A 41,966-nucleotide genomic window follows, 5' to 3' on the forward strand; every position below is an offset into this window, starting at 1 on the left:
ACCTACCTGTACGCGTGCACGGAGTGGATCGACGACGCGTTCCAGGGCAAGGAGCTCCTGCACGAGATCTACTCGCGGCTGATGAACCCGACCTCGACGTGCCTCGCGAACCACGTCGTCGATGTCGAGTGCGGGGGGCTGGCCGGCGAGTACTTCGCCTGGAACTTCAACTCCGGAATGGCCGCGATCGACGCCGTGCTCGCGCACCTGGTCGGCTACCGCGACGTCGTGCTCGCCAGCCGCAACGTCTACGGCGGCGCGCACCAGCTGCTGCAGGACTGGTACGGAAAGCGCAGCAACCTCGACATCGCGGTGCGCTTCTTCGACGGAACCGGCACGGCCGACTTCGCGGCCGCGCTGGCGCGTACCCGCGAGGAGCTCGGCGACCGGATCTCGCAGGGCCGACGCATCTACGTGTACCTGGAGTCGCCCTGCAATCCGCACGGCTACGTGCTCGACGTCCCGGGGATCTGCCGCGCCGCGCACGAAGCGGGCCTCGAGGTGATCTGCGATTCGACCGTCGGCACGCCGTTCCTGCACCCGGTGCTGCGCCGCTCCGACCCGCGGGAGCGGCCGGACTTCGTGATCCACTCCTACACGAAGGACCTGGTCGGCACCGGCACGACCACCGCGGGCGTCGCGATCGCGAGAAACGAGCGCATGTTCCTGCCGAAGGGGTCCTCGCTCGAGGCGCCCGGCCCCGACGGTCGCATGCGGCGCTACGACTGGAGCGACACGCTGTTCTGGAACGTCTACTACGTGAAGGGCGCGTTCCTCGACGCGGACAAGGCGTTCGAGGTGATCAACGGCATGCGCACGCTCGAGCTGCGCATGCTGCAGAAGTGCATCGGGACGCGGGTGCTGGCGGGGGTGCTCGCGCGCCATCCGGCAATCCACGTGCGCTGCAACGCGGTGCCGGGCGACGAGAACGCGGAGCTCCGGGAGCGATTGCTCTACCTGGGGCTTCCTGCGCCGCTGTTCACGATCGACTTCCCCGGCGGGCCGGGCGAGGCGACACCGATCGGGATCGAGGCGTTCAAGCGCTTCTTCGACTGTCTGGAGCCGAGCTTCGGGCTGCAGGTGAGCCTCGGGCAGACGAACACGGTGGTGCTCTGCCCGGCGCTCACGAGCCACTCCGAGCTCGACGCCGACGCGCTGCGCGCGGCGGGAATCTCGAAGACCACGATCCGGATCGCGGTCGGCGACGAAGACCCGCGCACGCTGCTCGCGCACTTCATCCGCGCGGCGCAGCTCGCGCTCGATCCGATCCGTCCCGGCTTCTCGGCGGGCTTTCCTTCGCCCGAGGAGATCGACGCATTCTGGCGCGAGACCTACACCGAAACGCACCGGCGCCACGTGGCGGCGCAGCCTTCGATGGCCACGCTGCTGGTGTGAAAAACTTCGGAGGCGGCGCCGACCGCCTGGTCTGCGCCGCCCCCGACGAGCCCTCCTCAGCGAGCTAGCCCGCGGAGTGGCTCTGGAGCGAGAGGGAAGGGACCTTTCTCGCTTTTGAAAGAATTACCGCGTTCGCGTACGAGTTGGAATGCAAGTTGTCTTGCAGCGGTCCTGAATCTTTCCGGCGTGTTACCGTGCACTTGGGGAGGCGCGCTGTCGTCATGCAGACTGGACAGATCCGCGTGCTGATCGTCGAGGACCACGAACTGGTGCGGCGGTCGCTCGCGAGCGCAGCGCGCACCTGGGGCGGCGAGGTGCTCGAGGCCGGCTCGGTTCGCGACGGTCTCGATCAGCTCGAGCTCCGCCCGGACCTGGTCATGGTCGACGTGATGCTCCCGGACGGGAGCGGCCGAACGGTCGTCGAGAAGGCCGTGACGATGCGGCCGGCGCCGGCGGTGATCGCGATGAGCGGCGAAGCGTCTGCGGAGGAGGCCTTCGAGCTCGCCCGGCTCGGCGCGCGCCGCTACCTGCCCAAGCCGATCTCGCTCGAAGACCTGGCCGCGGCCTTCGAGGCGACCCTCGCCGACCATCCCGACCTCGCGCCGGTGGTCGCCGCGCATGTCGGTCACACGCCGATGCGGCAGGTGCTCGAGAAGGTGCGCGGCGTGATGGTCGACGAGGCGCTCGCGCGCGAGAACGGAAGCCGCAGCGGCGCGGCGAGGCGACTCGGCGTGAGTCGGCAGGCCGTGCAGCAGGCGGTGCGGCTGATCGAGCTCGCCCAGGCCCGGGGAGAGCGCCGCGGACGCGAATGAGCTGCTTCTCGCGCTCCTCGTCGGTGCGATCGCGGCGGTGGCTGCGCTTGCTGCGCTGGCGTTCGCGCTTCGCGGCCGACTGATCCGCGAGCGCGCGAACGCCGATGCGCTGCGCCGCGCGTTCGAGGCCCGTCTCTGGGAGGACTGCACGGAGCAGTTCGACACCCGCGACCCCCAGCTTCTCGGGCTGCGGCGGCTGGGCCACGACGTGAACAACGCGCTCTCCGCCGCGCTGCTCTCGAGCCAGCTCTTCTTCGACGCGACCCGCGCGGATTCGCCTTCCGCCGACGGCCGCGCGGATCTCGCGACCTCGGCGGAGCAGATGATCGACGCGCTGAAGCGCCTGAAGGCGCTGATCGAGAGCGAGCGAAAGCCGCGCGCGAACCCGACACCGAGCTCGGATCTGCTCCGAGCCGTCGAGCTGCCGCAGGCCATCGCGGACTGCGCCGAGCGCGCGCGCGAGCGGCACCCGCGGATCCGGCTCGTGGTTCGCGAGCCGGATCCGGACGCCCGCGGCCTGCGCGTGTCCGTCTGCTGCGGCGGCGAAGGCTTCACGCGCGCGCTCGACGCCCTGCTCGAGAACGCCTGCCAGGGGAGCGGAGTCCAGCCGAGTGGACAGGTCGAGCTCCGCGTGAGCGTGCGCCACGAGGTGGACGTCGCTGCGCTCGAGATCGCCGACGATGGCCCCGGCTTCACGCCCGCGGAGCTCGAGATGCCGATCGAGGCCTTCAGGACCTCCAAGCCCGGGGCGCTCGGCCTCGGCCTCTACACCGCGGAGCGTATTGCGCGGGCGAGCGGCGGCTCGCTCCGGCGCGAGAACCGTGAGTCGGGTGGCGCCGTCGTACGGCTCTTCCTGCCGCTCGCCGAGCCGCCCGCAGCCTCTCAGTAGACCAGGCCCGCGACCGCGGCGGTCAGAAAGCTCGCGAGCGACCCCGCGCAGAGCGCGCGAAGCGCGTCGCGTGCCACGTCTCCGCGGCGCTCCGGCGCGATCCCGCCGAGACCGCCGATCTGGATCGCGAGCGAGCCGAAGTTCGCGAAGCCGCAGAGCGCGTAGCTCGCGATCACGATCGAGCGCGGGTCGAGCCCGGCCCTGGCGTCGGCGAGCATCTGGAAGGCGATGAACTCGTTCAGAACCGTCTTCACGCCCAGCATCTCGCCGACCGTGGCGGCGTCGCGCCAGGGCACCCCGAGCACGAACGCGAGCGGTGCGAGAGCAACGCCGAGGATCCGCTCGAACGAGAGCCCGGCAACGCCGATCCACGCCCCGGTCCAGCCGAGCGCGGCGTTGGCGACGTGCACGATCGCCACGAACGCGACGAGCATTCCGCCGATGTTGAGCGCGAGCCGGACGCCGTCGGCGGCGCCGCTCGCGGCCGCGTCGATCGCGTTCACGGTCGTGCGCGGGATGTCGAGGTGCGCCGCCGCGCGGCTCTCGGGCTCGCCGTCTTCGGGCACCATGATCTTCGCGATCAGGATCGCGGCGGGCGCGGCCATGAAGCTCGCCGCTACCAGGTGCCCGGCGTACTCGGGCCCGAGCATGCCCATGTAGGCGACCAGCACCGATCCTGCGACCGTCGCCAGGCCCGCCGTCATCACGCAGAACAGCTCGCTCCGGGTGAGCCCCGGCACGTACGGCCGGATCATCAGCGGCGCCTCGGTCATGCCCAGGAAGATCTCGGCGATCGCGGCGAGCGACTCCGCGCCGCTGGTGCGAAGCGTCCGGCGCAGGCCGAGCGCGAGCACCTCGACCACCCGCTGCAGGATCCCGAAGTGCTGCAGCACCGCGAAGACGCTGCTCATGAAGACGATGATCGGCAGCACGCGGATCGCGAACACGTACGGAAGCCGCAGCGCCTGTCCGTCGGGTCCGAGCACCGACTCGGGCCAGGCGCCGAAGACGAACTCGATGCCCACGTTCGAGGCGCGGATGAACGAGGCGGCGCCGTCGTTCACGAGCGTGAAGAATTCCGCGCCGAACCGGGTGCGCAGCACGATCAGCGCGATCGCGAGCTGGAGCAGGAGCGCAATCCCGATCGGGCGCCACTGCACGCGCTTGCGGTCGGTCGACGCGGCCCAGGCGATCGCGAGCAAGCAGACGATCCCGAGCAGACCAGCGGCGCGTTCCAACGGGCTAGCTTCTCCCGGGGGGTGATCCGAGCAGGAGCGCCCCAAGGTAACGCGTCGCCTCCGCGGGGTCGCTGGCGTCGGCGATCGCGGAGATCAGCGCGGCGGCGACCGCTCCGCAGGCGCGCACGTCCGGCGCGTTCGCGGCGCTGATCCCGCCGATCGCGACCAGCGGCCGGCCTGCGAGCGCGACCGCTTCGCGCAGGCGATCGAGCCCGCGCGGCGCGTACTCCGAGGTCTTCGAGGCGGTTCCGAACACCGGGCCGAAGGCGACGTAGTCGACCGGTCGTGCCCGGCTCTCGCGAACCTGCTCGAGCGTGTGGGTCGAGAGCCCGACGAGGAGCCGCGCTCGCGCGTCGGCGGGAAGCCGCTCGGGCGCGAGATCGTCCTGCCCCAGGTGCACGCCGTCCGCGCCCGCGAGAAGCGCGAGGTCGAAGCGGTCGTTCACGAACAGCAGCGCGCCCGCCTCGTGCGCCCTTCGTCGCGCCTCGCGCGCGAGCGAGAGCGCGTCCCCGTCGCCCAGGTGCTTCAGCCGCAGCTGGACCACGGCTGCGCCGCCCGAGAGCGCGCCTTCGAGCTGCGCGCGCACGTCGTTGCGCCAGCGCGGATCGTCGTCGACGAGGACGTAGACGCCGCGAACCCTCTCGATCGCGGGGCGCGTCACGATTCGGTGTCGCCCCCGTCCGGCGTTCCGATCTCGAGCTCGGCGATCTTCTTGCTCAGCGTATTGCGGTTGATGCCGAGCAGCCGCGCGGCCTGGATCCGGTTGCCGCGCGAGTGCGCCAGCGCCTCGCGGATGATCGCGCGCTCCAGGCGCGAGACGAAGCTCCAGTAGGGCCCGCGGGCTCCGTCCTCCTCCCCGGCCTCCGGCCCCGAGGCGAAGCGCAAGACGAGCTCGCGCCGGGCGAGCTCCGCCCAGTCCGATGTCGCCGGAGCCTGAGAGGCGGCGGTCGCCTGATCGATGTCGTCGGGCGTGAGCACGGGACCCGCGGCGAGCACCAGCGCGCGCTTGATCGCGTTCTCGAGCTCGCGAACGTTTCCCGGCCAGGAGCGGCTCTGCAGCCGCGCCAGCGCAGCCTCGCCGGGCCAGCGGCGCGGCACGCCGAGCTCGTCCGCGAAGCGCTCGACGAAATGGGCGACCAGGTGCGGGATGTCGGCCTTGCGCTCGCGCAGCGGGGCCACGCGCAGCGGAACCACGTTCAGCCGGAAGTACAGATCTTCGCGGAAGCGCCCCTCGCGCACGAGCGCCTCCAGGTCGCGGTGCGTCGATGCGAGGATGCGCACGTCGATCGGAATCGCCTGCCGGCCGCCGAGCGGGCTCACCACGCGCTCCTGCAGCACGCGCAGCAGCTTCGCCTGCAGCGGCAGCGGCAGGTCCCCGATCTCGTCGAGCAGGAGCGTGCCGCCCTGGGCCTCGCGGAAGCGTCCGACGCGCGACTCGACCGCGCCGGTGTAGGCCCCGCGCTCGTGTCCGAAGAGCTCGGCCTCGATCAGCTCGGAGGGGAGCGCGGTCATGTTCACCGCCACGAACGGTCCCTCGCGCCGGCGCGAGTGGTAGTGGATCGCGCGCGCGACGACTTCCTTGCCGGTGCCGCTCTCGCCCAGGATCAGCACCGCGGCGTCGCTCGCCGCCACGCGGCCGATCGTCTTGAAGAGCTCGAGCATCGCGGGGGTGCGGCCGACCAGGACCTCGCCGCTGCGGAACGCCTCGCCCACCCTGCGCCGCAGCGCCGTCACCTCGCCGCGCAGGCTGCGCTGCTGGCGCACCTTCTCGATCAGCGCTTCGAGCTGCGGCAGCTCGAACGGCTTGGTCAGGTAGTCGAACGCGCCGCGCTTCATCGCCTCGACGGCGTTCTCGAAGGTGTTCTGCGCGGTCATGATCACCACCGGCGGAGCGTCCGCGCCGCGACTTCGCAGCTCGTCCAGCAGCTCGAGTCCGGACGGCCCCGGCATGCGCAGGTCGAGCAGCGCAAGGTCGATCGGCTGCGCGGAGAGCAGCGCGCGCGCCACGTTTCCGTCGGCAGCCTCGACGACCTCGTGCCCGGCGCCCTCGAGCGCGTCGCGAAGCACCAGTCGGATCGAGGGCTCGTCGTCCGCGACCAGGATCCGGCTCATGCGGGCCTTCGCAGCGGCAGCTCGACGCGCATTCGCGTGCCCATTCCGACCCGGCTCGTGACCACGATCCGCCCGCCCTGCTTCACCGTCCAGTGTTGCGCGATCGCGAGCCCGAGCCCGGTGCCGCCGCTGCGCCGCGTGAAGAACGGCGTGAACAGGAGCGGCAGGTCTTCGTCGGGAATGCCGGGCCCGGTGTCCTCGACGTCGATCCGCACCAGCCGCGCGCGCTCGGGTCCGACGCGCTCCAGGTGGTACGCCGACTCGATCCGGGTGCGCAGCGTGAGGGTGCCCTTGCCGTTCATCGCCTGCGCGGCGTTGCGCACCAGGTTCAGCAGCACCTGCGTGGTGCGGTCGGGGTCGAACTCGAATTCGGGAATGCTCGGGTCGTACTCGCGCGAGATCTTGATGCCGGTCCAGCTCTCGGCGCGGCCGTGCAGCTCGACCAGGTCGTCGATCACGCGGTGCAGGTTCGCGCGCCTCGGGCGCAGATCGCCGCCGCGGGTGAGCTCCGCCAGGTCGTCGAGCAGACGGCGCATGCGGTCGCTCTCGGCGCGGATCAGCTCCGGGTAGCGCAGCAGGGCCGCGTCGCCGAGCTTGGCCAGGAGCAGCTCCGCGGCGCCGCGAATGCCCGAGAGCGGGTTGCGCAGCTCGTGCGCGATGCCGGCCGCGAGCTGCGCGAAGAGCTCCGCGCGCGCGCGCTGGCCGATCAGGTCCTCGAGCTCGAGGCCGATCGTTCGGTCGCCAAGCGAGAGCACCGCGCCCGAGAGCTCGCCGCCGCTGCCGAGCGGCGAAGCGGCCAGGTCGACCACGAGCGGGCGCCCGCCGAGACGGTCCGGCACCAGACAGCCGTGCTCGGAGACGGTGCGCCGGTCCCGGAGCGCGGTCTCGAGCAGCCGCGTCGCCGGGTGCTTCTCGCCGAGCACGTCGCGAAGCGGCCGGCCCAGGGCGGAGACGGCCGACTGACCCAGGATCCGGCTCGCCTCCGGGTTCTCGAGCTCGACGCGGGCGTCGGCATCGATCGCGAGGATGCCCACCCGGAGCGAGCCGAGGATGTCGTCGAGGCGTCGGAGGGATTCTTCCATCGGAGCCGCCGGCGGTTTGGAGGGGAGCCCGAGCGCCTGCGGCTCTCGCCGCGGCGATCGCGGGGCGATCTGCCTAGGTTTTGGGCAGACTACCCCCGGGAGGCGTGATGCGCGAGGCCGGTGTCGAGGCGGAGCGGTCTTCGGTCGGCGTGGCCGAGGCGCGCGAGCTGATTCTCGCCGCGCTGCCCGCGCTCGGAGCGGAGTCCGTGGGCCTCGAGCGTGCGACCGGGCGCGTGCTGGCCGAGGAGATCCGCGCGCAGGTCAGGATCCCGCCCGAGGACAACTCGGCCATGGACGGCTACGCGCTCCGCGCCGCGGACGCTTCGAGCGCGCCGTCACTTCTGCGTGTCGTCGACGACCTTCCCGCGGGGCGCAGAAGCCTCCGCGCGATCGGCCCCGGCGAGGCGGCGCGGATCATGACGGGAGCGGCGATTCCCGAAGGCGCGGACGCGGTGGTGATGATCGAGGACACCGCGACCGAGGGCGACCGGGTTCGCGTCCGCCGCGCTGTCGCGGCCGGGCAGCACATCCGCCGCGCGGGGTCCGACGTGGACCCGGGCACGCTCGTCGCGAGCCCCGGCGACCGCCTGCGCCCGCCGCTCGTCGGCATGCTCGCCGCGCTCGGGCGCTCGCAGCTACTGGTGCGCGCGCGTCCGCGCGTGGCCGTGCTCGCGACCGGCGACGAGCTCGTCGAGCCCGACCGGCTGCGCGACGACGGCCGGATCGCGAGCTCGAACTCCTACACGCTGGCCGCGGGCCTGCGCGAGATCGGCGCGGAGCCGGTGTACCTGGGCATCGCGCCCGACGATCCCGACGCGATCGCGGCGCGCTTGCGCGAGGCGCTCCGCTGCGACGCGGTGATCTCCACCGGCGGCGTCTCGGTCGGCGACCACGACTGGATCAAGCAGGTGCTGACCGGGCTCGGCGGCGAGATGCGTCTCTGGCGCATTCGCATGCGGCCCGGCGCGCCGCTCGCGTTCGCGACCGTGGGCGGACGGCCGATCTTCGCGCTGCCCGGAAATCCCGTCTCGACGCTGGTCACGTTCGAGCAGTTCGTGCGCCCGGGCCTGCTGCGGATGATGGGACACAGACGCGTGTACCGTCCGGTCGAGCCGGCGGTTCTCGACGAGAGCTACGAGAAGCCGGCCGGCCGCGCGCATTTCGTGCGCGTCGTGCTCGAGCGGCGCGCGGACGGCCTGCACGCGCGGCCGACCGGCGAGCAGGCCTCGAACATCCTGCTCTCGATGGTGCGGGCGGATGCGCTCGCCTTCGTGGCCGAGGACCTGACGCATCTGCCGGTGGGCTCTCGAGTTCCCGTGCAGCTGCTGCACTCCGACGATCTGCGCGAAGAGCCCGGGCTTTGAGGCTCTCCCACGTCGAGGGAGCGGTGCTCGTCGGGGGCGGCTCGACGCGAATGGGCCGCGACAAGGCGACCCTGCTCCACGACGGAGCTCCGCTGGCGTCGAAAGTCGCGAGCGCGCTCGGCGCCTGCGTCGAGCGGGTGCGCCTGGTCGCGCGGCCGGATCGCAGCTTCGAGCTCGGACTGCCGTGCATCGTCGATCGGCACGAGGTCCGCGCGCCGATCGTCGGCGTCGCGGCCGCGCTCGCGGCCTGCGAAGCCAGCGCCGTGCTGGTCGCGGCCTGCGATCTCCCGGAGCTCGACCCGCGCCTGCTGCTAGCGCTGCTGGCGCTCGCGCCCGCCGACGGTGGCGCCGACGTCGTGGCGCCGCTGGGCCCGAACGGGCCCGAGCCGCTGCTCGCGATCTACCGGCCCCGCCTGCTGCCCGAGCTCGAGCGCCGCATCGCGCGCGGCGAGCTCGCGCTGCAGAAGCTGCTTCGCGACGTGAACACGCTCTACGTCCCGGAGCAGGACCTGCGCGCGCTCGATCCGGCGCTGGCGAGCCTGCGGAATCTGAATCGCCCCGAGGATCTGCGCGCCGGGACCGGCTAGAGCCGCAGGTGCGCGCGAACGCGCTCGATCAGCTCGTCGTCGGCGCGCGTCCGGCCGGCGAAGCGCGCGCGTTCGAGCTCGCGCAGCAGCGCGAGCGCCCCGGGATCGGGGCTTCGCGCGGCGATCTCGGCGCTGGTGAGCGGTGACGCGTCGAAGCCGTGGCGGACGCCGATTCCGGCGCGAACCGCGCGCGCGAGGTGCGGCAGACACTCGGCGGTGTCGCGAGCCGCGAGCGCGGCGTCGAACGCCATGCGCGGCGACGGCGCGCCCTGGCCCGGCAGTCCGGCGAGCTGCGCGCGCCGCCAGCGCACCAGGTAGGCGGCGCTGGCGGCGAGCGCGAGCGCCGCGGCGAGCGCGAGCCCGGCGAGCGGAATCGGCGCGGCTTCGCGCGGCTTCGCGCGCTCGGTCCAGGGCGTTCGCTCCTCCGGCTCGGCGCTTCCCGCGAAGACCGAGCAGAGCTGCGGCTCGCTGGCCGCGATCGCGAGCGCTCTCGCTTGCGGGTCGAAGTACGAGAAGCGAACCGGCTCGATGCGCACCTGGCCCGCGCGCGCGGGCACGAGCGCGTAGCGGAACGTGCGGCGGGTGGTCGCGCGTCCCGCGCTCTCTCCGATCGAGAGCAGGGGCGGCTCCGGAAACACCTCGACGCCGTCTCCGACGAGCGGCTCGAGCGCGGGCGGCGCAGCGTCCCAGACGTTGCCCTCGCCGCTGAGCTCGATCGTGAGCGAGACTGCCTTGCCCAGGCGCAAGCGATCGTCGCCGAGCGCCGTTCGCACTTCGAGCCGTCCGACGAGCGCGTCGTCGGGAACGCCGCTGGGAAGCGCTCGCACGCGAAGCTCCGCGCCTGGTACCCGTATCGCGCGTTCCGCGCCGCCTTCTCCGGCGATCAGGAGCCGGGAGTCGTCGATCTCGATCGCGCCGGTGCGCGTCGGGAAGAGCGCGCGTCGGAACTCGGTGCTCGGCCGGCCGCGCTCGTCGGGCGCAAGCCCGCGCGTTCCCAGCCGCTCGGCCCAGAACCCGTCGAACGGCGGCGGCTCCCAGCTGGCGCGTGCTCCCGCCGGGTGGCGCACCCGCACCGCGAGCACCACCTGCTCGTGCCCCAAGACCTCGGCCCGGTCGAGCTCGACCTGCACCTCGAGCGCCTCGGCGTCGTCGCCGCGCGCCGCGCCCGAGCCGAGGGTCAGCAGCAGAAGCAGCGCCGCGCCGCGCGAAGTCACCAGGTCCTCCCGCCCGGTCGGCCGCGCGGCCTTCCGTCGAACTCGCTCGTGATCTGGCGGCGCAGCGCGTCTCCCACCGGCTCGTCGAGCGTCGCGAGCCAGCGCTCGGCCTCTCGCTCGTCGAGCCCGCCGGGCGCGGGCTCCGGCTCGCCGCGAGCGCTCGACTCGCCGCTCGGCGCAGGCTCCTCCGAGTCCGACTCACTTCGCTCGTCCTGGTTCGGCTCGGTCTCGGGCACGGGCGGGAGCTCGACGATCTTCTGCAGCGCGAACTCGTAGTTCCACTTGGCCTCGATCTCGTCGGGCCGCGCGAGCAGCGCCGCCCAGTACGCGTCGCGCGCCTCCTCGAAGTGCTCCTGCGCCACGAGCGTGTTGCCCAGGTTGAAGCTCGCGCTGAAGCGTGCGAGCTCGTCGTCCGGATCGACCGCGCGGAGCGCCTCCAGGTAGGCGCTCGCGGCCTGGTCGATCCGCTCCAGCCGGTAGAGCGCGTTTCCGATCCGGATCTGCGTTCGCGCGTCGCTCGCGCCGACGCGCTCGGCTTCGCGGTAGAGCGAGAGCGCCTCTTCCGCGCGTCCGGCCGAGAGCGCCGCGTCGCCGCGCGAGAGCCAGCTCGAGGTCGGGCCGAAGGCCGCGGTCGCCAGCGCAACGGCGGCGGCGCCCGCGGCGGCTGCGCGGCGCCGCCCGAGCCCGCGTAGCGGCGACGAGCCGGCGCCCGAGAGCCAGAGCTCCGCCGCGAGCGCGAGGCCCGCGGCGACGAGCCAGGGCAGGAGCGGATCGGAGCCTTCCGGGCGCGCCGGCTCGGGCTCCGCGCGAGGCGCCGGTGGCGGCAGCAGATCCTCGGTCGTCGGTCGCTCCTCGATCTCGAGGAAGTACACGCCGCCGGTCTCGGACGCGATCCGACGCAGAACTGCGTCGTCGCGCCGCGAGAGCGTCGGCTCGCCGCGCCGCACCGCTTCCGCCAGCGCGAGCGGACCGGGCACCGCCGCGCCCGCCGCGGTTCCATAGCCGACCGAGACGACGCGCGCGCCGAGCCGCGCCAGCGCCGCGATCTGCGCGTCCAGCGCGGGGCCGAAGTGCTCGCCGTCCGAGAGCAGCAGCACCGTGCGCGGCCGGCTCGAGCGCGGGTCGAAGGCGCGCGCGGCCGCCGCGAGTCCGCGGCCGAGCTCGCTCCCGCGCGCCGAGATCGTCTCGGAGTCGAGCGCGCGCAGATAGGTGATCACGGCGTCGCGGTCGTGCGAGAGCGGAAGCGCGATGAACGCCTCGCCCGCGAACACGACCAGCGCGAGCCGGACGCCGTGCGCTTCCTCGGCCAATTTCTCGGCCGTGCGCAGCGCGCGGCGCAGCCGCGATGGCGCGACGTCGGAGACGTCCATGCTCGACGAGCCGTCGATCGCGATCACGACGTCGGCGAAGTCGTGCGAGAGCTCCTCGGGCGACTCGGATGCGCGCCCGAGCGCGATCGCGACCAGGAACGCCGCGAGCGTGAGCGCGAGCGCGCGCGCGATCCGTGTCGCTGGCGTCGGATCCCGACCCAGCCAGCCGAGCAGCTCGCGCCGGCCACGAAGCGCCGCCTGCGCGGCGAGAACTCCGACCGCGCCGGCCGCGAGCCACGCGATGCCGCTCACGGCAGCCTCCGCAACATCCCGTGCGCCAGCCCCGCTTCGAGCAGAAGCAGGGCGAGCGCGAGCGCGAGCGCGTGGGGAGCGAGCGTCGCGTGCCGGTAGCGCGGCTCGATCGCGGTCGGCCGCGCCTCGAGCCGGTCGATCGCGGCCGCGACGCCGGCGAGATCTTCCGGCCGGCGGGCGTGGAAGAAACGACCACCCGTCGCGGAGGCGACACTCTCGAGTGTGGGGCGATCCAGATCGACGCGCTCGAAGCGCATCGGGGTGCCCCGGCCCGGCTGCGCGAACGGCACCAGCCCCGAGCTGCCGACTCCGACGGTGTGGATGCGCACGCCCGCCATCGCGGCGAGCTCCGCCGCGGTCTTCGGAGCGAGCTTTCCGGAGTTGTGGCGCCCGTCGGTGACCACCACGAGGATGCGCCGACCGTCCTCGGGGCCGCCGGGGATCGAGAGCCTGCGCGCGCCGAGCCCGATCGCCTCGCCGAGCGCCGTCGCGTCGCCGACCAGCCCGGCCTCGACGCGTTCGAGCGCCTCCTGCACGAGTCGATGGTCGACGGTGAGCGGGCACTGCGTGAACGCGTGCTCGCCGAACGCGACCAGACCGATCCGGTCACCGCCGCGCGCGCGCACGAGCTCCGCGACGGCTCGCTTGGCGAGCTCGAGCCGCGTCACCTGCCGCCCTTCGAGCTGCCCGTCGAGCGCGAGCATGCTGCCCGAGGCGTCGAGCGCGATCAGCAGATCCACGCCGGTTCCGCCCGCCGGGTTCTCCGGCACCAGCCCGATCGGGCGAGCGGCCGCCAGCACCAGCAGCGCGAGCGCGGTGATCCGCAGCGCGACCGAGACCAGGAACGCGAGGTCGGGCCGGACCCGCGAAGGATTCGCCCCCGCGCTCGGCACGCGCAGCCGGCGCGGCCCGATCGCGAGCACGAGCCACGCGAGGAGCGCCACGCAGGCGAGCCCCGCGAGCAGAAGTCGCGGGGCCTCGACGCCGTACGCCGCCGCCTCGAGCGGGCTAAGCGCGGAGATTCGCCACATTCCGCACCCGCTCTCGCGCCGTCGACGCGAGCTCTGCCACAGGCTCGAGCCGGGGTCGTTTCGCGAAGCGCGCGCGCTCGAGTGCCGCGAGCACGCGAACCAGCTCGCGGTCGACCGCCGCGGGCAGCTCGGCCGGAGTCGCGCTCGACGTGTCGATTCCCCACACGCCGGCGACGAACTCGAGCAGGGCGGCGCGCATCGCGCCCGCGGCGGCGCGCGCGTCGGCGTCGCGATCGGGATCGCCGAGCTCCGCGAGCGCCCTGCGGCCGGTCGCCTCGAGCCGCGTCGTCGCCTGGCGGAGCGCCCGCGCCCGACGGCGCAGCGCGCGCAGCGCCGTCGAGCCGGCGGCGATCGCGAGCGCGACCGCGATCCAGACCCAGACGGGCGTCGGCGCGATCGCGGGCGCCGCGCGGATGTCGAAGACCGCGGCGCGTTCGGGCAGGTCCGCGCGCACCGACCGCACCGAGACCGGAATCCCGCCCACGCGAAGCGGGCGCAGCTCCCCGTCCGATCCGAGCAGCGGAATCTCGAGCCAGGGCAGGGCCAGCTCGCCGACCTCGCGCGCCCGCACCACCCAGAGCAGATGGTGACGCAGTCCGGTGTCGGTGCGGACGGGCTCCACCAGTCGGACCGAGTCGGATGCGAACGCCGCGTCGGACGGAGCGGACGGGGTCTGCAGCGCGAAGCCATCGGGCGTCTCGACCTCGACGGTGACGCCGATCGGATCGCCCACCCGTGCGCGGCTGCGGTCGAGCGTGACGCGCGCGCCGATCCCCGGCTCGGGGATCGCGACCTCGCCGCACGCCGCCGTGACGAGCGCGAGCAGCGCCAGCCGCGCGCCTCGGGTCAACTCCGCCTCCGCGCGCGCTCCTCGAAGAAGCGCAGCAAGCCGGGCAGTAGCCGCGTGCCGCTGTCGAGCGTGGCGCAGTCGGCGCCGATGGAGCGCAGCACCGCTTCGGGAAGCGCCGCTTCGAGCAGGGCGTCCGGATCGCGGCCGCTCCGCCAGAGCCGCGTGCGACGCACTTCTGCGTCGCGCACGCGGACCGGGGGCAGCCGCCGGTCGGTTTGATCCGCCGGGTCGCGAACGCGAAGGGCGATCAGATCGTGCTTGATCGCGCAGCGGCGCAGCACCGCGCCGGGATCGGCAAACAGGAAATCCGAGATCAGCGCGACCAGTGAGTTCCGCGGCAGCCGCTCGGCGGCCCAGCCGAGCGCGGGCGCGGCGTCGGTGCCGGAGCCGGAACCCGAGCCGGGCGTCGCGAGCGCTCGGAAGATCCGCTCGAGCGCGGCCCGCCCGGTGCCGGGCGGAAGCGCCTGCACGAGCCCGTCCGAAAAGACCGCGAGCGCGACGCGGTCCTGCGCGGCGGTCGCGGCCGCGGCCAGCGCGGCCGCCGCGCGGCGCACGGCTTCGAGCTTGGTCTCGCCCGCGAAGCCGAATTCGAGCGAAGGGGACAGGTCGACCAGAAGCGCGACCACCAGGTCGCGCTCCTCGCGCATTCGTTTCACGATCGGGCGCCCCAGCCGCGCGGTCGCGTTCCACTCCAGCCAGCGCACGTCGTCCCCCGGCGCGTAGTCGCGAAGCTCCTCGAATGTGAGCCCCTGCCCGCGGAAGGCGCTGCGGTAGGCGCCGGTGAGCGAGGTCGAGACGTCGCGGCGCGCGCGCAGGCGCAGCGCGCGCGAGGCGCGAGCCGCGTCGCTGCGGATCGGGTCCGGCTTCACGGAGTCTGAACCGAGGCCAGCACCTGGCGCACGATCGCGTCGGGCGTGCAGCCCTCGGCCTCGGCCTCGTAGGAGAGCAGCAGGCGGTGGCGCAGGACGGCAGGCGCGACCCGCTTCACGTCCTCCGGAAGCACGTACTCGCGTCCCTCCAGGAAGGCGCGCGCGCGGGCGGCCTCGATCAGGTAGATCGACGCGCGCGGCGAGCCGCCGAGCTCGACGGCGTCGAGCTCGCGGCTTTTCTCGACCAGGCGCACCGCGTAGTCGACGAGCGACGGCTCGACGTGGAGCGCGCGCACCGTCTGGCGCAGGCTCATCACCTCGACCGCGCCGATCGCGATCTCGGGCTGCTCGAGGTCCGCCGGCGCCGTGCGGCTGCGCACGATCTCGATCTCCTCCTCGCGCGACGGGTAGTCGACGCGGAGCTTCAGCATGAAGCGGTCCACCTGCGCCTCGGGAAGCCGGTAGACGCCCTCCTGCTCGACCGGATTCTGTGTCGCCATGACCAGGAACGGCTCCGGCAGGCGCAGGCTCTCGCCCGCGAGCGTGACCTGGCGCTCCTCCATCGCCTCGAGCAGGGCGCTCTGCACCTTCGCCGGAGCGCGGTTGATCTCGTCGGCGAGGATCACGTTGTGGAAGAGCGGGCCGCGGTGCAGGCGGAAGCTGCCGCTCGCGGGCTCGTACACCTGCGTGCCTAGCAGATCCGCCGGAAGCAGGTCCGGCGTGAACTGGATGCGCCGGAAGTCCAGGTCGAGCACGCGCGCGAAGGCGCGAACCGCGGTCGTCTTGGCCAGCCCGGGCACGCCCTCGACCAGCACGTGCCCCTGGCAGAGCAGCGCGACGAGCAGACCGTCGACCAGCTCGCGCTGACCGACGAGCACGCGCGCCATCTCGCGCCGGATCCGCTCTACCGCGTCACTCAATGCTCACCCGAGCCCGAGTCTACCTCAGGGCTGCGCAGGGCTGGGTGTGGAATCGGGCTCGGCGGCCTCTGCGCCCGTCGGAATCAACTTGCCCAGCGTGCGCACGCCCTTCATCACGGCGTCGGACGCGAAGCCGACCGCATCGCGAATGCGCTCGGGCGGGAGCGGCGTCACGCGCATGTCGTCGCGCGGTCCGTCCAGGCGGAAGTAGAGCGCGAGCAGGTTGCGATCCTTGCCGAGGATCACGTTGCGCACGATCGGCAGGCTCCCGATCACGGAGTCGAGCGTCTTCAGGAACAGCAGGGCGACCACGAACTCCGACTCCTTGGTCGGCGTATTGAGATCCATCTCGCCGCTGCCGAGCATGCGCAGCTGCGGGCCGAGCAATTTGGCATCGGTCATCGCGAGTCGACCCTCCGCCAGGCCGAAGTCCGCCGAGAGCCGGTCGTAGGGAAGCGGCCGGCCGAGCAGGCCGCTGACACCGGAGAGTGACGGAAGGCGCGCGAGCGCGACCAGCCCGGGGAGCTTGGCGACGCTGCCGGCCCGAAGCTCGACGTGGAGCTCGAGCCCGCCGTCGACGGCGAAGCGCCCGCTCTTGCGCAGCGCGCCGGAGAGGCGTCCCTCGGCGTCGCCGCGCCCGACGATGCTCGCCTCCGGAAGCGCGAGCGCTGTCGCCACGGGAGCGGCGTCGAAATCGCGAAGCTCCAGGTCGAACCCGAACGGCGCGCGATCCGGCTCGCCCAGCGCCACTCGACCCGAGCCCGAAAGCGAGCCGCCCGCGAGCTCGGCGGAGAGGCTCGAAAGGCGCACGTCCGCGCCCGTGGCTTCGATCCGCGTGCGCAGGTTCGCGGCGCGGAGATCCCCGAGCGCGAGCCGATCGAGCGCGATCTCGCCCGAGAGCCAGGTCGGGCCGCGGATCGCCGCGCCCGTCGACGGATCCCGGAGGTAGCGGACATCGACCGAGACGCGATCGGCCTGCGGGTCCCAGCGCACGTCGAGCTCGGCCGGCGCGCCGCCGAGCACTCCGCGTACGCCCTCGCTGGCGATGCCGCCGCCGGGGAAGCGAAGCCTTCCCGACGCGTCGCGAAGCGGCAGCACGAACGCCGGATGCCGCAGCGCCAGATCCGTGAAATCGAGCGCGGATTCCCTGCCGTCGCCCGGCTCGTCGCCGACCAGTCCGTCCACCGCGGCGCCGAGCCCGGTGAGCGGCATTCCCGGCCCGCCGATCACGCTGTCCTCGTCGTCCGGAAGGTGGGCGAGTCGGTCGAGCCCGTCGATGCGCACGTCGATCTCGGGCGTCGCCTCGCCGTCGTCGGTCATGCGCAGCTCGTGGATCTCGAGCACGTTGCCGGCGATTCGCAGCTCGCCCGACATGTTCTCGAGCCGCGTCTCGGGCTTGGGCTTGTAGATCCCGTCGCGCGCGCGAAGCTCGAGCCGGAAGGCCTCGGGCGCGAGCGGCGCGTCGAACGAGAGCCGCGCGCCCGCGGTGGTTCGCGGCACGTCGATCACCAGATGCGCGTCCGCGACGGTTCCCGCTTCGATCCGCTCCGCGACGCGCCGCCAGGTGGCGATCTTCATGCCCAGCAGCGTCAGCGGATTCAAGCGGTCGCGGCGCCCGGGCGCGAAGTCCGCGAGCCGCACGTCGAGCGCGATCCGACCCGGGCTGCGCGTGTCGAGCGCGAGCGAGCCGCTGGCGACCAGATCGTCGAGCTCGAGCGGCCGAAGCTCGAGCGAGAGCACGCTCCCATCCCAGTCGACGTCGGTGGCCAGTCTGGCGCGGGCGGGCGCGATCGGCCGGTCGAGCGCGGGCACGCGCAGATCGAGCTTGGCGAGCTCGAGGTCGAGCTTGCCCTTCACCGCCCCCGACTCGTGCTCGTAGGCGAGCTCGAAGCTGCCGCTCGCGAGGCCGCGCGCGCGCACGGCGGTCTGGGGCGCGAGCGACAGGTCGAGCCCGACGACGCTGCCGTTCGCTTCGCCTCCGCCGCGCCCGGCCGAGAAGCGCAGCGACAGCTCGCCGAAGGCGCTTGCGCCGCGCGAGATGCGCGCGTTCGCCTCGCCCTCGATCCGCCGGCCGAAGCCCGCGCGCCTGGCCTCGACGCGCAGGCCGCGAATCAGCCAGGGCTCGCCCGCGCCGGGATCGTAGGCGACCTCGCCGTCGCTCACCGAGAGGCCGATCGGCGGCAGGCGTTCCAGCTCGAGCTCGGGTCCGGCCGTTTTTCCTCTCGCGTGCAGGCGCAGCACCGGGCGATCGAGCACCCAGTCGAGCGGCAGGAACTGACCCGCCAGAAGTCTCGGCCAGGTCTGGCGGCCGAGCGCGCGCTCGACCTCGAGAAGCGGCGGCTGATCGGGCAGCGCGGCGTCCGTGACGCGGACCTGCACGAGCTCGATCTCGAGACTCGTTCCGGGCCGGAGCGACATCGACCCGATCTCGACGTGCTTTCCGAGCACGCTCGAGAGCGCACCCGCCACGAACTCGGTGTCCGCGCCGTAGATCAGCGCGGCCAGGCCGCCTGCCGAGGCGAGTCCGAGCAGCAGGGCCGCGACCAACAGCCGACGCCAGATCCGCCGCGCGCGCCCGGCCCCGGGCCTGGAATCGGGCTGCGACAGGTCGTCCCCCTCTCACCGAACGAGTCACCGAGCGATGCGGTCCGGCTGCGCATCAGCTGCCGGCACGCGGCGCGCCAAGTCTCGCGCAAGACCTTTGCAAATTCGCGCGTGGCGGTCGCGTCTGCCGCGTGCGGGGCTGCGGCGTCCGGGCGGCGTAAACGCTGGCCAGAGCTAAAGAAGCGCTTTCGCGGTCCCGATCGTATGCGGTGAATACGCAATGGGGAGCGCCTATGAGGGTGGGCACCCCTACTTGACCGGGAGGAGCTCCACGGCATGGAGCACATGGGCTTCACAGAACAGATGGACGACGGGCATCCCCGCAAGCGGAATCGGGTACGCGAGCTGCGCGAGAACAAGCTCATGACCCAGGCGCAGCTGGCCAAGAAGGCCAGGGTCGCCCTCCGCACGATCCACTCCGTGGAGAAGGGAATGAACTGCCGGATGGACACCAAGCGCAAGATCCTGATCGCGCTGGGCATGCGCTTCGAGGACAAGGACCAGGTCTTCCTCGACTGAGCTCGACTCAGAGCTCGTGAAGAGAGACACGGCACCCGCAATCGGGGCGTGTCTCTTTTTCGTTCCGGGCGGCCGAGCAGCTAGACTGCCGCAATGGCGGGCGCGTCCACGAATTTCCTGCGCGACGTGGGGCGGCTGCTCACGCGCAGTCACGATCTCGAGGAGACGCTCGCGAACGTCGTTCGCCTGGTCGCCCGCTGGATGCACGCGTCGGCGTGCTCGATCTACCTGCTCGAGGAGGACGGCGAGACGCTGATGCTTCGCGCCACGCGCGGCCTGAATCCGGAGGCCGTGGGAAAGGTGAGCATCCGCGTCGGGCAGGGCATCGCCGGGCGCGCGCTCGCGCAGCGCGAGACGATCGCCGTGCCGGACGTGCGGCTCGAGCCGCGCGTGTACGCGGTCCGGCTCTCCGGCGAGCAGCGCTTCCGCTCGCTGGTCGCGGTTCCGCTGCTCGTGCGCGGCGAGCCGGTGGGAGTGCTCACGGCGCGCACGACGCGCGTGCGCGTCTTTCCGCGCGCACAGCTCGAGCTGCTCGAGATGATCGCCGCCCAGGTCGGCTCGATCGTGCTCTCCGCGAGCCTGCTCGATCGCGCGCTGCGCGAGGGCGCCCCGGGGCGGCCGCTCGTCGCCCGCGCGCCGGAGCCGTTCCCGCGCGGGACGGTGCTTCGCGGCGTGGGAAACTCACCCGGGATCGCGCGCGGACGCGTGCACCTGCTCGCCAAGCGCCTGGACCTGGCCGCGATCGAGTACCAGCCGGCGCGAACGGCGGCTGCGGAGTGGCGCGCCGTGCAGCACGCGCTGCGCGAGACCGTGCGGCAACTGAACGATCTCCGCGGCGCGGTGGGCGAGCGCTTCGGCGAGGAGCTGGCCGACGTCTTCACCACGCACATCCTGGTCCTCGAGGATCAGGGATTCCGCGCCAAGCTGCGCCGCGCCGTCGACCGCCACGGCAACGGCGCGCGCGCGTTGATCGAGACGATGCAGGGCTACGCGGCGATCTTCGCCGCGACGCCCGATGCGACCGTGCGCGAGCGCGCGGCGGACCTCGAAGACGTGCTGCAGCGCGCGGTCGGAGAGCTGGTCGGGATCCGCCTGCACAATCCCCCGCTGCGCCACGGCGTGATCGTGGTCGCTGAGCAGATCGCGCCCAGCGAGTTCGTCCTGCTCGAGACCGAGAAGATCGCCGGTCTCGTGACCGAGCACGGCGGGCCGACCAGCCACGCGGCGATCTTCGCGCGTTCGCTCGAGATCCCAGCGGTGTCCGGCGTGGCGGGGATCGCGCGCCGCCTGCGCCCCGAAGACCAGCTGATCGTCGACGGACTCGACGGCGTCGTGATCGCCAACCCGACGCGCCCGCAGCGCGCCGAGTACGCGGTGATCGCCGAGCGCTACGGCAAGACACGCGGCCGGCTCGACGAGCTCCGCGGGCTGCCGAGCGAGACGCGCGACGGGCGCAAGATCCGCCTCTCGGCGAACGTCGGCGGGCTCTCCGACCTCGACCTGGTCAAGCGCTACGGGGCGGAGGGCATCGGCCTGCTGCGCACGGAGGTGTTCGCGCTCGGCGCGCGCGGGCTGCCCGAGGAGGACGAGCAGCAGCGCGCCTATCTGCGCGTCGCCGCCCTGATCGCGCCCGACCCGGTGGTGATCCGCTGCTTCGACCTCGGCGGCGACAAGGCGCTGCCGGGCGAAGCGATTCGCGAGGCGAACCCGCAGCTCGGCTGGCGCGCGATCCGGATCCTGCTCGACCGTCCGGAGCTGTTTCGCGCGCAGCTTCGCGCGATCGTGCGCGCGAACACGCAGGACAATCTGCGCATCATGCTGCCGATGATCGCCTCGCTCGAGGAGCTCGAGCGGTCGCGCGAGCACCTGGTCGGGGTCTGCGCGGAGCTCGGCGCGAGGGTGCCACCGCTCGGAGTCATGATCGAGACGCCCGCCGCGGTCAGCATCGCGCAGCACCTGGCCCGGTGCGCGGACTTCTTCTCGATCGGCACGAACGATCTGATGCAGTACACGCTCGCCACCGACCGCGAGAACGAGCGGGTGGCCGGAGTCTACGATCCGTTCCACCCGGGCGTGCTCGCCCAGATCCAGCGCGTGGCCGACGTCGCGCGGGAATCCGGCACGCCGTGCTCGGTCTGCGGCGAGCTCGGCGGCAATCCCGTCGCCGCGCCGCTGCTGATCGGAATGGGGATCGACGAGCTGTCGATGGCGCCGTTCTCGACGCTGGCCCTGCGCCAGGTGGTGCGCCGGACCGACGCCGCGGCGATGGCGGAGTGCGCGCGCGGGATCGCGCAGGACGCGCGCGCGAGCGACGTGCGCGAGCGGCTGGCCCGCAGCTACGAGTCACTCGGTCTGTTCGCAGACCCCGATCTCGGCGCTCTGATGCGGCACCTGCTCGGCGCGCGCGTTGACAGGCGAGACGGCCCCCGATAGCGTGGCCCGACGATGGCATCCCGGATCGACTCCGACCGGCGCGCCCACCAGAAGCTGTCGGAGCACCTCTCGCGCCACGGTCTGAAGCAGACGCGCCAGCGCGAGGCGATCCTCGACGCCTTCCTCGCCGTGAAGGGTCACGTCACGAGCGAAGAGCTGTACGACGCGGTGCGCACGCACAACCCCGCCGTCGGTGCCGCGACGGTCTACCGCGCGATCAAGCTCTTCTGCGAGGCCGGGCTGGCGCGCGCCCACCACTTCCGCGACGGCGTCACGCTCTACGAGCGCGAGGGGCATCACCACGACCACCTGATCTGTCAGGGCTGCGGGGCGATCGTCGAGTTCGAGCGAGAGGCGATCGAGGAGGAGCAGGTGAAGGTGGCCGCGCAACACGGCTACCTGCTGAAGCAGCACCGCCACATCCTCTACGGCATCTGCCCGAGGTGCCAGAAGAAGGGCTAGACGCGCGGCGCGTCCGGCAGCTCGTTCACGTCGCCGGACCGGATCGGGAAGCGCTCGGAGAGGATCTCCCCGCACAGTCGGATCGCGTCTTCGATGCCGGCCTCGGCGCGGTTCTCGCGGATTCCGGCGACGACGCGCTCGACCACGGCGTCCCAGGTGCCGGCTTCGACGCGCGAGTGGATTCCCCGGTCGGCGAGCACGATTACGCGGTGCTCGAGAAGCGAGACGTAGATCAGGATCCCGGTGCGCTCTCGCGTCTCGACCAGGCCGGCTTGGTGGAAGGCGAGCGCCGCCGCGCGCGCGACGCGCGCCTCGACGACGTCGGCGGGAAGCAGCCGACGCAGCAGCTCGCGCCGGCCGAACAGCCACGCGCAGGCGACGAAGACGCCAAGCTGCAGCGGCACCAGCCAGCGGCTCAGCTCCGGCGCGAGCAGCAGCGCGGCCGCCCCCGACGCGAACGCGAGCAACGCGGCGGCGCCGAAGCGCAGCTCCGCGTAGGCATCGCTTCGCTCGACGATCACGGGCACGATCTCGCCCGAGGTCGCGCGCTCGGCGGCGTGCACGGCCGCCTCGATCGCCGCAGCGCCGCGCTCGTCGAGAAGGTCGCTCGCGCGCATCACCATCTCCCGGAAGCGCCGCCGCCGCCGAAGCCGCCACCGCCGCCGCCGAATCCTCCGCCACCGCCGCCGAACCCACCGCCGCGTCCGAAGCCGCCGCCCAGCGGCGGGAATCCGCCGGATCGCCCCCCGCGCCGCATTCCCGGTCCGCCGAACGGCGGCGTGAAGAACAGACCGCGCGCGAGAAGCATCAGCACGACGAACGCGATCCAGAGCAGCACGACCCAGCGGGGCGCTTCCCGCTGCGACTCGCGCGCGGGCAGCGGCAGCACCTCGCCCGAGATCACCTCGAGGATCGCGCGCGTTCCGGCGCTCACGCCGCGGTCCATCCGGCCGGCGCGGAACTCGGGAAGGATGCTCTCAGCGACGATGCGCGAGGCGATCGCATCGGGAAGCACGCCCTCGAGCCCGTAGCCGACCTCGATGCGCACGCGCCGCTCGTTCGGCGCGACGGTCAGGATCACGCCGTTGTCGAGGTTCCTCTGGCCGACCTTCCAGGCCTCCGCGGTGCGCATCGAGTAGTCCTCGATCTCGAGCCCCTCGAGCGACGGGGTGACGTGCACCACCACCTGGTGGCCGGTCGTCCGCTCGAACTCGACGAGCGTCCGCTCGAGCGCTCCCGCGGTCGGCGCGGGAAGCAGGCCAGCGCGGTCGAGCACGTGCGCGCGCAGCTCGGGCACCTCGAAGCCGCTCGCGGCGCCAGCGAACGCGAGGCCGAAGAACGCGAGCCCGAGCAGCGCAGCGCTCGCGAAGCGCGAGCTCAGAACTTCACCTCGGGCGGTTTCTCCGCGCCGCCGGTCGCCTCGAAGGTCGGCCGCGGCTCGGCGCCGAGCAGGAAGCGCGCGGTCAGGTTCGTCGGGAAGAAGCGCACGAGCTTGTTGTACTCGGCCACCGTCTCGACGTAGCGCTTGCGCGCGACCGTGATGCGGTTCTCCGTGCCCTCGAGCTGCGCCTGCAGGTCGCGGAAGCCCGCGGTCGCAGTCAGCTCGGGGTAGCGCTCCGACACGACGAGAAGTCGCGAGAGGGCGCTCGAGAGCGATCCCTGCGCGGCCTGCAGCTTCGCGAACGCCTCCGGATCGTCGAGAACGGTCGCGTCCATCTTCACGCTGGTCGCGCTCGCGCGCGCCTGGATCACCGCCTCGAGCGTCTCCTTCTCGAAGTTCGCCGCGCCCTTCACGGTGCTGACCAGGTTCGGGATCAGATCCATCCGCCGCTGGTACTGGTTCTGCACCTCGGCCCAGGCGGCCTTCACGTCCTCGTCGGCGCCCTGGATCGAGTTGTAGCCGCAGCCCGAGACCGCGAGCGCCAGCGCGACGAGCGCGCAAGCCATCGAACGCTTTGGGTGTTTCATGCGGCCAGGGTAGCTTGCTACGCTGGGGCCCGCGATCGGATGGAGGAACGCATGGCCAGGCGAATCGACTGGTACTACCAGCGCAAGAGTTGAACGAGCTGTGTGCGGGCGTCCAAGTTCCTGGACGCGAACAAGCTCGTACCGGTCGAGACGGTCTCCGCGAGCAAGAAGCTCGGCAAGGCGGATGCCGCGCGGCTGGCGAAGGCGGCGAAGCAGGTGATCGTCGCGAAGGGGAAGCAGGTCACGCGCTTCACCCCGGGCGGCAAGGCGTCCGAGGAGATCGTCGCGGCGCTTCTGGGTCCGACCGGAAACCTGCGCGCTCCCACGCTCGTCGTCGGCGACAAGCTCCTGGTCGGCTGGAACGAAGAGGCCTACACCGCCGAGCTGCTTTGAGCGAGCCGTGCCGGTTTCGCGTCTAGAGCTTCGCGAGCATCTCGTCGCGGAGCTGCTTCCACTCTGGGAACGGCACGGCCTGGATCGCGTTCGCGGCGGCTTCTGGAACCGGATCGGCCCCGATCTACAGCCGCTTCCCGACGGGCACAAGCGGCTGCTGGTCCACGCGCGCCAGATCTTCTCGTTCACGCTCGGCGTGGAGCTCGGGGCGGGCGATCGGATTCGGGCAGCGGTCGAGCACGGGCTCGAGTTCATGCGCGCGCGCTTCTGGGACGCGCGCAACGGCGGCTGGTACCGGACCACCGACGACGAGGGCACGCCCCTCGACCGGCGCAAGGACCTCTACGACCACGCGTTCGCGATCTTCGCGCTGGCGCACCACCACCGCGTCTTCGGCGCGCCCGAATCGCTGCGACTGGCGCACGCGACGCTCTCGCTCGTGCGCGAGCACCTGCGCGATGCGGCTTGCGGCGGGTTCTTCGAGGGCGCGAGCGAGGACTGGAGGCCGATCCACGGCCCGCGGCGGCAGAACCCGCACATGCACCTGTTTGAGGCGCTCCTCGCTCTGCTCGAGGTCGCGCCCGGCGACGTCGCGAAGCGCGAGGCGCGCGCGCTGGTCGGGCTGCTCCGCTCACGCTGGCTCGATCCGGACAGCGACGCGCTCGGCGAGCACTTCGATCCCGGCTGGAAGCCGCTCGACGGCGACTCCGGTCGCGTGGTCGACGGGGGCCACCACTTCGAGTGGACCTGGCTGCTCGATCGCTTCGCCGCGCTCGAGTCCGACGACGCGATCCGCTCGCTCGCCACGCGGCTGCTCGGGTTCGCGCGGCGCTTCGGCGTCGATGCCGATGGCGGCGTCTTCGACCAGGTCGACCGCGGCGGAAGGCCGCTCGAGACCGGCAAGCGCCTCTGGCCGCAGACCGAGCGCGTGAAGGCGCTGGCGGCCCGCGTTCGCGCGAGCGGCGACGCAGATCTGCGTCGGGAGCTCGAAGCAGGGCTCGCGTACTGTTTCGCGCGCCACGTCGATCCGGCCACGCGCGGCTGGCACGAGCAGCTCGACCGCGAAGGTCGGGTGCTCTCGGCGGCGCAGAACGCGACCAGCGTCTACCACATCGCGCTCGCCCTGGACGAGGCGGGCCGGGCGCTCTAGAGGACAGGCCGGCCCGCCGGCAGGTCTTCCGGTTGAACGATCGGGTTCCCGCTGCCAGACTGCCGCCCAGCGAGGGGCGGACGGAGTGCACCAGAAGGCCCGGGGCTACCTGATCGCGATCGCGCTTTCCGCCCTGGCCGCGGCGATTCGCGCCGTGGCGGACGAGCCGATCGGCGACGTCGGCCTCTTCTTCAATTTCTACGTCGCCACGGCCGCGGCCGCCGTGATCGGCGGCCTCGGACCGGGGCTGCTCGCGACGTTCGCGACCGGACTCGCGGCGTCGCTGCTGTTCCTGCCGCCGTTCGGGTCGCTCTGGATCGAGCGCGCCGATCACCGCGCGCTGATCACGGCCTTCTTCGCGATCGGCGTGGTCACGAGCCTGCTCGCCGGTCGGGCGCAGCGCGCCCGCATCCGGCTGGCCGCGAGCCTGGAGGCCGAACGCCAGGTATCCGCGCGGATGCAGGCGGTGGTCGAAGCGGAGGGCGACGCGATCGCGATCGTCGACAGCGACGGCTCGATCGAGTTCGTGAACCCGGCGCTCGAGCAGACCTTCGGCTACCGGCGCGACGAGCTGCTCGGCCAGCACTTGAAGCTGCTCATGCCCGAGCCGTACCGGAGCGAGGCGGACGACTACCTCGACGCCTACCGAGCGACGCGACAGCGCCGGCTGATCGGCGTTGGCCGCGAGGTGGCGGGCCGGCGCAAGGACGGCGCGACGTTTCCGATCCACCTGTCCGTGAGCGAGGTCGAGGTCGGCGGGCGGCGGCTCTTCGCCGGCAGCATGCGCGACCTCTCCGCGAGCAAGGCGCTCGAGGCGCAGCTGCTGCAGGCGCAGAAGATGGAGGCGGTCGGGACGCTCGCGGGCGGCGTCGCGCACGACTTCAACAACCTGCTCACGTCGATCCTCGGCTCGGTCGAGCTCGCGCTCGCGCATCCCGAGAGCCGCTCGCTGCTCACGCGCTCGCTCGAGCGCATCAAGCTCGCGGGCAATCGCGGCGAGGCGCTCACGAAGCAGCTGCTCGCGTTCAGCCGCAAGCAGGTCACGCGGCCCGAGCTGCTCGACCTGAACGCCGCCCTGCGACAGGTGCGCGAGCTCTTCGAGCGGATGCTCGGCGAGGACGTCGACGTGAAGCTCGACCTGCACGAAGGCGCCGGGACGGTGCGAATCGATCCGGCTCAGCTCGATCAGGTGGTGATCAATCTGGTGGTGAACGCTCGCGACGCGATGCCCTCGGGCGGCGTCCTGCGGCTCGCGACCGGGCGCGCGAACCTCGACGCCGCGCGCGCTTCGCGCCTGGGGCTCGCGCCCGGCGAGTACGCGACGCTCTCGATCCAGGACGCGGGGGAGGGAATTCCGGCAGAGGTCCGCGCTCGGATCTTCGAGCCCTTCTTCACCACGAAGGAGCCAGGACGCGGCACCGGGCTCGGGCTCTCGACGGTGCTCGGGATCGTGCAGCGCCACGGCGGCGCGATCGACGTGCACTCCGAGCCCGGCCTCGGCACGACCTTCGAGATCTTCCTGCCGCTCGTCGCCGAGCCCGCGCCGCTGGCGGCGAAGTCCGAGACGCGGATCGAGGCGCCGAGCTGCGAGTCCAGCTCGATCCTCGTCGTCGAGGACGACCCGATGATGTGCGACCTGCTGCGCGAGGTGCTCGAGCGAGCGGGCCATCGCGTGCTCGGGGCCGAGAGCCCCGCGGTGGCGCTGGAGCTGGCGTCGAGCCAGCCGGTCGACCTGCTGATCAGCGACGTGATCATGCCCGGAATGACCGGCTTCGACCTCGCGGCGAAGCTGCGCACGTCGGGCGGAAGGCCGCGCGTCATCTTCATGTCGGGCTACACCGACCAGATCCTCGCGGACCGCGGGGAGCTGGGCCCCGACGACGCCTTCATGCGCAAGCCGTTCCGGATGGACGAGCTCGTGTCGAAGGTTCGAGCGCTGCTCAGCCGGAGCGAGACGGGCGAGCGCCAAGCGCGGCGCTGAACGCGGCGACGAGAGACCCCGCCGCGAAGGGCTTCTCGATCAGGCGCACGTCGGACGGCGGCTCCGAGTCCCCCGGCCAATCGCCCGTGAGCACGACGGCCGGCGCCGGCTGCCGACGCTCGATCGCCTCGAGCAGTCGCAGCCCGCCCGACCGCCAGAGCTCCGTCTCGACGACCAACGCGTCGAAGGCCGCGCTCGCCAGAACCCGGATCAGGTCATCGGCGCTGGACGCCTGACGCACCTGCGCGCCCTCGGCTTCGAGGATCTCGGCGACGACGTCGCGAACGTCCCGGTCGGTCTCCGCCACGACCACGAGGATCATCGCGAGCTCTGATTTCGAGCCCGCCGCACGGACCGTCTGTCCGCTTCGAGCACAGGTGATGTGGCGCGCATAGCCATCTCTACGCCTGCAAGGCAGCCTGAGAAGGGACTCGTGCAGGATCCGGGCCGACGAGCGCGAGGTCGGCCGGCGAAGCGGTCGCTCGGCAGCTAGGCTGGCCTGCGTCTGCCTGGGGAGCGGAAATGAAGCTTGCCGAGATCGTCTATCGCTACGACGCTGCGGGCGCGCTCGGCCGGGCGCGTCCAACGAGTGCGACCGAAGCCCGCGAGCGCCTCGAGGCCGGAAGCCGCGCGATGGCCGATCTGATCGAGAGCCTGGCCGAGGGCGACGGCACGGCGCGCCGCATCATCCCCGTCGACCCGCGCGATCTCGGCATCGCGGCGGGCGCCGATGCTGCGCCGCCGCAACGGCCCTATGCCGCGGTGCTCGGCTGCTCCGATGCGCGCGTGCCGATCGAGCTGATCTTCAACGAGGGCCCGAACGACCTGTTCGTCGTGCGCGTCGCCGGCAACGGACTCGGCGGCGAGGTGCTCGGCAGCTTGACGTACGCGGTCGACCATCTGGGCGCCAGCTTGAAGCTGCTCGTCGTGCTCGGGCACAGCGGCTGCGGGGCGGTGTCGACGGCGGTCGACATCTTCCTCGATCCCTCCGCGCACCTCGAGCTGGCCGGCGAGCACGCGCTGCGCAGCCTGCTCGATCGGCTTCTGGTCGTCGTCCACGCGTCTTCGCGACGGCTGGCCGCCGAGCACGGCCCCGAGGTTTCACGCCGCAGCGGCTATCGCAAGGCGCTGATCGAGTCGGCGATCGTTCTGAACGCGGCGCTCACCGCGCACTCGATCCAGAAGGAGATCGCAGGCCACGCCGACCCGGCGTCGCTGCGTACGGCGTACGGCGTGTACCTGCTCGACGACCGCCAGCTCTGGGCACCGCGCGGCGGAAGCGCGCAGTGCGATGGCCTCGCCTACCCGCCGGTCGATCCGGCGGGCTTCGCAGCTTTCGCGGCGAGCGTGCTCCGCTCGGAGCGGATCACCGCTCTGCTCGGCGCATCGACGCCGTGAGGCCGAAGACGCCCTAGCCGCGCAGCGCGAACTCGCGGACCAGCGCGGCGAACGCTTCGGGCTGCTCGAGCTCCGCGAGATGCCCCGCAGCGGGAAGCACGGCGAGCTTCGCGCCGGGAATGCGCGTCTGCCAGGCCGGGCCGTGCGCCGCGGGAACGACCGCATCCTTCTCGCTCGTCACCACCAGCGTCGCGGCGCGAATCCGCGGCAGGCGAGAGGCCACGCCCGTGTCCGGGATCGGCCAGAGGAACTTCGCGCTCGCGCGAAGTGCGAGCATCTCGGCGATCAGCCCCTCGACGGGGCTCGGGTGCCCGGCCAGCAGCATCGTCTCGCGCAGCTTCGGATCCGCGAAGAGCACGCGCGTCATTTCGAGCGGGTGCTGTGCGAATGGATCGGCGCCCTGCGCGTCCTCCAGCCAGATTCCGAGCGGGTTTACGAGCACGAGCCTGCGCACGCGCGCGGGCAGGATCGCGGCGAGCTCCGCCGCCATCCACGCGCCGATGCTGATCCCGACCACGCTTGCGCTCTCGATCCCGAGCGTCTCGAGCAGGTCGCCGTGGTGCAGCGTGAGGTCGAGAGGGCCGCGGTCGATCGCCTCGAGGTCGTCCTTCGACGGGCCCCAGCCCGGCGCGAACGGCGCGATCACGTCGAAGGATTCGGCGAGCCGCTCGAGCGCGGGCTCGAATCCCGCGAGCCCCGCCACGTGGTGCAGATAGAGCAGCGGCTGGCCCTTCCCCGCGCGGTAGTAGTGGACCGTGCGGCCCGACGCTGGAATGCGTAGCGTTCGGAGATCCATGATCAGCGCCCTCCCGCGGCCGCGCCGCTCGCGATCGGTCTCGGCACCGCGCGCGCCTTCTCGGCGATCGGCTTGGGCGACCACTGGTCCTCGTACTCCTTCCAGATCGGGCGCAGCTCCGGCATCACGCGCCGCGCGAAGAGCTCCGTGTTCTGCATGCACTTCTCGGTCGGCATGTCGCCGATGTGCTGCAAGCAGACGACGTGTCCGATCTTCAGCTTGCGCGCGACGTTCTGCATCTGCTCGATGCAGCTCGCGGGGCTGCCCGCGACGATGAAGCCCTGCTCGACCAGCTCCTTCCAGGACAGCTTGTTGGCGAGCACGGGCGAAGCCGCAGCACCCGCGACCTGCGTCGCGAGCCCCGCGCGGATCGTCGCCTCGGTGCGGTAGCCGGGGGCGTCGGCGAAGCCGGGCCAGATGTGCAGGCAGCGGTCGAAGAAGTAGCGCACGTGCGGCTCGTACAGCCGCTGCGCCTCGTCGTCGGTCTCGGCCACGCAGATCTGCTGTGCGAATGCGGCCTGGTAGGGGTTGAAGGTCTTGCCCAGCTGCTCCATGCGCTGCCAGAAGCCGCGCATCAGCTGCTCGCCGCGCAGGTAGCCGCTGAAGGAGAGGTAGCTGTAGTTGTAGTTCTGCTCCGCGCAGAAATCCCAGGTCTCGATCGAGCCGCCGCCCGGCACCCAGACCGGCGGAGGGTTCTGCACCGGCCGCGGCCAGATGTTCACGTAACGCAGTTTGGTGTGCTTGCCGTTCCAGGCGAACACGTCCGGGTCGCTCCAGGCGCGCCGGATCAGGTCGTGCGCCTCGCGGTACTTCTCGCGCAGTGTGGCCGGGTTGGCGCCGAACGCGTAGTTGTCGTCCATCGAGGTGCCGACCGGGAAGCCGGCGATCAGCCGCCCGCCCGAGATCACGTCGACCATCGCCATCTCCTCTGCCACGCGCGTCGGCGGATCGTAGAGCGCGATCGACTGGCCGAGCAGCAGGATCGAAGGCTTCGCGGTGCGCCGCGCCAGCGTCGCGGCCATCAGCTGCGGCGAGGGCATCAGCCCGTAGGCGTTCTGGTGGTGCTCGTTGATGCCGAGCCCGTCGAAGCCGAGGTCGCCCGCGAACTCGAGCAGATCCAGGTAGTCGTTGTAGACCTTGTGGCCGACGACCGGATCGTAGAGCCGCGAGTCGACGTCGACCCAGACGCTGCGGTGTTTCTCGCGGAAGTCGGCCGGCAGGTGCGGCCAGGGCATCAGGTTGAACCAGTGGAACTTCATCGCGCTCCCTCCACACAGTTGCGAACCGAGTCGACCTCATTTCCTTCTATCACGGCCGCGCGCGGGAAATCAGGCCGAGCTCTGCTCCCGCCGCGCGGGCTGCTTCGGGAACAGCACCGACATGAGCATGGCGCTTCCGATCAGCAGCGCGATCACGCCCAGCGAGATCTCGATCGGGAGCTTCCCGCCGAAGGCGCCGTTCAGCCAGACCATCTTCACGCCCACGAAGACCAGCACCAGCGCCAGCCCGTAGTTCAACAGGTGGAAGCGATCCACGGCGCCGGCCAGCATGAAGTAGAGCGAGCGCATGCCCAGGATCGCGAAGATGTTCGACGCGAACACGATCAGCGGCTCGCGGGTCAGCGCGTAGATCGCGGGCACGGAGTCGACCGCGAAGACGATGTCGGTCGCCTCGATCCAGACCAGCGCGATCAAGAGCGGGGTCGCCAGCCAACGGCCGTTCTCGCGCACGAGGAAGCGCTGCTCGCGCAGGCCGTCGCTGAGCGGCACGAAGCGGCGCATCAGCCGCACGATCGGATTGCGCTCCGGCGCGGGCTTTGCGTCGCCCACCCAGAGCATCTTCATGCCGGTCAGGATCAGCAGCGTGCCGAAGAAGATCACCGCGGCCTCGTAGCGAAGCAGCACCGACCCCATCGCGATGAAGATGGAGCGGAACACCAGCGCGCCGAGAATCCCGTAGAAGAGCACGCGGTGCTGGTAGCGCGGCGGGATGGCCAGATAGGAGAAGACCACCACGAAGACGAAGATGTTGTCGACCGCGAGCGCCTTCTCGACCAGGAAGCCGGTCAGGTACTCCAATCCCACGCGGTCCGCGGCCGCGGCGGGATCGAAGCCGGGGATGGCGAGCAGGCGCGGGTCGCGCGGGAACGCCCAGTGCGCGTACTGCCAGAGCGCGACGTTCACCGCCACGCCGAGCGAGATCCAGACCACGGTCCAGACCGCCGCCTCGCGGATCGAGACGGCGTGCGCGTCTCTGTGGAAGACGCCCAGGTCCAGCGCCAGAAGCGCCAGCACGAGCGCGATGACGGCGCCGTACAGCCAGGCGTACTCGGCGAACGGGAACAGCAAGTGCTCGGTCGACACGATCCTTCTCCCCGGTTGTCTGCCGGGAGGATCGGAGCGCGTCGCGAACTTGGAAAATAGATAATGTCGCGAGATCGCATCGAGAATCGCGAACGATCGCGGCGACCGGCGCGGGCCGAACGGCTAGCCGCGCTTGAAGATCCGCTCGCGCGCGGCCTCGGTGATCGCCGCGACGGCCGGGTGCTTGATGCGCCGCTCCACCGAGATCGCGTAGTAGCGCTCGATCACCCCGTCCGCGTCGCCGATCGCGCGCACGCCGTACTGATCGCGAAGCTCCTGCGCCAGAAGCGACGGGGCCGCGAAGATCCCGTGGCCGTGCTGCGCGAAGACCTTCGCCAGCGCGCTGTCCTCGAACTCTGCGACCAGGCGTGGCTGGATCCCGCGCCGCTGGAACCACTGGTCGAGCGAGCGACGCAGCTGTGTGTTGGGCGTCGGCAGCAGCAGCGGCGCGCCGCCGAGCGAGTCCGGGAAGCGGCGCCGCAGCCGCTCCGCGAGCGCGCGCGTGGCGAAGAAGCCCACCTGCGCCTCGCCGAGCAGGTGATTGTACGCCTTCACGCTCACGTGGGGCGACAGTGGCGCGTCGGTGATCACCAGGTCGAACCCGTGCAGGGCCAGGTCCGCGAGCAGGCGGTCCGACTTGCCCTCGAGGCAGGTGAGCTGGACCGGCGGCGCCTGCGCGAGCGCGATCTCGAGCAGCCGCGCCGTGATCAGCTTCGGCACCACGTCGGCGACGCCGATCACGAGCCGCGGGCTGCGGTCGGAAGGCCGCCCGCGCAACGTCTCGGTCAGCTCGCGTCCGAGCGTGAAGATCTCCTCCGCGTAGCGGAACACGACCCGGCCCATCTCGGTGAGCACGAGATTGCGCCCTGCGCGCGCGAAGAGCTTCTCGTCGAAGGCCTCTTCGAGCTTGCGGATCTGTCCCGAAAGCGTGGGCTGCGCCAGGCGCAGTTGCCGCGCCGCGCGCGACACGCTGCCCTCCTTCGCGACGGTGTAGAAGTAGAGCAGGTGATGGTAGTTGAGCCAGTCCACGCGGCGGGAGTATCTCCCGTCACGCCGCGTTGCGCAGCCGCTCGATGCGCTGCTCGAGCGGAGGATGGCTCGCGAACCAGCGCGCGAAGCGACCGCCGCCGCCCGCGATCCCGAACGCGGACAGACCCTCGGGCAGGTCGCTGCGCCCGCCCGCGTGCCGGCGCAGCGACTCGAGCGCCGCGATCATGCCTTCGCGACCGGCCAGGCGAGCCGCACCGGCGTCCGCCCGGAACTCGCGCTGGCGCGAGAACCAGAGCACGAGGAGCGTGGCGAAGATGCCGAGCACCAGCTGCGACGCGAGCGACGTGACCAGGAAGGCCGGGCCGTGGCCTTCCTCGCTGCGGAAGACCAGCCGATCGACCGCGTGACCGATCACGCGCGAGAGGAAGAGCACGAAGGTGTTCACGACGCCCTGGATCAGCGCGAGGGTGACCATGTCGCCGCTTTGCACGTGACTCACCTCGTGCGCGAGCACCGATTCGACCTCGCGCCGGCTCATGGTCCTCAGCAGCCCGGTGCTGACCGCGACCAGCGCGGCGTCGCGACGGGCGCCGGTCGCGAAGGCGTTCGGCTCGGGCGAGTCGTACACGGCGACCTCCGGTACGCCGATCCCGGCCGCGAGCGCCTGCGCGCGCACGGTCTGCACCAGCCAGGCCTCCTCCTCGTCGGCCGGGCGCTCGATCACGCGCGCGCCGGTCGCGCGCTTCGCCAGCCACTTCGAGAGCAGCAGCGACAGGAACGAGCCTCCCATGCCGAAGACCGCCGCGAAAGCGAGCAGCTTGGGCAGGTCGAGCGCGACGCCGCGCGCGTCGAGCGTGCCTCCGAGCCCGAGCAGGCTCGCGACCAGGACCAGGACTGCCAGGATCGCGAGGTTGGTGGCCGCGAACAGGACGATGCGCTTCATGGATGCCTCCTCTGCCGTGGATCCGCCGTTTCTAGCGAGAGCTTCGGCTCGGAGGACTCATTGGTCCAATAGATAAATCCCGAGCTACTCATCGCCTTTCACGATGATTCGCGGAGCTCCGGGGCGGGGCGCCGGGTCGGAGCTAGCGGCGGCGCCGCTCCACGTCGCCGGAGCGGAAGTTCCCGACCAGGGTGACCTTTCCGCTCTCGATCAGGTGCTGGATCGTGGCCACGACCTCCTCGTCGGTTTCGGCCTCGTCCGAGATCGCCGCGACCAGGTCGAGCAGGGTCAGCGTCTCGGGATGGTCCGCCTCGATCGATTCGAGCTGCGCGAGCGTATGGGCGACCTGGGTCATCGAGAGCTGCTCCCCTCTGCTTCTCCAGAGTGCAGAAGCATCGGGCGTGCCAACCTGCGTCATGCGCACGAGACGCGTGGAAGTGGGCGGATATTCGAGCCTGGCGAGTCTGTCTCCCGCCCTCCGGAGCGCGGATGTGGCCGAAGTCCGTCAGCACGGTGACGGTTCTCGTCAACGCTCCGTCGCGCGGACCGATCAGCGATTCAGGCTCGACCAGCGCGAGTCGGCCGCCCGGAAGATCAGGATCCGGTGCGGCAGGACCAGCGTCACCGAGTCCGCGCCGAGCGTGCTGCGCTCCGGAATCTCTCCGGGAGCCAGCGGGTACGCGACGAATCCGCTCGAGAGCGGCGAGAACGCGACGGCGCGCCGCGGCGTGATGATGGCGGCCACGTTCTCGTCCGCGAGCAGCTCGATCGGCCTCTCGCCCGGGCCCAGGCCGAACTCGCGCCAGGACGCGATCTGCGGCGCGAACGCCAGGATCCGCGCCGGGAAGGCCACGACGACCAGCCGGTCGCGGACCTCCAGGTCCTGCTCCCCCGGCGCCGACTCCGAGACGCGGTAGCGCGTCTCGACGAAGCTCGCGGCGCGCGACTGGATCGCGAGCAGGCGCCGCGTGGTCACGGCCACGCCGACCTCGCCCTGGGTGCGAAGCGCGACGACCGATTCCCCGAGCTCGAGCGCGGCGACCACGGCGGCAAAACCCGCGGAGGTGACGGCGAGGACCCGGTCGTCGACGTGCGTGAGCGTGACGCGTTCTTCGGGCCGCGAGCGCGAGTCCGCGTGCGCCGCGGGCGCCGGGCAGAGCAGGCAGGCGCAGAGCGCGAGGACCGCGACGCGATCGCTCAGAACTTGTCCTTCAGCGCGCGCACCGCGCCGAGTACGCTCGCCGGGTCCGCGGGCGTCGCGGGCAGGAGCGCGCGCACGCTCGCGAGCAGCTCCGGCGAGCTCGCGCGCATGAACGGATTCGTCGCGCGCTCGTCGGCGATCGTCGAGGGCACGGTCATCTCGGCCTCGGCTGCGTCGTGCCAGTCCGCCGCCGCGCCTGCACGGGCCCGCTTCACTCGGTCCATTCTCTCGACCAGCGCGGCGTTTCGCGGCTCGAGGGTGAGCGCGAAGCGCAGATTGGATTCGGTGTACTCGTGCCCGCAGTAGACGCGCGTGGCGTCGGGGAGCCGGCCGAGCTTCAGGTTCAGCGCCTCGTGCATCATCTGCGGCGTTCCCTCGAAGATCCGCCCGCAGCCGCCGGCGAAGAGCGTGTCGCCGCAGAAGACCGCGCCGGGAAACACGTACGCGACGTGGCCGCGCGTGTGTGCCGGGATGAACACGACCTCGGCCGAGAGCCTGCCGACCCTCACGTGCTCGCCCTCGTCCACGCCGTCGGTAAAGCCGGGAATCCGCTCCGCGTCCGAGACGTGCCCGACCACGGGCACGCCGTAGCGGGCGGCGAGCTCGGGGTTCGCGCCGCAGTGGTCCAGGTGGTGGTGCGTCGAGAGGATCTTCGTGAGCCGGACGCCGAGCTTCGCGATCCGCGCGATCACGGGCGCCGCTTCCGGCGCGTCGATCACGGCCGCCTCGTTCGAGGCGGGATCGATCACCAGATAGGTGTAGTTGTCTCGCAGCGTCGGGACGCGTTCGACTCGCATGCCCGCAAGTCTAGCCGATCACGCGAACGCGACTTCGAGCTCCTCGCAGACGAGCTTGCACAGCCGCTCCGAGACCAGCGCCCGAAGCTCGGACGAGTCGCCCTGCGCGACGTGCAGCTCGACTCGCAGGCCCGCGACCGACACGAGCTCGATCTCGGTGTTCGCGGGAAGCCGCGCGGCGATGCTTCCGAAGAGCGCGGTCTCGACCCGCCGCGTCGCCTCCGCCTCGCCGCGGGCGCGGTTCTCGCGACGGATCGCTTCCGGAAGCGGCGCGCCGCGCACGTCGGCGAGGATCTCCTCGAGGTCGGGCCGGCAGCTCCCGCAGCCGCTCCCCGCGCCGAGGCGCTCGGCGATCGAGTCCACGTCCGCCAGGCCATGCTCGCGGACGAAGGCCTCGATCCGTCGGCTCGACATCCCCATGCAGCGACAGATCAGCCGCACCATCACGGTCTCATCGGCCGGAGCGGGTCAGTCCCCGAGCAGGGAGAGCTGGCGGGCCTGCTCGTCCGCGTCCGGGACGAGCAAGCCCGGATCGGCGATCCGGTCGGGAGCGGCCGAGCGGACGGAGGCTGGCGCTTCCGGGCAGATCCCCGCGTAGTCGCACCAGCGGCAGAGCGGCCCCGGGCGCGCGGGGAACTCGCGCTCGGCCTCGATCGCGTCGATCAGCTGAATCGTCGCCTTTCGCAAGCTCTCGAGCGTCTCGGGCGAGCGCCGCGAGCGGAGCGTCTTGTTGAAGATCAGGTAGTGCCAGACGAGCTCGACCTGCTGCACGTCCGGGTAGGTCTGCTCGAGCCCGATCTGGTACAGCGCGAGCTGGCGGTCCTGGTCGACCTGGCGCTGCGGCGGAAGGCTCGCGCTGGTCTTGTAGTCGTGGATCTCGAAGACGCCGTCGCCCTGGCGCACGATCCGATCGACGATGCCGAGCATCTTGTAGCGGCCGTCGCCGTCGAGCTCGAGCCGCAGCCGCTCTTCGAGCGCGACCGTCTCGCCGGACGTGAACGGGTACCAGGTGCGGTAGTAGTTCTCGAGACCGCGCGCGCCGCGCTCCAGGTAGTACTCCGGCGGGTTCTCCTTGCGCACGATCTGGACCTTCTCGTGCCAGCTCCGCGACCAGTCCTTCCGGTAGCGCTCGAGCACCTGCGCCAGGCTCGGCGGCCGGCCGTTCCGCGCGACGTGGTGGTAGAGCCGTTCGAGGATCTCGTGCACGCGCTTGCCCATGAACGCCTCGACGCCCTCGGTGTCGACCTTGATCTGGTCCACGTAGCGGTACTTGAACTTGCGCGGGCAGCTCTCGTACGACGAAAGGCGCGAGTGGCTGTACTCGGTCACGCTCCCCCCAGAGTCCGGGCCAGTATGCGTCGGCCGGCCTGCTTTGAAAATCCCGGCCTCGCGAGTAACCTTGCCCGGGGGCGGGAGGTCGAAGGTGAAGGGAGAGCCTGACGTGTCCACCTTGACCGAATCGATCGCAAGTCATCTGCGCGCCAAGCGCGAGCAGAACGATCCCGTGAGCGAGGCGCGGCGCCAGGCCTGCCCGGACACCGCGCGCGTGGTCGACGTGCTCGAGAATCTGCGCGCAATCATCCTGGAGCAGACCCCGTCGGAGCGGCTGAATTCCGATCTCGAGGTCGTGCACGGTCTGCTCTCGGGGCTGGTCGGATCGGACCTGGCGTCCCGCTTCATCGAGCACCTGCCCGACGTCCGCCACTGCGTCGGAATGGACGTCGAGGCCGCCTTCAAGGGCGACCCGGCGGCGAAGTCCTATGCCGAGGTGATCGCGGCGTATCCGTCCGCGTACGCGGTCTCGACCTACCGCATCGCCCACGTGCTCTACGAGCTCGGCGCCCCGATCGCCGCGCGAATCATGTCGGAGCACGCCAAGAGCAAGACGGGAATGGACATCCACCCCGGGGCCACGATCGGCTGCCACTTCTTCATCGATCACGGCACCGGCGTGGTGATCGGCGAGACCGCGGTGATCGGCAACCGCGTGAAGATGTACCACGGCGTGACGCTCGGAGCGTTCTCGAACAAGCAGGGCAGGCTCGACGCCGGCAGCAAGCGCCACCCGACGATCGAGGACGACGTGACGATCTACCCCAACGCGACGATCCTCGGCGGAAGCACGGTGATCGGCGAGGGCTCGGTGATCGGCGGAAACGTCTGGCTACACCAGTCCGTGCCGCCGTACTCGCGCGTGCAGATCACGCCGCCGCAGCTGCAGGTGAAGCACAAGGACTCGGAGTCCGGCTCGGTCGATCCGGCCTACGACATCTAGCTCCGAAGCTCGAGCTCCACCGGGCAGTGATCCGAGCCGCGCACCTGGGTCTGGTGGCGCACGCGCGCGACGCGCTCCATGAGCTCGGGATTCGCGACGAAGTAGTCGAGCCGCCAGCCGATGTTCCGCTCGCGCACGCCGGGGCGCTGGCTCCACCAGGTGTAGTGGCCCGGCTCGGCGCAGAGCGCGCGGAACGTGTCGACCCAGCCGTGCGGGCCGATCAGGCGGTCCATCCAGGCGCGCTCCTCGGGCAGGAAGCCGGCGTTCTTCGCGTTCGACTTCGGATTGGCCAGGTCGATCTCGCGGTGCGACACGTTGTAGTCGCCGCAGAGCAGCACGTTCCGTCCCGAGCGGCGGTAGCCGTTCACGAGCCGCAGCATCGCGGCGCAGAAGCGCAGCTTGTAGTCGAGCCGCGCGTGATCGCGCTGGCTGTTCGGGAAGTAGGCGTTGATCAACACGAAGTCGCGGAACTCGGTGCGCAGCACGCGGCCCTCCCGGTCGAACTCGGGCGCGCCGATCCCGACGACCACGTCGAGCGGCTCCCTGCGGGTGAAGGTCGCCACGCCGCTGTAGCCCGGCTTCTCGGCAGGGTGGAAGAAGGCGTGGTAGCCGCGCGGGCTGCGCAGCGCGTCCGCGAGCTGCTCGGGGCGCGCCTTGATCTCCTGCACGCAGACCGCGAACGCGCGCTGCTCGGCGAACCAGTCCAGAAAGCCGCCGCGCTCCGCCGCGCGCAGCCCGTTCACGTTCCAGGACAGAAGCCGCACGAAGGCCCTGCTAGCGCGACCGCAGGGCCGCGACGCTCGAGCTCGTCGAGACTCCGTACGGAACCAGCAGCGTGAGACAGATCTGAAGCACGTGCTCGCAGTCGAGCTCGCCGCGGATCAGCGCGCGGCCGTGGTTGATCGCGATCAGGATCGTCCCCACCACGACCGTGGTGCGAAGCGCGCGTCGCACGACTTTGGGATCCCGGGCGAGGCGCAGCCATTCCGACACGGCCGCAGAATAGCTCAGCGCAGCGATGCCACCGCCGCGAGCTTCCGGTCGATGATCGGGCGCAAGCTCGCGGCGCGCGCGGCCTTCACACCCTCGTAGCCGCGAATCCCCGCGGCGAGCTTCACGATCTCGAGCGCTTCGGCTCGGTTCTCGGCGCTCAGCCGTGCGCCGAGCTCGTCGAGCACGCCTTCGAGCCAGCCGGCGAGCTCGCGCTCCAGCCTGCGCGCGCGCGTCCAGCCGAACGGATCGAGCGCCGTCCCGCGCAGTCCGCGCGCGCGGATCAGCGCCGCGAAGAGCGGCTCGATCCACGGCCCGAACGCGAGCTTCCTCGTGAGCCCGAGACTGCGCAGCAGCGGCGGCTGCAGGTGGTAGCGGATGCGCGGCTCGCGCGCGGAGTGGCGGCGGAGCCAGCGTCGGTGCGGACCGCGAAGCAAGAGCCGCGCGACCTCGTACTCGTCCTTGTAGGCGAGGAAGCGGTAGAGCTCGATCGCCGCGGCCTCGGTGAGCGCAGGGCCGTCCGGATCGAGCGAAGCCTCGATCTCTGCCAGCCGCGCGATCCGCGCGCAGAAGCGCGCGGCGAGCCGCGTGCTCTGATAGTCGACCAGATCCAGCGCCAGCGCCGCGATCCGGTTCGTGACGCGATCGCAGTCCTTGGCGTGCTCGAAGCGGTTCAGCGCCTCGTGCAGATCGCTCCAGCTTCGCCCGAGCGCGCTAGATGCGGCCGCGATCCTCGTGCCGTCGCCGATCGCGGGCGGAGTCGCGTCGTCGAGAAGCTTCGCCGCGAGCGCCGCGTCGCAGGCCACCGCGCGGCCCAGCTCGAGCGCGCGCAGGTTCGCCGCGACGGCCACGCCGTTCTCGCGAATCGCGCGCTCGAGCGCAGCGCGCGACACCGGCACCAGACCGCGCTGCCAGGCGAAGCCGAGCAGCAGCAGGTTCGCGGCCAGCGCCTGCCCGAGCGCGGCTTCGGCGAGAAGCTCGGCCGGCACCCGCTCCAGCGTTCGCGTCGCGGCGCGGAGCGGCCCGGAGAGCTCGCTCGAGGACGGCGGCTCGAAGCCGGGCGTGCTGACGTCCGCGCCGGTCGGAACGTAGAGATCGTGGACCAGCGCGCGAGTTCGCGCCGGGTCGAGCGCGCGCAGCGATTCGCGGTCGGAAGCGCCGAGCGGGTCGAAGGCGAGCAGCACGTCCGCGCGCCCCGGCTCGATTCGCGGGCTGCCGGAGAGCGGCGCGCGCGAGAGCACGCAGTGCGAGACCACCTTTCCGCCGCGCTGCGCGAGCCCGGTCTGGTCGAGGTGCATCGCGTACAGCCCGTCGTGCTCGGCGGCGCGCACGAGCAGCGCGTCGATCGTGACCACGCCGGTGCTTCCGATCCCGACGAGCTGCAGCTCGAAGCGATTCCCGTCCCACTCCGTGGGCGGAGGGTCGGGAAGCTCCGCGCTCGTGAGCGACTCGAATCGGACCGGCTCCGCGACCGGCGCTTCGACGCCGAGGAACGCCGGGCAGTCGCCGTCGAGGCAGGAGCGGTCGTCGCTGCAGGAGCTGGCGTGGATTCGCGTCTTGCGGCCGAGCGCGGTCGCCACGGGCCGGAGCGAGACGCAGGCCGACTTCAGGCCGCAGTCGCCGCAGCCCTCGCAGACGTCCTCGTCGATCACGATCCGCTCGCGCGAGCGCGCGAGCACGCCGCGGCGCTCCAGCCGCTGCTTCTGGTTCGCGCACGGCTCGTCCCAGATCATCACGCTCGTGCCCGGCTGCTCGCGCAGCTCGCGCATCGCGGCGTCCCAGCCGCCGCGCTCGACGACGCGGACACGCGGCTCGTACCCGGCGAGCGCGACGAGCTCGGCGTCGTTGCTCATCGCCACGATCCGGCGCACGCCGTCGGAGAGCAGGTCGCGCGCCAGCGCCGCGAGCGGCTTCGCGCCGACCGCGTCCTGGCCGCCGGTCATCGCGACGACGCCGTTCCAGAGCAGCTTATAGGTGATCGACACGCCGGCCTCGACGCAGGCGCGCACCGCGAGCCGGCCGGAGTGGAAGTAGGTGCCGTCGCCGAGGTTCTGGAACAGGTGTCTCGACTCGGTGTAGGGCGAGAGCCCGATCCAGTGCGAGCCCTCGGCGCCCATCGCGCCGACCAGCTTCACCTCGCGCTCGGGCATCAACAGCGCCATCGTGTGGCAGCCGATCCCGCCGCCCGCGAGCGACCCCTCGGGAAGCCGCGTGGACGCCGCGTGCGGACAGCCGCTGCAGAAGTGCGGCGCGCGCGACGGCTCGGCCCCCGACTCCGCACGCAATAGCGCAGCCTCGAGCGGCGCGATCCGGGCGGCCAGCGCCGGCTCGCCCAGCCGCGAAGCGAGCCACGGAGCGAGATCCTGCGCGAGCGTGCCGCCGCTGATCTCGTGGCGCCGCGCGAGCCAGGGCGCGCCGCGCTCGTCGCGGCTTCCCAGCACTCGAGCGCGCGTCGGCCCGTCGTAGAGCGCGGCGCGAACCTGCTCCTCGAGTCCGCCGCGGCGCGAGTCGACGACGGCGATCGCCTCGAGGCCGGAGGCGAACTCGCGCACGCGCTCCGCTTCGAGCGGCCAGACCAGGTCGATCTTCTGCAAACGAAGCCCGAGCCGCGCGCGCTCCGGCTCGTCGAGCCCGAGCAGAGCGAGCGCGCTCTCGAGCTCCCGGTACAGCGAGCCTGCGGCCAGCAGTCCGACCCGGTCGCGCGCGTGCCGCGGGGGG

40 protein-coding genes are annotated in these 41,966 nt (G+C 71.9%); 13 read left to right on the forward strand and 27 right to left on the reverse strand.

The genetic code is table 11. From position 1 onward, the window contains the following. From FJ108_08335 to FJ108_08345, 3 genes are all read left to right on the forward strand, one after another. A partial coding sequence (locus FJ108_08335) for a Cys/Met metabolism pyridoxal-phosphate-dependent enzyme (GenBank protein MBM4335906.1) occupies nucleotides 1-1,395 on the forward strand: 1,395 nt, incomplete at its 5' end. Nucleotides 1,396-1,616: 221 nt separating this feature from the next. Then, a complete protein-coding gene (locus FJ108_08340; protein MBM4335907.1) occupies nucleotides 1,617-2,207 on the forward strand; it encodes a response regulator in 591 nt (196 codons plus the stop codon). Nucleotides 2,208-2,244: 37 nt separating this feature from the next. Continuing rightward, nucleotides 2,245-3,096: a HAMP domain-containing histidine kinase gene (locus FJ108_08345; protein ID MBM4335908.1), complete on the forward strand. Its 852-nt coding sequence runs from the start codon at nucleotides 2,245-2,247 to the stop codon at nucleotides 3,094-3,096. Here the strand turns inward: FJ108_08345 and FJ108_08350 are convergent. Genes FJ108_08350 through FJ108_08365 form a run of 4 tightly spaced genes read right to left on the reverse strand, consistent with a single transcriptional unit; the run spans nucleotide 3,090 to nucleotide 7,528 of the window. Beyond that, a complete protein-coding gene (locus tag FJ108_08350; protein MBM4335909.1) occupies nucleotides 3,090-4,379 on the reverse strand; it encodes a NupC/NupG family nucleoside CNT transporter in 1,290 nt (429 codons plus the stop codon). The two genes, FJ108_08345 and FJ108_08350, sit on opposite strands and share 7 nt — an antisense overlap. Beyond that, on the reverse strand, nucleotides 4,339-4,998 hold the full coding sequence (gene thiE, locus FJ108_08355) for a thiamine phosphate synthase (GenBank protein ID MBM4335910.1): 660 nt from the start codon (nucleotides 4,996-4,998) through the stop codon (nucleotides 4,339-4,341). The genes FJ108_08350 and thiE overlap by 41 nt, the downstream gene beginning before the upstream one ends. Next, nucleotides 4,992-6,446 carry a sigma-54-dependent Fis family transcriptional regulator gene (locus FJ108_08360; protein MBM4335911.1) on the reverse strand — a complete coding sequence of 485 codons (1,455 nt, stop codon included), beginning with the start codon at nucleotides 6,444-6,446 and terminating at the stop codon, nucleotides 4,992-4,994. Before FJ108_08360 ends, thiE begins: the two co-directional genes overlap by 7 nt. Beyond that, nucleotides 6,443-7,528 (reverse strand): PAS domain-containing protein, encoded by a 1,086-nt coding sequence (locus tag FJ108_08365; GenBank protein MBM4335912.1) that lies wholly within the window; start codon nucleotides 7,526-7,528, stop codon nucleotides 6,443-6,445. Before FJ108_08365 ends, FJ108_08360 begins: the two co-directional genes overlap by 4 nt. Nucleotides 7,529-7,635: 107 nt before the next feature. Here FJ108_08365 and FJ108_08370 point away from each other — a divergent pair, with 107 nt between their 5' ends. Then, nucleotides 7,636-8,892: a molybdopterin molybdotransferase MoeA gene (locus FJ108_08370; protein ID MBM4335913.1), complete on the forward strand. Its 1,257-nt coding sequence runs from the start codon at nucleotides 7,636-7,638 to the stop codon at nucleotides 8,890-8,892. Next, the gene (locus FJ108_08375) at nucleotides 8,889-9,479 is read left to right on the forward strand and encodes a molybdenum cofactor guanylyltransferase (GenBank protein ID MBM4335914.1); all 591 of its coding nucleotides are present in this window, start codon (nucleotides 8,889-8,891) and stop codon (nucleotides 9,477-9,479) included. Before FJ108_08370 ends, FJ108_08375 begins: the two co-directional genes overlap by 4 nt. On the opposite strand, the gene FJ108_08380 is transcribed toward FJ108_08375, so the two are convergent. The 6 genes from FJ108_08380 to FJ108_08405 form a co-directional block, all read right to left on the reverse strand. Then, a complete protein-coding gene (locus FJ108_08380; GenBank protein ID MBM4335915.1) occupies nucleotides 9,476-10,795 on the reverse strand; it encodes a protein BatD in 1,320 nt (439 codons plus the stop codon). The genes FJ108_08375 and FJ108_08380 overlap by 4 nt on opposite strands. Beyond that, on the reverse strand, nucleotides 10,690-12,315 hold the full coding sequence (locus FJ108_08385) for a VWA domain-containing protein (protein MBM4335916.1): 1,626 nt from the start codon (nucleotides 12,313-12,315) through the stop codon (nucleotides 10,690-10,692). The genes FJ108_08380 and FJ108_08385 overlap by 106 nt, the downstream gene beginning before the upstream one ends. Beyond that, a complete protein-coding gene (locus tag FJ108_08390; GenBank protein MBM4335917.1) occupies nucleotides 12,312-14,036 on the reverse strand; it encodes a VWA domain-containing protein in 1,725 nt (574 codons plus the stop codon). The genes FJ108_08385 and FJ108_08390 overlap by 4 nt, the downstream gene beginning before the upstream one ends. Before the next feature lie 156 nt (nucleotides 14,037-14,192). Beyond that, a complete protein-coding gene (locus FJ108_08395; protein MBM4335918.1) occupies nucleotides 14,193-15,116 on the reverse strand; it encodes a DUF58 domain-containing protein in 924 nt (307 codons plus the stop codon). Beyond that, nucleotides 15,062-15,952 (reverse strand): MoxR family ATPase, encoded by an 891-nt coding sequence (locus FJ108_08400; protein ID MBM4335919.1) that lies wholly within the window; start codon nucleotides 15,950-15,952, stop codon nucleotides 15,062-15,064. The genes FJ108_08395 and FJ108_08400 overlap by 55 nt, the downstream gene beginning before the upstream one ends. A gap of 57 nt (nucleotides 15,953-16,009) precedes the next feature. Continuing rightward, nucleotides 16,010-18,532, reverse strand: a complete 2,523-nt coding sequence (locus FJ108_08405; protein MBM4335920.1) for a hypothetical protein — start codon at nucleotides 18,530-18,532, stop codon at nucleotides 16,010-16,012. Between the two features lie 333 nt (nucleotides 18,533-18,865). Between FJ108_08405 and FJ108_08410 the strand changes: the two genes are divergently transcribed. The 3 genes from FJ108_08410 to FJ108_08420 all read left to right on the forward strand — a co-directional run bounded on the left by FJ108_08410 (nucleotide 18,866) and on the right by FJ108_08420 (nucleotide 22,003). Further along, on the forward strand, nucleotides 18,866-19,108 hold the full coding sequence (locus FJ108_08410; protein MBM4335921.1) for a helix-turn-helix domain-containing protein: 243 nt from the start codon (nucleotides 18,866-18,868) through the stop codon (nucleotides 19,106-19,108). 93 nt (nucleotides 19,109-19,201) lie between these two features. Continuing rightward, on the forward strand, nucleotides 19,202-21,541 hold the full coding sequence (ptsP, locus tag FJ108_08415; GenBank protein MBM4335922.1) for a phosphoenolpyruvate--protein phosphotransferase: 2,340 nt from the start codon (nucleotides 19,202-19,204) through the stop codon (nucleotides 21,539-21,541). Nucleotides 21,542-21,553: 12 nt separating this feature from the next. After that, nucleotides 21,554-22,003 (forward strand): transcriptional repressor, encoded by a 450-nt coding sequence (locus tag FJ108_08420; GenBank protein ID MBM4335923.1) that lies wholly within the window; start codon nucleotides 21,554-21,556, stop codon nucleotides 22,001-22,003. Here FJ108_08420 and FJ108_08425 read toward each other — a convergent pair. The 3 genes from FJ108_08425 to FJ108_08435 form a co-directional block, all read right to left on the reverse strand. Further along, nucleotides 22,000-22,620, reverse strand: a complete 621-nt coding sequence (locus FJ108_08425) for a hypothetical protein (protein ID MBM4335924.1) — start codon at nucleotides 22,618-22,620, stop codon at nucleotides 22,000-22,002. The genes FJ108_08420 and FJ108_08425 overlap by 4 nt on opposite strands. After that, nucleotides 22,620-23,279, reverse strand: coding sequence for a TPM domain-containing protein (locus FJ108_08430; GenBank protein ID MBM4335925.1), 660 nt, complete (start codon nucleotides 23,277-23,279; stop codon nucleotides 22,620-22,622). The genes FJ108_08425 and FJ108_08430 overlap by 1 nt, the downstream gene beginning before the upstream one ends. 101 nt (nucleotides 23,280-23,380) lie before the next feature. After that, entirely contained in the window at nucleotides 23,381-23,950 is a 570-nt protein-coding gene (locus tag FJ108_08435) for a LemA family protein (GenBank protein MBM4335926.1), read from the reverse strand. Nucleotides 23,951-24,073: 123 nt separating this feature from the next. Between FJ108_08435 and FJ108_08440 the strand changes: the two genes are divergently transcribed. From FJ108_08440 to FJ108_08450, 3 genes are all read left to right on the forward strand, one after another. Continuing rightward, nucleotides 24,074-24,364 (forward strand): hypothetical protein, encoded by a 291-nt coding sequence (locus tag FJ108_08440; GenBank protein MBM4335927.1) that lies wholly within the window; start codon nucleotides 24,074-24,076, stop codon nucleotides 24,362-24,364. A gap of 7 nt (nucleotides 24,365-24,371) precedes the next feature. Continuing rightward, nucleotides 24,372-25,514, forward strand: a complete 1,143-nt coding sequence (locus tag FJ108_08445; protein MBM4335928.1) for a hypothetical protein — start codon at nucleotides 24,372-24,374, stop codon at nucleotides 25,512-25,514. 85 nt (nucleotides 25,515-25,599) lie between these two features. Next, nucleotides 25,600-27,495 (forward strand): PAS domain S-box protein, encoded by a 1,896-nt coding sequence (locus FJ108_08450; protein ID MBM4335929.1) that lies wholly within the window; start codon nucleotides 25,600-25,602, stop codon nucleotides 27,493-27,495. Here FJ108_08450 and FJ108_08455 read toward each other — a convergent pair. Further along, nucleotides 27,455-27,817: a response regulator gene (locus tag FJ108_08455; protein ID MBM4335930.1), complete on the reverse strand. Its 363-nt coding sequence runs from the start codon at nucleotides 27,815-27,817 to the stop codon at nucleotides 27,455-27,457. The two genes, FJ108_08450 and FJ108_08455, sit on opposite strands and share 41 nt — an antisense overlap. A gap of 200 nt (nucleotides 27,818-28,017) precedes the next feature. Here FJ108_08455 and FJ108_08460 point away from each other — a divergent pair, with 200 nt between their 5' ends. Beyond that, nucleotides 28,018-28,893, forward strand: coding sequence for a hypothetical protein (locus FJ108_08460; GenBank protein MBM4335931.1), 876 nt, complete (start codon nucleotides 28,018-28,020; stop codon nucleotides 28,891-28,893). A 13-nt stretch (nucleotides 28,894-28,906) separates the two neighbouring features. On the opposite strand, the gene FJ108_08465 is transcribed toward FJ108_08460, so the two are convergent. The 10 genes from FJ108_08465 to FJ108_08510 all read right to left on the reverse strand — a co-directional run bounded on the left by FJ108_08465 (nucleotide 28,907) and on the right by FJ108_08510 (nucleotide 37,447). After that, a complete protein-coding gene (locus tag FJ108_08465; GenBank protein ID MBM4335932.1) occupies nucleotides 28,907-29,689 on the reverse strand; it encodes an alpha/beta hydrolase in 783 nt (260 codons plus the stop codon). Between the two features lie 2 nt (nucleotides 29,690-29,691). Then, complete coding sequence (locus FJ108_08470) at nucleotides 29,692-30,948, reverse strand: LLM class flavin-dependent oxidoreductase (GenBank protein MBM4335933.1); 1,257 nt, start codon at nucleotides 30,946-30,948, stop codon at nucleotides 29,692-29,694. A gap of 69 nt (nucleotides 30,949-31,017) precedes the next feature. Then, nucleotides 31,018-32,037 (reverse strand): TerC family protein, encoded by a 1,020-nt coding sequence (locus FJ108_08475; GenBank protein MBM4335934.1) that lies wholly within the window; start codon nucleotides 32,035-32,037, stop codon nucleotides 31,018-31,020. Nucleotides 32,038-32,175: 138 nt separating this feature from the next. Further along, nucleotides 32,176-33,081 (reverse strand): transcriptional activator NhaR, encoded by a 906-nt coding sequence (nhaR, locus tag FJ108_08480; protein MBM4335935.1) that lies wholly within the window; start codon nucleotides 33,079-33,081, stop codon nucleotides 32,176-32,178. Between the two features lie 19 nt (nucleotides 33,082-33,100). Beyond that, nucleotides 33,101-33,985: a protease HtpX gene (htpX, locus tag FJ108_08485; protein MBM4335936.1), complete on the reverse strand. Its 885-nt coding sequence runs from the start codon at nucleotides 33,983-33,985 to the stop codon at nucleotides 33,101-33,103. 142 nt (nucleotides 33,986-34,127) lie between these two features. Continuing rightward, nucleotides 34,128-34,340, reverse strand: a complete 213-nt coding sequence (locus FJ108_08490; GenBank protein ID MBM4335937.1) for a hypothetical protein — start codon at nucleotides 34,338-34,340, stop codon at nucleotides 34,128-34,130. Between the two features lie 195 nt (nucleotides 34,341-34,535). Continuing rightward, entirely contained in the window at nucleotides 34,536-35,030 is a 495-nt protein-coding gene (locus FJ108_08495) for a hypothetical protein (GenBank protein MBM4335938.1), read from the reverse strand. A gap of 152 nt (nucleotides 35,031-35,182) precedes the next feature. Continuing rightward, the gene (gene gloB / locus FJ108_08500; GenBank protein MBM4335939.1) at nucleotides 35,183-35,983 is read right to left on the reverse strand and encodes a hydroxyacylglutathione hydrolase; all 801 of its coding nucleotides are present in this window, start codon (nucleotides 35,981-35,983) and stop codon (nucleotides 35,183-35,185) included. An 18-nt stretch (nucleotides 35,984-36,001) separates the two neighbouring features. Continuing rightward, a complete protein-coding gene (locus tag FJ108_08505; protein MBM4335940.1) occupies nucleotides 36,002-36,427 on the reverse strand; it encodes a (2Fe-2S)-binding protein in 426 nt (141 codons plus the stop codon). Between the two features lie 24 nt (nucleotides 36,428-36,451). Further along, entirely contained in the window at nucleotides 36,452-37,447 is a 996-nt protein-coding gene (locus FJ108_08510; GenBank protein ID MBM4335941.1) for a PD-(D/E)XK nuclease family protein, read from the reverse strand. A gap of 250 nt (nucleotides 37,448-37,697) precedes the next feature. Between FJ108_08510 and FJ108_08515 the strand changes: the two genes are divergently transcribed. Beyond that, nucleotides 37,698-38,258, forward strand: a complete 561-nt coding sequence (locus FJ108_08515; GenBank protein MBM4335942.1) for a hypothetical protein — start codon at nucleotides 37,698-37,700, stop codon at nucleotides 38,256-38,258. On the opposite strand, the gene xth is transcribed toward FJ108_08515, so the two are convergent. The 3 genes from xth to FJ108_08530 form a co-directional block, all read right to left on the reverse strand. Beyond that, on the reverse strand, nucleotides 38,255-39,022 hold the full coding sequence (xth, locus tag FJ108_08520; protein MBM4335943.1) for an exodeoxyribonuclease III: 768 nt from the start codon (nucleotides 39,020-39,022) through the stop codon (nucleotides 38,255-38,257). The genes FJ108_08515 and xth overlap by 4 nt on opposite strands. Before the next feature lie 10 nt (nucleotides 39,023-39,032). Then, nucleotides 39,033-39,251 carry a phosphoenolpyruvate protein kinase gene (locus FJ108_08525; protein ID MBM4335944.1) on the reverse strand — a complete coding sequence of 73 codons (219 nt, stop codon included), beginning with the start codon at nucleotides 39,249-39,251 and terminating at the stop codon, nucleotides 39,033-39,035. 14 nt (nucleotides 39,252-39,265) lie between these two features. Further along, on the reverse strand, nucleotides 39,266-41,966 hold a 2,701-nt coding region (locus FJ108_08530), incomplete at its 5' end, for an indolepyruvate ferredoxin oxidoreductase family protein (protein MBM4335945.1).

The sequence above is a fragment of the Deltaproteobacteria bacterium genome, assembly GCA_016875225.1.
Lineage (GTDB): Bacteria > Myxococcota_A > UBA9160 > SZUA-336 > SZUA-336 > VGRW01.

Coding starts and splice junctions, on each gene's coding strand:
- FJ108_08465 (MBM4335932.1), bottom strand. CDS start 29,689: ATGGATCTCCGAACGCTACGCATTCCAGCGTCGGGCCGCACGGTCCAC.
- FJ108_08370 (MBM4335913.1), top strand. CDS start 7,636: ATGCGCGAGGCCGGTGTCGAGGCGGAGCGGTCTTCGGTCGGCGTGGCC.
- ptsP (MBM4335922.1), top strand. CDS start 19,202: ATGGCGGGCGCGTCCACGAATTTCCTGCGCGACGTGGGGCGGCTGCTC.
- FJ108_08515 (MBM4335942.1), top strand. CDS start 37,698: ATGGACGTCGAGGCCGCCTTCAAGGGCGACCCGGCGGCGAAGTCCTAT.
- FJ108_08340 (MBM4335907.1), top strand. CDS start 1,617: ATGCAGACTGGACAGATCCGCGTGCTGATCGTCGAGGACCACGAACTG.
- FJ108_08420 (MBM4335923.1), top strand. CDS start 21,554: ATGGCATCCCGGATCGACTCCGACCGGCGCGCCCACCAGAAGCTGTCG.
- FJ108_08365 (MBM4335912.1), bottom strand. CDS start 7,528: ATGGAAGAATCCCTCCGACGCCTCGACGACATCCTCGGCTCGCTCCGG.
- FJ108_08505 (MBM4335940.1), bottom strand. CDS start 36,427: ATGGTGCGGCTGATCTGTCGCTGCATGGGGATGTCGAGCCGACGGATC.
- htpX (MBM4335936.1), bottom strand. CDS start 33,985: ATGAAGCGCATCGTCCTGTTCGCGGCCACCAACCTCGCGATCCTGGCA.
- FJ108_08360 (MBM4335911.1), bottom strand. CDS start 6,446: ATGAGCCGGATCCTGGTCGCGGACGACGAGCCCTCGATCCGACTGGTG.
- FJ108_08455 (MBM4335930.1), bottom strand. CDS start 27,817: ATGATCCTCGTGGTCGTGGCGGAGACCGACCGGGACGTTCGCGACGTC.
- FJ108_08400 (MBM4335919.1), bottom strand. CDS start 15,952: ATGGCGCGCGTGCTCGTCGGTCAGCGCGAGCTGGTCGACGGTCTGCTC.
- FJ108_08390 (MBM4335917.1), bottom strand. CDS start 14,036: ATGGCTTCGCGCTGCAGACCCCGTCCGCTCCGTCCGACGCGGCGTTCG.
- FJ108_08435 (MBM4335926.1), bottom strand. CDS start 23,950: ATGGCTTGCGCGCTCGTCGCGCTGGCGCTCGCGGTCTCGGGCTGCGGC.
- FJ108_08410 (MBM4335921.1), top strand. CDS start 18,866: ATGGAGCACATGGGCTTCACAGAACAGATGGACGACGGGCATCCCCGC.
- FJ108_08470 (MBM4335933.1), bottom strand. CDS start 30,948: ATGAAGTTCCACTGGTTCAACCTGATGCCCTGGCCGCACCTGCCGGCC.
- FJ108_08425 (MBM4335924.1), bottom strand. CDS start 22,620: ATGCGCGCGAGCGACCTTCTCGACGAGCGCGGCGCTGCGGCGATCGAG.
- FJ108_08490 (MBM4335937.1), bottom strand. CDS start 34,340: ATGACCCAGGTCGCCCATACGCTCGCGCAGCTCGAATCGATCGAGGCG.
- gloB (MBM4335939.1), bottom strand. CDS start 35,983: ATGCGAGTCGAACGCGTCCCGACGCTGCGAGACAACTACACCTATCTG.
- FJ108_08460 (MBM4335931.1), top strand. CDS start 28,018: ATGAAGCTTGCCGAGATCGTCTATCGCTACGACGCTGCGGGCGCGCTC.